This window comes from Cupriavidus sp. SIMBA_020, from assembly GCF_046535395.1.
Taxonomy (GTDB): domain Bacteria; phylum Pseudomonadota; class Gammaproteobacteria; order Burkholderiales; family Burkholderiaceae; genus Cupriavidus; species Cupriavidus campinensis.
Genome location: NZ_JAWRWU010000001.1, coordinates 397,712 through 453,504, shown reverse-complemented (window position 1 = coordinate 453,504; position 55,793 = coordinate 397,712). Strand labels below are relative to the sequence as shown.

Here is a 55,793-nt window from a genome sequence, read left to right as displayed (position 1 = left end):
TGCGATCGTTCCCCTTGAAATCCTCTGGCCGGCTCCTCCCTTGGGATTGCTCAGTTGCACCCGTACCGTGGTGCGCTGCGTGTTTCGATTTGTTTGTCGCCTGCCGTTAATGCCAAACAGCTCTCGCGCGATAGCCATTGCCGCCGTTGCGGTTCACCGAGAGGATGCGAAAATATGGGCCCACCCGAGGGGGGCGTAGTCATACGTTTCCGTGGCGATGGGAAGTTACCGCGACTGTCGTTGGCGACTCGGCCAACGGCACGAAGCGTCGGGTCGCGCCGTCCAGTGCGTCGATGCTGCCTGCTTCGATGTCGTACACCCAGCCGTGCAGATTCAGTCGTCCCTGTTCGAGCGCTAGTGCCACCGAAGGATGCGTGCGGAGATTCGCAAGTTGCGCGATCACGTTTTCGCGCACGAGCCCGTCGAGCTTGGCGCGAGGCGAGTCGAAATGGTGCGCCGCGTTGATCGCTTTGGCGGCATCTGAATGGCGCAGCCAGCTCGCAACCGCCGGCAGATGGTCAAGGCACGTGCAACGCGAAATGGCGCCCATCGCGCCGCAGTCGGAGTGGCCACAGATCACGATATCCTTCACGCCCAGCACCGCGACCGCATACTCGACGGTGGCCGAGACGCCGCCGGGTTCTGGACCGTACGAAGGCACGATGTTGCCGGCATTGCGAATCACGAACAATTCGCCTGGTTCACGTTGCGTAAGGAGTTCAGGCACCACGCGGCTGTCCGAGCAGGTGACGAACAGCGCCTTGGGATGTTGCGTCGTCGCGAGCTGCTTGAAGAGCTCAACGCGTTGCGGATAGACTTCTCGCTGAAAGCGCAGGAAGCCGTCGATGATGTCACGCATGGCGTTCTCCACGTCCAAATAACAGATGCTGACACAACCCGTTCTATTCGTCGCGCCGAAGGGGGCGCCATTATTAACCGGGATTGGGGGTACTGCCGAAGGGAGGGGGGCGTACCGAGGGTCGAGCCAACCGGAAATATGATTTGAAATAAATATTATCCGTATAAAATCCATAATGTCAAGACGGGGTTATTGTATCCGATCTCTGGTTAAGTCAAAATATACAGAGCGGGCGCACACATTAAATCTCTCGAATGAGCAGCTCGGAACTGTAGAGAGTCAAGGGAAGCTGAGCGCATCCATGATGTACGGTTCCGCACGTTTCAACGCGTGGGGCAGCGCACGCGGCTTCGCCTCAGGTGAAGCGACGGAGATGGCGAAGGAAGAGACCATCAACTATTTTTGTGAGCAATACCGTCTTATGTTTGAGGAAAATATCGATGGCTACATCAAGAATTTCTCCTCGGATTTAAAATAGGCGATGTATTGCTGGATCGCCGCAAGTCAGTGCCCGAGGCGGGCGATAATCAATTGTCGGTCCCGTTATGCAGCCACGGCTGTTGCTGCAGCCTGGTCAGAAGGGGCCCACTCGACGAAGATTCAGTCTCTCTGAACTGACTCGGCTGGCACCTTAGTAAATGAGCTCCGCATTTGCGGAGCTTTTTTGTTGCGGTGGCGTACCTGGAAGCGAGTGGGCTGTTTCGCTGCGGAGAAATAGATCTGCCGAGAGCTAGGGGAAGGAGTACAGTCAATGGCAGTCGCAAAATCCATGACTTTCTCTTTCAAGGCGATTCAAGTATGCACGGCGCCACTCCTCCTTTCAGCTTCCTCTGCACACTAGCGGCCGACGTCGAGCACCTTGCCTACCATGTGGCGGTCAGTTTCCGGGATGGAAACCACCCCACGGGCGTGCAATTCACGAGCTTTGTTGGCACCGGGAGACGTTCCTTTGCGGTGCGAAGCCCCGACAGCGATCTCCAGCCCGCAACCGACCAGACCAGCGAACGGTTATGCCGCATTGCCATTGGCCAGGTCTTGCGCGACCAGCTCTATCACAAGACCGCCGACGGCGACCATGTGCTCGATCTCGACGCGTTGCCATGGGAGGGCGAACTGAAGCCCGTCGGCGCAGGCAATATGGCAAGGCGACCAGCGCGGCGGCACTCGCCGGTCTAAGCCCGGCAAAGCCATCGTGCGTGGTCGGCTCGGAACGATGGCGTCGACAAGCGGAAAGCGTAAATCGGAATGAAAGGCGGCCAGCGCTGATGGCTGGTCACCAGGTCGAAATGGCGTGAGTCGTGGCGAGTGGCATGCCAATGCCGACGGCAGAATCGGTCAGTGCCTCGATTTCGATATAGGGACGTTCCGACTGAACCTTTCCAAATATCGCCGCAAAGGGAACGTCGGCGGCATCCCGGCCGGTGCCAATGCGCAGCAGGCCAGTCGGAATCGACACACCCGAGGGATCAAGCAGGTACCAGCCTCCCGACAGGTACACCTCTACCACCGCGTGGAAATCCGGCGGCCCCATTGCCGGATCCGCGCCGTAGTCCAGGCTGCTGGAAATACGGGCCGGAATACTCAGCGCGCGGCAGATGGCGATCATCAGGTGCGCGAAATCCCGGCACACTCCTGTTCGCTCCACGATCGTATCGATCGCAGACGTTCGCTCGTTGGTTGAGTGCGAGAGAAAGCGGATGTGGTTGCGCACCCATTCCCTGATCGCATACACGCGCGGGTAGCCAGGGCGCATGCCACCAAACTCGCGCATCGCGAATTCCATCAGGCGGTCAGATTCGCAATAGCGGCTCGGCGTCAGAAAGGGAAGTACCTCAAAGGGCAGTTCGGCGACTGGGACCTGCCTGATCGATTCGCCATCGTCGAGCCGATGGTCGATCTCCACCACAGTCTCATACCGGATGGCCAGGTGGCCCTTGTTCGCCCGAATCCGCAGCAGGCGGTTGTGCAGGACCGGATCCGTGTAGCGCGTGGCGGGTGTCTCCGGCGTGATCGCAAGGTGCTCGGAGACGATCGATTGCCGCCCTGTTCTCGCCGCTTCGATACGCAACAGAAAGTCCGCTGTGGGATCCAGGATCTCATAGGACAGGTTCACCAGGTACCGGATGCGATTCATCGTAGACCTTGCGCCGATGCGGAGGGGGGCTTCCGCCCCGGATCGGGACGGCAATTGGAGTGTACCGCTACGGGGCGGCCTCTGTATTGTAAGGACGCTCGCATTTCTTGGGCCAGGACCCCTAATCTTATTAGATGACGTGCCTAAGCAAGGTTCCGCTCTCCGGCCGCCGATAGCCCAACACCAACGCGGAACACCCTTCGGAGGCGAGTCATGCGCACGCTCCTGTATTTCATCCTCAATGATGTTGCCACTGCAAGGCTGGCGCAGACCCGGTTGCACGAACTCGTGGCTGGCCATCGGGAGGCGAATGGCCCGTGGTTTCTATGTCGAGACAAGCAGCCTGTCGAAAACCTCCCTGGAACCGAAGCTGGCCAAATTACCTACCGCGATGAAACGGCAATAGTAGGGTTTGTGGCCGGCGTCATTGCCGGTGTCGCCGTGACCCTTGCCTACGGCACATCATTTGGTCCGGCCGAAAGCAGTATCGCAGTGCTCGGGGTTGCCATGCTCGGCGGCATGCTGGGCTGGGTGCTCGGGGCGAGGCTCGGCGGGAAGTTCCTGCGCGTCGGATTGACAGAACGAAAACTCTCACTGGCGCCGGGGCAACTCGTGATGGTGGCAAGTTGCGACGCGCGCTCTTGCGCGCCGATGCGCAGCGTCGTCAAGGACCTCGGCGGCGTTTGCCTGGCCGGGACGGCGCGCCGCGGCTGGCACCTTTGATCTTGCGGCAACGACGTGTCCGGCGCGCGCGCGGGGTCGCAGACACATCGACCACGCGATCGTAGTAGGCCAAGTTGCGGCTAGGTTGCGGCTTCCGTGACCTCCGGGGCAGGGCCGGAGACGTCGCCTTCCGGCCGAATCGGTTCGCGCACAAGCAGCACGGGCACGGAACACTCGCGTGCCAGGCTTTCTGCCACGCTGCCAACAAGCAGGCGCCGAATCCCACGACGTCCGTGGGTGCCGACGACGATGATCTGCGCGCCGCACGTGGCAGCGATCTTGCGCACCTCGTTGGCGATATCCCCCAGCACGGACATCTCGTCGACGAGCGTCGTGGTGTACGGCACACCGGCCGCCTTGGCGATGGCCGCCGCCCGGGACAAGAGCGTGTTCCCGGCCGCCGCGAGCTGTGGCCGCCGGGTGCTGAGCTCCCCTTGGCCGAGTTCGTGCTGCAGGAAGCCGTAGTCGATCACATGCGTGATCTCCAGTTCGGCCTTGCAGGACGCCGCCAGGTGAATGGCCTCCGCCAGCGCCGCGCGGGCGCAATGGCTGTCGTCAATGGCGACCAGGATTCTGTGATACATGGTGAAGCTCCTCTCGGGCCGTAGCGCCCTGGTGGAATAAGACTTCGGCGTCGAAGCGTCCAGGCGCCAACGGCCCCGGTCCGTCTGAGGCCCGGGGGGTCAGGCTGCGCTTGCCGGGGCCTTTACGAGCACGACCGGGCAGGGCGCACGGGCGATGACCCGCCCCGCCACAGACCCGATGATGGCGTCCAGGAAAGCGCCACGGCCATGCGTGCCCATGACGATGGCGACGGCGTTGACTTCCTTGGCCACGGCCACGATGCGCTCGGGGGCGAAACCTATCAGTGCATGGGTCTCCACTGGAACGGCGCCCGCGCGAAGAATATCCTGCGCGGACTGCATCGCACGCTTGCTTTCGTCGGTATGCCAGGCCGCGATGTCCTCGCGGCTGACAAATTGCTTGACCTCGCCCGACAGGTCGGGTGTGCAATGCACCAGATGGACGGTCACGTCATCCCTGAAGAGGTGCTTCTCGACGATACTCCGCGCGGCGGCATCGGCGTAGGCCGAACCATCTGTAGCGAGAACGATATTGCTCATGTTGGTCTCCATGGACGTCATGCCTCGTTTGGCGATAGCCAGGCTTGTCGGGGGCCGCTGTCAGTTTCCGTCTCGCCCTGGAGCAGGCTCTTGGAAAATGCCGAAAGATCCTGGAAGGCCTCGCCGCTGGCGATATCGCGCTGCAACAGCACCAGCGTTGGGCGGGGCGGCTTGTCGCAGGTCAGCGCGATCTCCGCGGCCGCATCGAAACCACCCCGTGCCGCCATCACGCACACGGCGGCAAGCCTTGCGGAGAATGGCATCTGATCGTGGAGAAAGCTCCGCATCGGGGCGGCCAGATGGCCAATCCACACGGGCGCCAGCACCACCGCCGACCGACAGTTGGCCAGTGGCGGACCGTTGTACCGGTAAGCCGGACGCCGGCGGAACAGGTTGTCCACCACGCAACGCAGATCGCCGATCAGCCCTGCACGGCTTTGCACGTCCTGGATCTCGGCCAACGGCCAACCGGTCTGGGCGGCGAGCGCTTCGGCAACCTGCCGCGTAGTCCCGGTGCGAGAGTAGTAGACGATGACGTTATCAGGCATGACATTCCCCTTTCTCCGGCTTGCTGAACCGATGACGGGGAGCTTCGTCACAGGGCAGCACCTCGCCAGTGCATGATCAGTCTAGAAGCTGCTTCGGCGGCACCCTTGACTTGTGTCAACAGCGCACATCCGGTTTTCAGCGAGGTTCGCCAATCCGGATCGCCGGGTGGCTTGTGGCGTACGCGGCGGCGTAGGCGAGCTCTCCCGAGGCCTGGGCGTGCAGCGTGTAGAGCGTGTCACCACGTCTAACCGCGTCACCGAGGCGTACGTTCATGTCGATCCCGGCCACCTGCCGTTCCGGCGCGCCGGCAAGGCGGGCGGTGCGGGCAAGAAGCCGACAGTCGATCTCCGTCACGATGCCGTCGTTTGGCGAAGTCATGTCCTGCCGGAATACTGCTTCCCCAGGCGCGCGCAAGCCCCCCTGTGCCTCACAGATGGCTTCGAATTTTCGCCAGGCGGCGCCGCTGTCCAACGCGCGGACGGCCAGCGCCGGGCCGGCACCTTCGGGGCAGCTCTCGCAGAACTCAAGCAGCAGCCCCGCAAGCATCACACTGCGTGCGCGCAGGTCCTGCGGTGCGCCGGGCTTGCATTGCAGGACTTCGAGGACGTCGCGGGCTTCCAGCGCCGGCCCGATGCCACGGCCCACGGGCTGGGTGCCGTCGGTGCGGACAACCAGGACGCGGATGCCGCATGCCGCAGCGACGTGCGTCATCAGCTTGCGCAACCGGTTCAGATCCGCTTCCTGCCGGATCTTGGCCGAGGGCCCTACCGGAACATCGATCAGCACGTGCGTCGCGCCTGCGGCAATCTTCTTTGACAGGATGGATGCCACCATTTGTGCGTCGCTATCCAGTTCCAGCGCGCGGGCTACCTGGATCAGTACGTCGTCGGCGGGGCTGAGCGACAGAGCGCCGCCCCAAACGAGGGAGGCGCCGGTTGCCGCCACGACTTCGCGTACGCGGCCGGCGCTCAGCGCCACAGGGGTGAGTACCTCCATCATGTCCGCCGTGCCGGCGGGAGAGGTAATCGCGCGGGAGGACGTCTTCGGAATCATCAGGCCGGACGCGGCGGCAATGGCGACCACGATCGGGGTTGTCCGGTTGCCGGGCAGGCCGCCTACGCAGTGCTTGTCGGCGATGATCGCCCTGTCCCAACGCAGCGTCTCGCCGGTTTCCACCATGGCCCGGGTCAGATCGACCGTCTCGCGCAGATTCATCTTGCCGTGGACGCAGGCAGTGAGGAACGCGGCGATATGCACGTCGGCGTAGCCGCCAGCCGCAACGTCATGCATGATCGCGCAGAGTTGGGCACGATCCAGGTGGTGGCCATAGGCCTTTGCCCGCACCCCGCGCAACGAATCCAGCGTCGGCCCATGAGACACGCGAACGATGTCGCCTTCTCGCGCTTGCAGGATGTTGCAGGCGCCCGTCGATAACGACACCTGCAGGGGACTGAGCAATGCCGAACCCACCAGGTTCAGCGTGGCGACCAGACTACGCGTGCCTATGGTGACCGTGACGCGTGTCTGTGCCGTGAAGCCTTCGGCATGACACACGGCGCAATCGCGGTGGAGATACACGACATGCTCTCGCCACGTATCGATGCCAAGCGGCTTGAATAGCACGTCATGGCTTGATTCCACCGGCGCGGCGGATTCACTGACCGCTTCGCTCATGGTCAGGACGCCCACGTCGCGACGCCGGCATCCGCGAGCAGGATAGCGGGGACGGGGGCAAGCGATATCTCATGGGGTTTCATGACTCCAATATAGAAATGCACGGTGGCGCAGGCTTGATCTGGCGCAATGGCAAAGCCGTCGTCTTTGCCAGTATGAAGTCGCTCGTGTCACTGCGAGCTATCCATCAAGGAGATCTTCATGAGCAATATCCGTTTGTACGACCCGTTTGCAATGGAACCCATCGGCGACATGTTCCATGGCATGTTTCGCGCACTGCGGGGCGGCCCCGACACTGGCCTCGCATTCAAGGTCGATGTCACCGAGTCGGACAAGGACTACACCGTGGTGGCCGAGATCCCGGGCGCCAAGAAGGAAGACATTCAGGTATCCGTCGAGCGTGGCACGGTCATGATCTCCGCCAAGATCGAGAAGGCCAGCGAGGAGAAGGACGGCGAGCGGGTGATCCGGCGTGAACGCTACAGTGGATCGATGCAGCGGGCTTTCACGCTCGACACGAACATCGACGAGAGCAAGGTCGATGCGAGCTACCAGGACGGCGTGCTGCGCCTCGTGCTGCCGAAGCGGGAGGCCACGCCACAGAAGTCCATCACCATCCGCTGAGTGTCGACCCGATGTTCAGCACGGCCGCGCCGGTGAGCCGCCCGCTACGCAGGTCGGAGAGGGCGTCTTCCGCGCGTGCGAGCGGGTAGGACGTGGTGTGGGTGCGCAGCGGCGTGTTGGCGGCGACGCGCATCAGCTCGTGGCCGTCCTCGCGGGTCAGGTTGGCGACCGAGACGATCCGTCGTTCCTCCCACAACAGCCGATAGGGGAAGGTGGGAATGTCGGACATGTGAATGCCGCCGCACACCACCGTGCCACCCTTGCGCACGGCACGGAGTGCGGTGGGCACCAGGGCGCCGACAGGCGCGAAGATCTGCGCGGCATCGAGCGCTACGGGCGCTGCGTCCGTGCTCGATCCGACCCAGCTCGCGCCGACTTCCAGTGCCAGGCGCTTCGCTGCCTCGTCGTCGGGCCGGGTGAAGGCGTAGATCTGCTGGCCCCGGGCGGCGGCAATCTGCGTGACGATATGTGCTGCGGCGCCGAAGCCATAGATGCCAATCCGTCTGGCTGCTTCCCCGGCCATGCGCAGCGTCCGGAAGCCGATCAGACCGGCGCAGAGCAACGGCGCCGCATGCTCGTCGTCGTATCCGGCCGGGATCGGAAAGCAGTACCGGCTGTCGGCGATCACGTACTCGGCGTAGCCACCGTCGCGCGTATAGCCGTGGAACAGGGGCTTGTCACAGAGGTTTTCAAGGCCGGCGAGGCAGTAGGGACACTGGCCACAGGTATGCGCCAGCCACGGTACGCCGACCCGGTCGCCAGGGGCGAGGCCGGTGACGCCGGCGCCACACACATCGACCCTGCCGACGATTTCGTGCCCCGGTATCAGCGCCGGCTTTGGGTGCGGCAACTCGCCATCGACGACATGAAGGTCAGTACGGCAAATGCCGCATCTGGACACCGCAATCCGCACCTCGGCCGGTCCAGGCATCGGAACCGGCACAAGCGCCGCGCGCAGGTGCGCGCTGCCGCCATCGAAGATCATCGCGCGCATCGTGTCATGCATGGCCCACCTCCCGCACGTCGTCAGCCGGGCGCATCGTGCTTCCGCCCATTCACAAGACTAGATGGCCCTGAGACATAAGGGGGAGAGACGGGAGACCCGGGGGCTTGACTTGGCGCAACCCGGCGTAGCGGCCAATGGCTACATTCCAGTGGCGACGAGCTTCCACTCGGCTGATTAAGGGAATGCCATGGACTACAAGACCGTCCTCGTGGATCTGGGGGATGACATTGCGCGTGAAGTGCGCCTGGAGGCGGCGGCCTTGCTGGCGTCGGCGTCTTCGGGGCATGTCGTTGGGCTCACCGCGCTGGGGATGCAGATCGAGCCGTACCGCAGCGCGGGGCAGCAGGCCGGGCTTTACGAGGCGCTGTATGAAAACGGCCGGGAACGCGCCGTGCGCGCGGACGCCACGGCGATGAATGCGGTCATGAGCCGCGTGGCGCCGCAGGTGCAGACTTCCCAGGTCATCCTGGAGCAGGAGGCCGGATCGGCCCTCGCCTTGCAGGGTCACTTCGCCGATATCGTGCTGCCGGCACCGCCGTCCGCGTTTGAGACGGCGCCGGTGCCGATGGCGAAGGCCGCCGAGTACGCGTTACTCCACGCGGGACGGCCGATACTGCTGGTACCGCCCGGCGGCGCGCGGTTCCGCCTGGGTGGGCACGTCCTGATCGCCTGGGACGGCCGCCGGGAGGCCACGCGCGCGGTGGCGGATGCATTGCCGCTGCTGGCCGAGGCCACACGCGTGACCATCGTCGTGATTGTCAAGGCGGGCAGGCCCGACGAGGCGAACGTTGCCGGCATGGCGCATTGGCTGTCCACGCACGGCATCTCGGCCACGGTACGGGTGGAAGAAGGCGAGCATCCCGCAGACAGCCTGTTGCGGATTGCGAATGCCGATGCCACCAGCCTGTTGGTGGCGGGCGGCTACGGGCACTCGCGATTGGGTGAACTGGTCATGGGCGGCACGACGCACGCCCTGATGCGCCACAGCACCATCCCGCTCCTTCTCTCGCACTAGTCGCATTAGCTCGTCATCTTCGGAGCCTGTCATGACCTATCACAGCATCTTCGTCCACCTGGACACCAGCAACCGGGCGCTGATCCGGCTCGATGTGGCGGTGCGGCTGGCGGTGGCGCACCAATGCCGTCTGGTGGGGCTCTTTGTGGGCTTTGCACCAGATCCTCGCTGGTTCTACCTGATGGACAACGCGGCGCAGTACCTGGAGGCGGACCGGGCCCGGCGCAACGAAGCGCGTGAGCAGGTCCGCGCCAAATTCGAGGCTGCGGTAAAGCACTTGTCGATCGACGTCGAATGGCGCGCCACGGAGGGAGAGCCCGTGACCATGGCGCTCAGGGAAGTCCGCGAGGCCGGACTGGTCGTGGCTGGCCAGTACGATGCCAACGATCCCGATAGCTACGTCGCCCCGCAGTTTCTCGAATCCCTGGTGCTGGAGTCGGGGCGGCCGATCCTTGTCATCCCCTGCGCGGGCACTTTCGGGGCGCTTGGTCCCCGCACCATGGTCGCGTGGGACGGCGGGCGCGAAGCGGCGCGCGCTTTGCACGATGCGATTCCCCTGCTGGCGGGTGGCCAGGTATGCGTGCTCCACGCGAACTCGGCAACCATGGCGCTGCGTACCGATGCTTCGCCGGTGGCGGCAGCGGTGCGCCTGCTCGAAGGGCAAGGCGCGGAGGTGGTCGTCGAGCACGCTCCCGGCGGAACGGATCTGGCGATCGGCGAGTTGATCCTGTCACGCGCCGCCAACTTCGACGCCAGCCTCGTGGTCATGGGTGCATACGGACATGGGCGCTTCCGGGAGCTGGTGCTCGGCGGCGTGACGCGGACGTTGCTCGCCTCGATGACCGTTCCGGTACTGATGACCCACTAGCCCTTACGACATGGACTTCAAGACAATTCTGGTGGAAGTTGGCCGCGACGCGGGCTGCCGTGACCGCCTGCGCGCGGCTGCGCGCCTGGCGTCCGCCTTTGGTGCACACCTTGCCGGCGTCACGGCGACGGGCGTGCCGCTAGGGCATCTGCGCGGTTCGGATGACGATGGCCCACGTCATGCGGCCCTGGCACGCGACAAATTGCGGGCCGAAGCTGCCGCATATGGCGACCTGATGAAGGACATGGTGGCCGAGATGGGGCTGGCGATATCGTTTGCGCATGAGGCCGTCGAGGATGAAGCGCCCCGGGCCTTCGTCACACGCGGAAAGCTGGCCGATCTCAGCCTGCTGGCGCAGCGCCCGCCGTGGGACGGCGTGCCGCCGGTGGTGCCCGATGTACCCGAGCAGGTGATACTGAGCGCCGGGCGGCCGGTCATGGTGCTGCCCCAGGCGATGCGGGCGCTGCATGGTGGCCACATGGCCATCGCCTGGGACGGGGGGCGCGAGGCGGCGCGAGCCGTCGCCGACGCGCTACCGCTACTGCGGCGAGCCCGGCAGGTCACCATCCTCACGTCCGAGGATGGCCACAGGCATGGGATGCCGGGCACGCCACACGCCGGCCTGGAGGCTTATCTGCGGCGGCACGGCATCGACGCCGCGAGCCGTAGCTTGCCTACCGACCGCGCGCCGCGAAAGGCGATCCTCTCGTGCCTGGAGACACTGGCGCCAGATATGCTCGTGGCCGGCTGCTATGGGCACGCCAGGCTACGGGAGCTGGTCATCGGCGGCACGACCCGCACCTTGCTGCAGCGGTGCGAGGTGCCATTGTTCATGTCGCACTGACGGAGACCGACGATGCAACTCCAGTTCCTCGGTGCGACGGATACAGTGACCGGCTCCAAGTATCTGCTGGACACCGGCCGGAGCCGGATTCTGGTCGATTGCGGTCTGTTCCAGGGTTATAAGGCGCTACGCTTGCGCAATTGGGACCCCTTTCCGGTCGATCCGGCTTCGCTCGATGCGGTGGTGCTCACGCATGCCCATATCGATCACAGCGGCTATCTGCCGCTGCTGGTGCGCAACGGCTTCCGCGGTCGGGTCTTCTGCACCATGGGCACCGCGCAGCTTTGCGGCATCCTGTTGCCCGACAGCGCGCATCTCGCCGAAGAAGACGCCAACTTCGCCAACCGCAAGGGCTTCTCGCGCCACCATCCCGCGTTACCGCTCTATACGGCCGCCGACGCCGCGCGCGCGCTGCGTCGGCTCGAGCCCACCCGATTCGCCTCCCGGGTGACGGTGGCGCCCGGCGTGGAGGCGGAGTTCCACCGGGCGGGGCACATCATCGGCGCGGCGATCGTGACGCTGTATGTGGAGGGCCAGCGGATTGTGTTCTCGGGCGACCTCGGCCGCCAGCATGACGTGGTCATGCGCCCGCCGGAAACCATTGCCCGGGCGGATTACCTGCTGGTGGAGTCCACCTATGGCGACCGGCTCCACCCTGCGACAGACCCCGTGGACGCCCTGGGCGAGATCATCGATGCCACGATCGGCCGGGGAGGGAGCCTCATCGTGCCGGTGTTCGCGGTAGGCCGGGCCCAGTCCATCCTCTATTGCCTCTACCGCCTGCGGCAGCAGGGGCGCCTGCCTGACGTGCCGATCTACCTCAACAGCCCCATGGCGATCGATGCCACGCAGATCTTTTCGCTGCATCCGGAGGAACTGCATATTCCGCGCGAGGCGTGTGCGGCGGCGTGTGCGATGGCGACTCCCGTGCAGACCATGGAGGAGTCGATCGCGTTGAATCACGTTGGCAATCCGAAGATCATCCTCGCGGGCAGCGGAATGGCGACTGGCGGGCGGGTTGTCCACCATCTGGAGACCTACGGGCAGGATGCACGCAGCACGATCCTGCTGTCGGGATTTCAGGCCGCCGGCACGCGTGGCGCGGCACTGGCCGCCGGCCGGCGCACGCTACGCATGCACGGGCAGGACATTACCGTGTGCGCTTCGGTGGCGCAGATCCAGCACTTGTCGGCGCATGCCGATGCAGATGAACTGATGGTCTGGCTGCGGGGCTTCAGTACGCCGCCCCGGCGTGCCTTCGTCGTGCATGGCGAGCCGGAGGCCAGCGATGCACTGCGCCAGCGGATCGAACGCGAACTGCAGTGGCATGTCACGATGCCCGAGTATCGGGCGTCGTACCCGCTGGCGTGAATCTGCGGCGCCCGTTCAGGCGTCCCGTTCGCTGCGTACCAGCAGCACGGGCTTGTTCGTCTTGGCAATGACGCCTTCGGACACGCTTCCCATGATGATCCGCCTGACGCCCCGGCGGCCGTGCGTGCCCATCACGATCAGGTCTGCGGGCCACGTGTCCGCTTGCGCCACGATCGTCGACGAGATCTGCCCGGGTGACACCGGCCGTTCGATCACTGCGGTGGTGCAGCGCACGCCCGCATCCCGGAGCCGTGCCGCCACGCGGCTCAGCGTCTGCTGCCCGACGCTGAAGAGGTCGCGCAGGATATCGTCCGGGTTGATATGGCTGCCCTCGAAGAAGAGTTCGCTATCGTCCACGACGAAGATCGCCTTGACTTCGGCGTTCATGGTCTTGGCGACAAGAATAGCCTGCGAGATCGCAAGGTCGGAGGATGGGCCGCCGTCGACGGCGAGCAAGATGCGTTCGTACATGGAGAATCCCCTGGTAGCCGTTGGAGCGCTGCATGGGGCGTCGCCGCGTGGCATGACGCCTTGCATCCAGCATAGGCGGGGCGATTGCCGGGGCTTTGCGCCAAGTCAAGGCTGCCGGTGCGATCTCATCCTGGTGCCTCGCCCAGCACGTGAAACAGCTCGTTCTCCTGCGAATAGTGCAGGCGCAGGATGGCCTCCAGGCCGTAGAGCAGTCGCTGCACCTCGCGGATCTCGCTGCTGTCGGGGCCGGAGGGGAGCATCTCCCGCACGATCAGGTCGAGCTGGCGGGCGGTGCGAAAGATCTCTCGATGCACGGCACTCAACGCCGCCAGCGGATCCTCGCCGCCCAGCCGCCGCGCGATGCCGGGATAGAGGTTCCAGTCGTCATCGCGCTCGTGGGGGAGGATGTTCTCGGCCAGAAGCTGCACCACGGCCGCCAGCTCGGATTTCATTTTGCCGGGATCAAGCTGCGGAAGGGTTGCCGCCAGGGTCCGGATCTGGTCGAGGTACTGGCCGAGCTCCACATGCTCGTGCTGGAGCCTGGCCACCTCCGTAGCAGGCAGGGAATTCGTCGACTTTGCGGGCGACAGGCGCAGCGCGCGCAGTGCATTGAGGATGACGGCGACATCGATCACCTCCTGCAAAACCGCGCCGGAGAACGGGGGAAGATATCCGGCCAGCGCCACCAGCATGCCGAGGAACGATAACGACATGCCGACCATGACGCTCTGCCAGGCGATGCGGCGAGTGCCTCGGGCGATGGTGACGGCGTCGACCAGGCGGTCGAAGCGGTCGACGAGCAGGACAACATCCGCAGCCTGCACGGTGGAGGCGGCGCCTCGCGCACCCATGGCCACCCCGACGTCGGCGGCAGCCAGGGCCGGGGCGTCATTGGTGCCGTCTCCAATCATGATCACGGTTCCCGACGCCCGCGCGCGCTTGATCTTGTCCAGCTTGTCCGCCGGAGACTGCTCGGCAAAGACCTCCGTGATGCCCAGGATCTCGCCGACGGACTGCGCCATGTCGATCTGGTCGCCGGTGAGCATGGCCTGACGCTGAATGCCCAGCTCCCGGAGCATGCGCAGCGCGCGGGGTGCCTCCAGGCGGATACCATCCAGAAACTGCAGGAGGCCGGCAAGGCGGCCATCGATGCTGAGGAACACGGTAGAGGCGCCTTCCGGGCGCATGCGCTTCAGGGACGCGCCTGCCCAGGACGGAAGGTCGCCTGTGCCGAGCACATACTGCATGGCGCCCAGCTTGATATCCAGGCCGCCGACCATGGCTTGTACCCCGGATCCTGGCACTTCTCGCACGTTCGCGGGGGGCGCCAGCTGCAATCCCCGCTCGCGCGCCGCCACGGCAATTGCGTCGGAGATAACGTGCGTGGAGGCACAGGCGACGGACCCGGCAAGGCGGAGGATCTCGTCCGACTGGAACGAGGGGGCGCAATCGACGGCAGCGAGGTGGGCGCGCCCGCTGGTCAGGGTGCCGGTCTTGTCGAAGAACAGGGTGTTCGCGACGGCCAGACGCTCGAGCGCGCCGCCGCCCTTGACAAGCACCCCCCTTTTGGCACAACGGGACATCCCCGAAACGATCGCAGTGGGTACCGCCAGGATCAGGGGGCACGGCGTTGCAACCACGAGTACAGCGAGACTCCGCAGCGGATCGCCGGTCCAGATCCAGCCCGCGGCCGCCAGCAGCACCGCGACGGCCATGAAGGCCACGGCGTAGCGGTCCGCGAGCCGCGCCCCAGGGCTGCGCTCCTTCTGGGCGGCTTCCACCATCCGGACGATGCCTGCGAAGGTGCTGTGTTCAGCGGTGGCACCGGCGATCATTTCGACGGCCGCGCCCGAGTTCAGCACGCCGCTGCTGACTGCCTCGCCCGCCGCCCGTTTCCGGATTGCGGCCTCGCCGGTCAGGGTGGACTCGTCAAGGTCGGCCGGCTGGCTGAGCGTGCCGTCGACCGGGACGATTTCACCATGCCTGACCATCAACTGGTCGCCAACGCGTACGTCAGCGAGGTCGATGTCCTGCCACTGCTGCCCGTCGAACCGGTGCGCGCGCTTCGGCGCGTGGGCGAGCAGTGCGGTGATCTCCCGTTGCGCGCGCGCTTGCGCGTACGACTCCAGCATGCGCCCGCTGGCCAGCATGAGCGTAATGACGGACGCAATCAGCGATTCGCCGAACCAGAGTGCGAAGCCAATGGAGAGGAGGGCGAGCAGATCGACCCCGGCCTGCCGTCGCAACAGCGATCTTGTGCAGTCGACGAGCAAGGCGAGGACATTCGGGGCAATGCCGCCGATCCAGATCCAGCGAGCGAGGTTCGCATCGCCGAACTGGCTGGCCGCCCAGCCGCCAAGGAGAGTCAGTGCTGAGATGACCAGTAACAGCAGATTCATGAAGTTGGCTTTTCGCCATGTGCGAGTGGGATGGCGCCTGGCGCCGGCACTCGCCATGGCGCTGCAATCAGTGTAGGTGCTGAGGTGACGAATGCGGCTGCTGAGAATCATTCGCGATCCGCTCCCTCCGTCCCGGCGGTCATCTAGATCTGCGCCAACGCCTCCGGGTCGAAGATCTCGATCTGTTTGCCGTCGACCCGCATCAGCCCTTCGCGCTGGAATCGGGAGAAGGTCCGGCTGACGGTCTCGAGCTTGATGCCGAGGTAGCTGCCAATTTCCTCACGCGTCATGCGCAGCGTGAACGACCGCGCCGCGTACCCCCGCTCAAGCAGGCGCCGCGAGAAATCGACCAGGAATGACGCAACGCGTCGTTCAGCGGTCATGCCGGAAAGCAGGACCATTTGCCTGGAACTACGCACGATTTCACGGCTGAGGGTCTGGTTGAGGTGGTGCTGCACGCTGCGCACGTCGTGACAGAGCGATTCCAGCGAGGCAAAGGGGATGATGCAGACCGCACTGTCTTCCAGCGCGATGGCATCGCAATCGTATTGCCCGCTGCCGATGGCGCCCAGTCCAAGCGTTTCGCCTGGCAGGATGAAATCGCTGACATGTTCCAGGCCATCTTCGTGGCCGGCAACGGTCTTGAACGATCCCGAGCGCAGGGTGTACAAGCTGTGGAACTTGTCGCCGACGCGGAAGAGATAATCGCCGCGATGGATCATGCGCCATTGACTGACAACCCTTTCGAGGCGGGGCAGTTCATCTTCGCCCAGGCACGACGCAAAACAGAGCGCCCGGAGACTGCAAAGCGAACAGTTCGCATTCATCTGCCTTGGCGCTTCGCCGAGGCGCGCATAAGCCGCCAATAGGTCGTCCGCGCCTGGCGAATGCGATGCTTCCAACACCTGAGTGGATCCGTACATGATTGCTTCCTCCTGTTGAGGCTGCAGTGGGCGCGGACTTGAGTCCTGCGCCGGCGGTCGCATCAGACGTGAGCCGTTGGATTGAGTATTGACGAGCGCGAGGTCGAGCGAAATCAGCAACGGCTGAGACCAGCGTCAGGAATGAGTCGGTTTCTGTCAGGGTAACCTGACATGGCGGGGATGAAGTGCCGGGATATCTAGCAGGCGAAGAGCGTGGGAATCGGCGATTTGCTCAGCAGCGTGTCGGCGACGCTGCCCAGGACGTTATCGCGCATGACGCGGCGCCCGTATTCCCCACAGACGAGGAGGTCGGCCTTGCGGCGCGCAGTCAATTCCAGCAGGGCGTCGCCCACACTGCCGGATTGATGGACGGTCATTTCCGTCAGCGTCGCTTTCACGCCATGGCGGGAAAGCCAGCTCATCGCGTAGCTTGGCGGCGCGGCACCTGGGTGGCGCCCCAGGCCGTCAGGCGGGCAGGGTACGAGGTTCACGCGGCGGGCGAGCCGGAGGAAGGGTAGGGCGCTCCGCAGCGCCCGTGCCGATTCGCGGGTGCCGCTCCACGCCACCATGGCCGATGCATACGGCCACGGGGCTGCGGCAATCTTGCCGCCGGCGGGGAGCACCAGCACCGGCGGGCCCGTGCCCACGATCGTCAATTCAATGAACCGCCGTGTGGCAGAGGCGCCGACCTCCCCTGGCGCCGGCTGGCCCACGATGATGAGATCTGCCAGCCGGCCTTCACAATGCATGGCATCGATAGGCGTGCCTTCCCCGACGCGCCAGTCCACCGCCACGGGCAGGTGCTCCGTGGCGGTGTCAAAGGCCAGTCTGGCCGCATCACAGTTGGCCGAGAGGTCGGCTGCGATGCCGCTCCGCACGTGTTTGCCATTGTGGTGGTGATCGGTCCCGGCCGGGGCGTCGGCATTCTGCGAAAGCAGGCCGATCAACGTGGCATGGAATGCCGTAGCGATCGCCACCGCATGCGAGAGCCTGGCCGCGGATTGTGGGGATGCGTCCACATGGATGATGATGGCCGAGATGTCCATCCAGGCTCCTTGGCAAAGGGTCGAGCACGGGGATGGCTTCACTCTAAGTGAGTGCGGAAGGTCGACGTTGCGATACATCAACGTCGAATGGCTTTCCCATCCTTTGACGCCAGGGGGCTAGATTTCTGAGTCGTCGGGGAAGAGGTTGGCCTGGATGGCGTAACGCACCAGTGCCGCGTCGCTGCGCAGCTGCAACTTCTCGAGCAGGCGCATCTTGTAGGTACTGACGGTTTTCGCACTCACGGAGAGGGCCTCGGCGATCTCGGTCAGGGACTCCCCGTTCACGATGCGGCGGAAGACTTCGAGCTCCCGGTCCGACAGGCCGGTATGGGGGGCGTCGGGGCGCTCCTGCAGGCCGAGGGCGAGTTTCTCCGCCATTTCCGGGCTGACGTAGGTGCCGCCACCGGCAACCTTCCGGAGCGCGTCAATGAGGTCGGTCGCCGCACTGTCCTTGGTCAGGTAGCCGGCGGCGCCGGCGCGAAAGGCGCGGACGACGTACTGTTCCTCCGCATGCATGGTCAGCACGAGGATGCGCGTGGCGGGATGATCGGTACGCACCAGTCGCACCAGTTCCAGGCCGCTGCGGCCAGGCATGGAAAGATCGAGCAGGATGACATCCGGCGTAGTTTCCCTGACCACATGTGACACCTCCGATGCCTTGGAGGCCTCGCCAACGACCCCCACATCGGATTCCCGTTCGAGAATATGCCGCAAGCCGTTACGCACGACGGCATGATCGTCTGCAATCACCACACGTATCATGGCATTACCTCGTCTCGGCAAACCTGGTGGGAAACCGCAGGGAAAGTTCGAAGCCCCGGCCCGGGGTATTGGCAAGAGACAAGGTGCCGCCAAGCAGGCGTGCGCGCTCCCGAATACCGAGTAATCCAAACGAGCGACGGGCAGGGTCCTTGATCTCGCCGTCCCAGCCGTCGCCATCGTCTCGCACAGACAGGACATGGTCGTCGTCGGCCTGATGCAGGTCGATCCACACGCGGCTCGCGTTGGCATGATGGACGACGTTGTTCAGGGCTTCCTGAACGATCCTGAACACCGCGGTCGCTGCCTGATCGGACACCTCGACATGATCCGGCACATGGGTGTCGACGGAAATGGCGTAACGATGGCTGAAATCCTTTCCCAGCCAGTCGAGTGCCGCAGTCAGGCCCAGTTCATCCAGGAGGGCTGGCCGAAGGTCTGCCGAAATCTGTCGGACGGCGGCAATGGCGGCATCGAGCCCGGCGTGCATGGCGGCGGCCTGACTGCAACTGCCGGTGGAGGCGCCCTCCCTGCGCAGATCGTTCTCCAGCATGACGAGGTCCATTTTCAGGGCGCTCAAACGCTGGCCGATGTCGTCATGCAGTTCCCTGGCCACCCGCCGTTTCTCCTCCTCCCGGGTGGAGAGGATGCTGTCAGAGAGGGCCTGCAGTTCTTCCCGCGAGTGACGCAACCTTGCTTCGGCGCGCACGCGCTCCGTGACGTCTCGCAGCATGACGGTGAACAGCTTGCGTCCCTGGCTGTCGCTGGTTTGCGAGATGGAAGCCTCGATCGGAAATTCACTGCCGTCCCGACGCAGGCCGAAGAGGGTGCGCTGCTGGCCCATTTGTCGATCCGACACGCCGGTGACGCCGAAGCGCTTGACGTGCGTCGCATGCGAGGCCCGGAACCGGCTCGGAATCAGCAGGTCCAGCGGCTTTCCGACCGCCTCGGATGCGGAGATGCCAAACAGCGCTTCAGCCATGGGGTTGAAGAGCACAATGCTTTGTCCCTCGTTTACCGAAATAATGGCCTCCATGGAGGTGCGCACTATTGCGGAAAAACATGCCTCGTTCCCTGTGATCTGATCCGGCAGGATCCAGCGGCCATCCGCATTCGGTGTGGGGAGCGTCATTTTCGGCTCATTTGGAGGTGGCGCGGGCTGGCACCTGCGCCGGAGGCCCGATGGCCCGGCTCATCACAATATAGCTTCTTCCAGTGAGAAATATGACGTTGAGAGCGTGCGCGAATACTGAGAATCATTAGCGCCACCACGCCGTGACCCCTCGGCATCGTGTCGCTTATCCGCTCGGCGGGGCGGCTTGATATGTATCAAGCCCCGCCGGGACGTGGCACCTAGTCTGGACTCAAAGCCATCTTGTGCTTGAAGGAGACCAGAATGAAACGGATGACCTTAGTGGCTACGGCAGCAGTCGTTGCCCTCCTGGCGGCACCCGCCATGGCGCAGAAGAACTACACGGATGGCGGCGACTTGTATGGCGGCTCCCATACGACCAAGGCAAAGCCGTCGTCGCCTGAAAAGGGGAAGGAAGGTGCCAGCAAGGCCGGGAATTTCGACCCGTACACCGATGGCGTGAGGACGAAGTCCAACGCTGCGCCGGCGAAGAAGCTGCCGGACGAGCGGCCCCAACCGGACGATGTGGCGCGGTCGGGCAAGTTCGATCCCTACACCGAGGGACAGAGCAAGTAGACGGCAGGACATTGCCATTGGTAGAGGAGACAGCTCATGTACCAGAAGATTCTGGTTGCCGTCGATGGGAGCCAATGCGCGGCGAGGGGCCTCGACGAGGCGATCAAGCTGGCGGCGGCCTTCGATGCCGAACTTGAGATCGTGCATATCGTCGACCCCGGCTATGAGGAGGAGGGCGTGCGGGCCAGGCTTGTCGCAGAGGGCAAGAAGCTGCTGGCGGATGCCCTGGCGAGCGCGGAAGCGAGGAATGTTCGAGGCCGCGTCGTGATGGTCGATGACATCGACGCGCCGGGAAACATCGCCGGCCAGCTTCGGCGCATCGTGGAGCGCAGCGATGCGCAACTCGTCGTGACCGGCACGCACGGGCGCAGCGGCCTGAAGAGCCTGTTGATGGGCAGCGTTGCAGAGGAGATCGTGCGCCATAGTGCCGTTCCGGTAGTGCTCGTGCCGCAACGCCGCTAGCCGCATGCGCGATGCGCCGCGCCAGTCACCGCGCGTGTAAGACCTGGGTAAGGGGTAGCGATTAACCTAGCGGCATGGATTGCGATGACATCCATCGCGTCCAGCACTGCGCCGCCCAAGGCCGGCGATGACGAAGCAAAAGAAATGGCAGGAGACATCGATGAATGAAGATCTGGTCGCAAGACTCAGGGCAAATCCCGCATACCATGAGCTTGTCCACAAACGCAGCAGGCTTGGCTGGTCCCTGACCGCCGTGATGCTGATTGTCTACTACGGGTACGTCCTGCTGATCGCCTTCGACAAGGAACTGCTTGCGACGAGAATGGGAAGCGGCGTGATGACATGGGGCATGCCGATCGGCTTGTTCGTGATTGCATTCACGGTGGCCATCACCGGCTTCTACGTGCGCCATGCCAACGCCTCGTACGACAAGCTGACCGAGCAGATCAAGCGGGAGGTGGCATGAAAGCCCACCACGCCATCGTCGCCAGCGCGGCGCTGCTGCTGGCATCGGCCGCCCTTGCAGCGGGCGGAGACCTCGGGCAGATGCAGCGGCAGCCGACCAACTGGACGGCAATTGGCATGTTTTCCGTGTTCGTCATTGGCACGCTGTTCATTACCAAATGGGCGGCAACCAAGACAAAATCGGCAGCCGCTTTCTACACCGGTGGCGGCGGCATCACCGGATTCCAGAACGGCCTGGCAATTGCTGGCGACTACATGTCGGCGGCCTCGTTTCTCGGCATTTCGGCGGCAGTCTTCACCAATGGCTATGACGGCCTGATCTACTCCATCGGCTTCCTCGTGGGCTGGCCGATCGTCACCTTCCTGATGGCGGAGCGGCTGCGCAACCTGGGCCGCTTCACCTTTGCCGATGTTGCTGCCTACCGCTTCAAGCAGGGGCCGATCCGCGCGTTCGCGGCATCGGGCACGCTGGTCGTGGTTGCCTTCTACCTGATTGCGCAGATGGTGGGTGCCGGGCAACTCATCAAGCTGCTGTTCGGGCTGGAATACTGGATCGCGGTGGTCATCGTCGGTACGCTGATGATGGTGTATGTCCTCTTCGGCGGCATGACCGCGACGACGTGGGTGCAGATCATCAAGGCCTGCCTGCTGCTCGCCGGCGCGTCTTTCATGGCCTTCATGGTGCTGGCCCAGCACCAGTTCAGCCCGGAGGTCCTGTTCGCCAAGGCCGTGGAGGTCCACGCGAAGAAGGACTCCATCATGGGTCCGGGGAACTTCATCAAGGATCCCATCTCGGCCATCTCGTTCGGGATTGCGCTGATGTTCGGCACGGCCGGGCTGCCGCACATCCTGATGCGCTTCTTCACGGTGCCCAATGCCAAGGAGGCGCGCAAGTCGGTCTTCTGGGCCACGACCTGGATCGGCTACTTCTATATCCTGACCTTCATCATTGGCTTCGGAGCCATCGTGCTGGTGGGGACGAATCCGACCTTCCAGGATGGCAGCGGCAAGCTGCTTGGCGGCGTCAATATGGCGGCCGTCCATCTGGCCAGCGCGGTCGGCGGAAACGTGTTTCTCGGCTTTATCTCGGCCGTGGCTTTCGCCACCATCCTGGCCGTCGTGGCCGGCCTGACGCTTGCCGGTGCATCGGCCGTGTCGCACGACCTGTATGCCACCGTGTTCAAGCATGGCAATGCAAGCAGTCGCGATGAGCTGCAGGTATCGCGTATCACCACCGTCATCCTCGGTGTGGTCGCCGTTGTGCTCGGCATCGTCTTCGAGAAGCAGAATATTGCCTTCATGGTATCGCTGGCCTTTGCGGTGGCAGCTTCGGCCAACTTCCCGGTGCTGTTCATGTCAGTGCTGTGGAAGGGTTGCACCACACGCGGCGCGACGATAGGCGGCTTCATGGGGCTGTTGTCGGCTGTCGTGCTCACGATCCTGTCGCAGGCCGTTTGGGTCGATGTGTTCCACTTCAAGAGCGCACCGTTCCCCTATACGTCCCCGGCGTTGTTCTCGATGACGATCGGCTTCCTTGGCATCTGGATCGTATCGGTGACCGACAAGTCGGCAAGAGCGCGCCTGGACAAGGCCGGCTTCGAAGCTCAGGAACTGCGTTCCGAGACCGGAATCGGTGCGGTCGAGGCAGCCGGCCACTGAGTTCCCAGCGTGGTGGACGGCAACTCGCCGAACAGCTGGCAGTAGTCCTGTGCAAACCGGGACAGATGGAAGAAGCCCCAATGCATGGCGACTGACGAGACCGTCGCGCTGGTGCCGCGCCCGGCCTGCAAGGCCCGGCGCGCGCCATTGAGCCGCCGGATCCGCAGATAGGCCAGGGGCGACATCCCGTAGTGCCGCTGAAAGGCCCGTTGCAGCGTGGCGCGGCTGACATGGAGCGCCTGGCACAGCGTCATCACCGTCCAGGGTTCGTTCGGGCTGCTGTCGATCAGCGCCCGGGCGTGCTGGGTGATGCGGTGCATGTTGATGACGTGGACCGGCGTTGCGCCGGACGGCGCCCTGACGAGGATTTCCAGTGCGCGCTCGAGCACGACGTCATCCAGGTACTGTCGATTGACGGTGGCGGTCGGATCGGCTGCCGCGCGGTCGCGCAGCGCCATCAAGGTATCCGCCATCCGGTTGAGTCCCGCCGCGTCCAGTCCATCCAGGAAAACGGGCCGATTACCGTTGGCCGGCATGTCATAGCCGAGCACCTCGGCGGCCTGCATCAGGCGGCGCTGGTCGAAACCGAAATACAGGATCTCGCTGGGCGGAAGCTGGACTTCGTAATCCCTTCCCCCCGGCATGTAGCCGACGCTCTGGCCAGACAGCGTATCCAGCCCGCACCGCCCCCGGCCAGACACCTTGCGGATCAGGCTGATCGTGCAATAGTCGGTCGGGGAGTGCTGCTGCTTCAGCACCGTGCGGTTCTGCAACTCGGTGACAACGAGTGTGTGATCCGTCCGCAGCATCCGGAATCGCCCGGCAAAGGCGCCGCCATCGAGCTGGTCGTACTGCATCGGCATCCATTGGCGCTGGATGCGCGCGGCGTCGTCCGCGTCGGACGTGGCAACGTCCAGCCAGCCGGCGGCATGCCGGTCGGGGAGTCGGTTCGGTTCGGCCATGGGCAGATGAGCGATTTCGGATAGGAGGCGGCGGGGCGCTGCGCTATTGTCCCGAGCGACCACGTCGAACCCCCGCAACACTACTCGATCGATTGCTCCCGCGCACGGCAGTTGCGTTGCCGCAACGCCGTCGCCCCCCAACCCGATGACGATACTTCTCAAGGAGGATGGCGCGATTGCGCTGGCCGACAGCCTCCCCGACGCCGTCTTCCTGGTCGACCAGACCGGCGAGATCCGCTACGCCAACACGGTGTGCGAGGAAATCCTCGGCTACCGGCAGTCCGATCTGGTCGGCCAGTTCGTGCTCGAACTGGTGGTGCCGGCAGACCGGGAGAAGACGCTGCGCGAGGCCGGCCGGGTCCTGGCCGGCAACAAGCGCGTGGGCTTCGAGAATCGCTATCGGCACCGGAATGGTGCGGACGTCCACCTGTCGTGGTCGGCCCAATGGCACGCGGCGCACCAGCTGCGCATTGGCGTGGCACGGGACGTGACCGCGCTGCGGCAGGCGCGGGCGATCCCGCCCCATCCGCCGGACCACGCGAGTCGCCTCGACGCGCTCGCCCCACACGAACGCCGGGTGCTGAACCTGCTCCTGACCGAAGCCGGCGAGAAGCAGATCGCCGAACGCCTTGGGCTGGCTGTTTCCACCACGCACTCCTACATCACCGGCATCTACCGCAAATTTGGCGTGCGCGGCCGCGCCGGGCTGATGAGCCTGTGGCTGCGGCACCTGCTGCACGACTGACACCCTGGCAAAAGAACGCCGGCCCGAGGGCCGGCGCAGAGTGATGCCCGGTGGTTCAGCAAAGGTCAGGACGCGCGGCGGCACGTGCCCTGGAAGACGCTGCTGTCCGTCAGGTTGAGCCACGCCAGCGAGTCGGCGCCCGTCTTCAGGAGGATCTGGCCGAAAGTAGGCGGCGCGGCAGCCGGATCGTCCGGGTCGGCGTCCGGGTCCCCATTGATGGCCAGCGCCACGCCATTCAGCGTCATGCCACCCTGGAACGCATTCAGCATCAGCGGCAGGGTCAGTGCCTTGCTGGCGGTGGTGAGCTTGCCATCGGCAATGGTCAGCGTGTCCCGCACCAGCGTGCCGTCCATCACCGCCGCCGCGCCGTCCATCACGCGGTTTGCGCGCGAGCACGCCCAGGTGCCGTCAAGCTCCCCGGCGACCAGCGCCGTGGCCGGTTGGATGGTCCAGGTGCCGGTGGCGACCGACCCTGCCTCGGCGTAGTTCATGTCGAAGCGCAAGCCGCCGGTCGGGTTGACGAACAGCCGCCCACGGAAGTAGCCGCCGCCGTTCATCACCAGGTCGTAGGCACCCGGAAAGCGTGTCTGGTCGGCCAGCGTCAGCTTGCCCAGTTGCGGGGTCACGCAGGTGACGAGATCCGCGTCGGTGCACAGTTCGACGTTGCCCTCGGTGTCGAAGCGCATGCCGGCCGCCGTGCTGACGGGGCCCACCAGCGGCTTGCCAGTGGCCTGATCGTAAATCCCGAAGTTCATCAGCACGTTGTAGCCGCCGGCCAGGCTGCTCAGCGCCGGCGCGGTGAGGGGGGCAACGTTCGCGGCGATGTCGCCGGCCAGCAGGCCGGTGCTGGTGCCCAGCAGGTTCGGCACGCCGGAGATCTCGCCGAACAGGCCATCCACGCCCTGGCGGAACGTCAGTCCGATGCCGGCCAGCCTGGCAGTCAGGGTGGCCGGTGGCGGGTCCGCGCTATCGGCCTCGAGACCGCTCACGGTGTAATTGCCGTCCGTGCTGGTGTAGTTGCCGATGACCGTGCCACGCAGGCCAAAGGCCGAGTCGACAAAACTGAGCGTGACCCTGCCGCGGGACGGCGCGTCCACGGTAAGGGCGATGGTGTCCCCGAAAGACAGCGTGCCCGAGTACTTGATCGGCAACGGCGGCGGTGGCTCGGCGGGGGCCGCCGGCGTTTCCGTCTGCACGGGTGCCTGCCCGTCACCGCCCCCGCAGCCGGCCAGGGCGGCCCCCACGACCAGCGCGCCCATCAGATATTTCCACTTCAGCATGGCTATAACCCCTTCTTCCCATTGTCCGTTTGTCTTGTCGCCGCCAGACGCGGCTGACGGCGGTTGCAAACGGTAGCAAGGATCCGGGGTGCATCACCATCCTGCTAATCAGAGGGGCGCCGGTCGAAGATCGCCAGCGGGTACGGATTACTCCGCCTCGATCCCGGCCTGCTTCACGACCTTGCCCCACTTCGTCAGGTCGGACTGGATCAGGGCCGCATAGGCCTGCGGCGTGCCGCCCTGCACCTCGATGCCGGCTGCTTCCAGCTTGGCGCGCACCTCGGGCAGCTTCAGCGCCGCGTTGATCTCGGTGTTGAGCTTGGCGACGATCTCCTTCGGCGTGCCGGCCGGGGCCAGGAAGCCGCCGTTGGTGTTGGCGTCGTAGCCCTTGAGCCCCTGTTCCTCGGCCGTCGGCACGGTGGGCAGCGCCTTGGAGCGGTTCCGGGTGGAGACCGCCACGGCGCGCACGTTGCCCGCCTTCACCTGCTCCTGGATGGCGCTGATGGTGTCGATGTAGAGCGCCGTGCGGCCGGCCACCAGGTCGGGGTGGGCGGCGGACGAGCCCTTGTAGGGCACCAGCAGCACCGGCGCGCCGCTGACCATGCGGAACATCTCGGCGGCCATCTCCTGCGCGCTGCCACGGCCGGACGTGGCCACCTTGGCTTCGCCGGGGTTGGCCTTCATCCACGTCACCAGTTCAGGCATGGTCTTGACCGGCAGCTTCGGGTAGATCGCGAACACCAGCGGAATCTCGTGGGTGTAGACGATGGGCTCGAAGCTCTTCTGCGGGTCCCAGCCGAGGTTCTTGAACAGGAACTTGTTGATGTTGTGGCTGCCACCGACGATGCCGATGGTGTAGCCGTCCGGCTTGGCGTTGGCCAGCACCGCCGTGCCGAGGTTGTTGGACGCCCCCGGGCGGTTCTCGACGATGAATGGCTGGCCGAACTTGACCGAGAGCTTCTCGCCCACGACGCGGGCGATCAGGTCGATGCCGCCGCCGGCCGGGGCCGGAACGATGATGGTGACCGGGCGGCTCGGGTAGTTGTTCTGTGCCGAGGCCAGCCCCGGCGCCACGATCAGCGTGGTGGACAGTGCAGCGGACAGGGCAAGGGTCTTGATGAGAGGGGTGAAATGCATGGTTGTCTCCGTTCGATTTCTGGTCAACTTTTGTTAACTCTGTGATGTCAGCCGCGCCCGACGAAAGGCATCGCGCTGGCCATGACGGTCATGGTCAGGACATTGGCCTCAAGCGGCAGCGAGGCCATGTGGCGCACGGCATTGGCAACATGGGTGGCATCCATCATCGGCTCCGGCGCGGTGGTGCCGTTGGCCTGCAGCACGCCGCGCGTCATGCGTTCGGACAGCTCGGTCAGCGCGTTGCCGATGTCGATCTGGCTGGCCACGATGTGGTAGGCGCGGCCGTCCAGCGCCAGCGCCTTGGTCAGCCCGGTGACGGCGTGCTTGCTGGCCGTGTACGGCGCCGTGAACGGGCGGGGCGTGTGCGCGGAGATCGAGCCATTGTTGATGATGCGCCCGCCCTGCGGGGACTGGCGGCGCATCAGGCCGAAGGCCGCCCGCGCGCAGAGGAAGACGCCCGTGACGTTGGTGTTGATCACGTTGAACCACTTGTCCAGCGGCAGCTCGTCCATCGGCACGGCGGGGGCGTTGACGCCGGCGTTGTTGAACAGCAGGTCCAGCCGGCCGAACTCGCGCTCGATGGTGTCGAACAGCGCCTGCACGCTGGCCGGGTCGGTCACGTCGGTGGGCGCCGCCATGGCGGGCTGGCCGCGTTCGGCGGCCTCGGCGGCCAGCGCCTGCAACGGCTCGGCGCGCCGGCCGGCCAGCACGACGGTCCAGCCGTCATTGAGCAGGGCGATGGCCGTCAGGCGGCCCACGCCGCTGCCGGCGCCGGTGACGAGGGCGATCTTGCGGGGTGCGTTCAAGGGGGTCTCCTATATATATATGTTGTGGCGGATGGTCTTCAGCGGGCGACGGTCAGCGCCAGCTCGCCGATCCCCGCCACGCTGGCCTGAATGACATCGCCGGGCTGCAAGGGCCCGACGCCCACCGGCGTACCGGTGAAGATCAGGTCGCCCGGCATCAGCGTCACGGATCGGGACAGCATCGCCACCAGCTCCGGCACCGGCCAGAGCAGGCCGGAGAGGTCCGCGCGCTGCCGCTCGACACCGTTCACGGCGAGCTGGATCGCGCCTTCGTGCGGATGGCCGCAGGTGGCGGCGGGCACGAGGGCGCTGCACGGCGCCGAGTGGTCGAAGGCCTTGGCGGGCTCCCAGGGGCCGCCGACGCGCTTGGCTTGCTGCTGCAAGTCGCGCCGGGTCAGGTCCAGTCCGACGGCATAGCCCCAGATGTGCTGCGCCTCGGCCTGTGCCGGATCGATGTCACGCCCGCCCTGGCCGATCGCCACCACCAGTTCCACCTCGTGGCAGAACTCGGTCGTCTCCGGCGGATAAGGCAGCTCGCCCCGGGCCGGCCCCACGGCGGTCGCCGGCTTCATGAACCATGCAGGCATGGCCCGGGGCGCCGGCTCGGCCGGGTCCCATCGATAGTTGCGGCCGATGCAGAAGACCCGGGCGATGGGAAACCGCGCCGTGTCACCCGAGACAGGCAGCGAGACCGGTGGGGCCGGTGGGAAGACGAAATCCATCGCGGTCTCAGGTGGTCAGGCTCATGGCCGGACGCTCGCCCGCCAGCCCCTGCGCCACGCTGTCCAGCACCATCTGCACCATGGCGCCGCGCGTCTCCCAGGTGGCGCTGGCGCGGTGGGCCTGCAGCGTGGTGCGGTCCGACTGGCGCAGCGCCAGCGGCACGCGCGGTTCGTCGACGAACACATCGAGGCCCGCGCCCGCGATACGCCCGGCGGCGATGGCATCGGCCAGATCCGTTTCATTGACCAGCCGGCCGCGCGCCACGTTGACGAGGTAGCCCTGCGGGCCGAGCGCTTCCAGCACGGCGGCATTGATGATGCCCTCGGCCTTGTCGGCGGCGGCGCACAGCACCAGCGCGTCGCTCTCGCGGGCCAGATCCAGCAGGTTCGCCACGAAGGTGTGCGGCACGTCGTCCATGGCGCGCAGGTCGGTGTAGCGGATGGGGCAGCCGAACGCCGCCGCCCGCGTGGCCACGGCGCGCCCGACCCGGCCCATGCCGACGATGCCCACGCGCATGCCGCTGAACCGGCGCGCCAGCGGAATGGCGCTGGGCTGCGGATGCAGTTCCCACTGGCCGTCCCGCACGAAGCGGTCGCCCGCGCAGATATTGCGGCAGGCGGCAATCAGCAGGCCGATGGCCAGATCCGCCACGTCTTCGGTCAGCGCACCCAGCGTGGCGGTCACCGCCAGGCCGCGCTCGCGGCAGTAGGCCAGGTCCACCGCATCGGTGCCCACGCCATTGACGGCGACCACCTTCAGGGCCGGCAGCTGTTCCAGCATCGCCCGCGAGATCCCGGTGTGGCCGCCGGTGATCACCGCCTGGATGGACGCGCCGTGCTCGCGCAGCCAGCCCGCCTGGTCGGCAATCTCGAAGTACTTGTGCACCACGTAGCGGCTGGCCAGTTCGTCATTGGCCGCCGGGATCAGGATCGGGTTCAGCTGGAGGATTTGCGGCTTCATGTGCGTGAGGCTGGGGGGTTGTTGATGGATGCATGGTATGTAATAGTTGATTAACGAGGCAAGATTGATATATAAAATCAACATAAATTCGTACGGGAAGCGTCACCATGGGAACCTGGATATCGATGGACGAGGCGTGCAGCCGACTTGGCGTGCGGCCGCAAACGCTCTATGCCTACGTCAGCCGGGGCAAGCTTGAGGTCATGTCCGACCCTGCCGACACGCGGCGCAGCCTCTATCGGGCCGAGGATGTGGCCGGCCTCGCCCGGCGCAAGCAGGCCGGGCGCAAGCACGAGACGCTGGCCACCAACACGCTGTTCGGCGCGGAGCCGAGCATCCCCACCGCGCTCTCGACCTTCGTGCGCGAGCGGCTGTACTACCGGGGGCAGGACGCCGTGACGCTGGCCGGATCCGCCACGCTGGAAGAGGTGGCGCACCTGCTGTGGGACGCCGAGCAGGTCGTCGACTTCTCATCGATGGCCGGCGTCGCCGAGCCCGGGCGCGTGGCGGCCTTCCATACGCTGGCCACGCTGGCGGCCACGGGCCATTCCACGCATGGGCGCATGACGCGGGTGTTGCATCTGGAAGCGCAGGAGTTGGTGGGCCAGCTGGCCAACGCCTTTGGCGCGCAGGCGGGGCAGCAGCCCTTGCACCTCCGCTTTGCGCAGGGCTGGCAGCAGTCGCCGCAGGTGGCGGATCTGCTGCGGACCGCGATGGTGCTGCTGGTGGACCATGAGCTGACCAGTTCGGCGTTCGCGACGCGTATCGCGGCGTCCACGGGCGCCTCGCTGCCGGCCTGCCTGCTGGCGGGGCTGACCACGCTGTCCGGGCCGTTGCACGGCGATGCGTCCGGCCGGGTCAAGGCGCTGTTCAACGAGGTGGAGCGGCTGGGCGAGGATCAGGTGATTGCCCACTACCTGTCCACCGGATTGCCGCTGGCCGGGTTCGGCCATCACCTCTATCCCGATGGGGACCCACGCGCGGTGGCGCTGCTGGCCCTGTTCGATCCGCCCGACGTCATCACGCGCTTTATCGAGAAAGCCACCCGGCTGACCGGCCTGCAGCCCAATATCGACGTGGCGCTGGCGGCGCTGGTCATCCACTACCGCCTGCCGGACGACGCCGCGTTCGCCATGTTCGCCACGGCGCGCAGCATCGGCCTGCTGGCGCACAGCCTGGAGCAACTGGGGGTGGGGCAGGTGATCCGCCCGCGCGGGCGCTACATCGGGATCATGCCGTAGCGGGCAGGGCGCGCGGGGCGCTAAGCCTATCGCTTCGGGTACACCGCCTGCCAGTCCTGCTTCATGCTGATGACGGTCCAGCCGCGCACCTTGGCGGCGTCGAGCGCCTTGTCCAGCTTGCCGATCTTGGACGCGCGGTCGTAGGCGAATTCCCGCTCGGCATCGTCGTGATGCACGAGCACGGCCAGACGCGGGCCGTCGCCGGTGGTGGTGTATTCCAGCATCTGGAAGTCGCCATCCGAGTTGCCCACGGCCAGGATCGGCCGCCGGCCAATATGGCGATAGATGCCAACCGGCTTGCCGGGGCCATCGTTGATGAACTCCAGCTTCGGGTCACGCACCAGCGCCGGCTTGCCGTTGGACATGCCATAGCGCACCGCCTGCGTCGAGCCGACCACCTGCTCGGGCGGAATCCCGTACGCCTGCTCCACCCAGGGCCGCATGAACTCGATGGTCCCGCCGGACACGATATACGTCTTGAAGCCGTTCGCGCGCAGGTAGGACAGCAGCTCCAGCTGCGGCTGGTAGACCAGATCGGTGTAGGGCCGATTGAACTTCGGGTGGCGCGCGCTGGCGATCCAGTTGCGGATGGTCTTGTCGTAGTCGTCCACGTTCATGCCGCTGTTGGCGACGGCAATCAACTGCAGCAGCTGCTTCTCGTTGGCGATCACCTTGGCCAGGTCGTTGGCCATCAGGGCCTTGAAGGCCGGGTTGTTGCGCCATTCCGGATGCTGGGGCGCGGCGGCCCTGACCTGATCGAGCAGGAAGAAGAACTGGAAGTAGAGCGGCTGCTCGCTCCACAGCGTGCCGTCATTGTCGAAGGCGGCCACGCGCTGCTCGGGCGGCACGTAGGTGGGCGAGCCCTGGCGCGTCACGTCGGAGACGAACTTGACGATGGCTTGCTTCGCGGGGCCGTCGCGCCAGGAGGGCAGGGCGTCGGCCTGCGGGGCGCTGGCGGAGGCGGACGTCGATTTGGCCGAGGGGTCCGCGGGCGCGGTCGAGCATCCGCCCAGTCCTACGCCCGAGGCCGCCAGTGCGAGCAGCATGGCGGCAGTGGCGGCAGCACGTGGCAGATCGGCTTGCATCCAGCGCGAAGGGAAGCGCATCGAGGTCTCCTGTGATGGATTGGATACATTCCAATATAGGCGGCGTACGGGCGGGTGTGTAGTTTTTGCCGGTTGGCGGCTCGCCCGCAACCCGCCCGGTGGTGCTGGGCCGTGTCCCGGGGCCGGGTATGGAATTCGCTTCTCTTGGTTCCGCTATGCCATGACCGGAGACGAAAATGACCAAACCAGCCGATGGGAAACTCACCGAACACGGCGATGCGCACAGCGTGCACCGCCGCAGCGACGGCGGCGTCTGGCCCGATGGCACGCCGCGCGACCCCGCCTCGGGGCCGCCGCACTATGGCGAAGACAACCGGGACCAGAAAAAGCCGCGCGACCACGGCAGCGACTGGGCCACGTCCGACCTCGTGAAGGATGTGCCGGGCAAAGGGCCGGTACCGGTGGGGCAGGACCAGCCGAAGAAGTAGATCGACGGAACAGGCGCGGCGATGCGCTGGCGACCCATCTCCCTCCGTCAGGCCTACGGCCTGATGCGCGACAGCGTGACCGCGTGGATGGACGACTACGCGCCCAGCATGGGCGCCGCGCTGGCCTACTACACGGTGTTCTCGATCGCGCCGCTGCTGCTGATCGTGATCTCGGTGGCCGGCATGGTGTTTGGTGCCGAGGCGGCGCGCGGCGCGGTGATGAGCGAGTTCACCGGGCTGATCGGCGCGGAAGGCGCGGCGGCCATCGAGAACATGCTCCTCGCGCTCAGCGACCCCGGTCTGAGCACGCTGACCGCGCTGGTCGGCACGGTGACGCTGTTGATTGGCGCCACCACGGTGTTCGCCGAACTACAGAGCGCACTGGACCGTATCTGGCAGGTGCCGGAGCGCAAGAAGGCGTCCGGCATTCTGGCGTTGCTGCGCGCGCGGCTGCTGTCTTTCGGGATGGTGCTGGGCATTGGCTTCCTGCTGATTGTCTCGCTGCTGGCCAGCGCCGGGCTTGCGGCGCTGGGGCGGGTGTGGGGGCCGCTGTTCGACGGCGAACTGCTCGGCCATGCGCTCGACCTGCTCGTCAGCGTGGCGCTGGTGACCGTCGTCTTCGCCATGATCTACAAGATCATGCCCCACGCCGCCGTGCGCTGGCCGGACGTCTGGCTCGGCGCCACCGTCACCGCCGTGCTGTTCAGCATCGGCAAGTTCCTGATCGGGCTCTACATCGGCAAGAGCGGGGTGGCGTCCGGCTATGGCGCGGCCGGCTCGCTGGTGGTGCTGCTGATGTGGGTCTACTACTCCGCGCAGATCTTCCTGCTGGGGGCGGAATTCACCTGGCTCTACGCCAACCGCTACGGCTCGCTCAAGCACGCGGCGCCGCGCGAGGCGCCGGCGCCATCCGCCACACCGACCCGGGTGCACTGATTCTTCTCCTTGTCAGCCGCTGCGCCGTGCATGACTGCGGCGTGACTGACACCGCAGAGGTCGCGATCATGCAGCCGAAGCGGATCTATACTCGCTGGCCTGAATTGCCAGGGGGCGAAGATGGATGCATCTGCCGAGGTAAGTGGCCTGGACGCATGGTTCCGCCGTCGGGTCAGGCAGCGGCCTGACGCCATCGCGCTGGTCTACGGCTGGGCGGCACGTGTCCTATGCCGCGCTCGATGCCCGGGTCCGCGCGGGCGGGAGTTGCCTGCCGCTGGATCCCGATGCGCCCGACGCACGGATTCGCCTGATGCTGGACGACCTCGACGTGCGGATCGCCGTGTCGACGGCCGGCGATCGCGCCCGCCTGGGCGCGGTGGCCGATTGCCCGGCCGATTGCCCGGCCGATTACCTGACGCCGGGGGCCGAGGCCGCCGGCAGCATCGCCATGCCGGCAGCGGGTCTCGCGCATCGGACCCATGTCCTCTACACCTCGGGCACCACCGGCCAGCCGAAGGGCGTGGAGATCCTGGCGCGTGGCATTGTGCGGCTGGCCTGGCAACCGCGCTATGTATCGCTGAATGCCGACGACCGGATCGCGGCCATCGCGAATCCCACCTTCGACGCCGCCCTGTTCGAGACCTGGGGGGCGCTGCTGAACGGGGGCACCGTGGTGTTCCTGCCCGGGCAGACCTGTATCGACCCCGCCACTTTCCGGCATAGCCTGCGCGCGCAAGGCGTGACGACGATGTTCATCACCAGCGCGCTGTTCAACCATACCGTGCACGCGTGCCCCGATGCGTTCGCCACGCTGCGTACGCTGCTGGTCGGCGGCGAAGCGCTCAACGCCCAGGCGATTGGCGCGGTATTGCGCAGCGCGCCGCCGGCCCGGCTGCTGAACGCCTACGGCCCGACCGAATGCACGACCTTCGCCACCTGTCACGCCATCACGCTGCATGACGCAGAGACCGGCGCGATCCCGATCGGCCAGGCCATCGACGACACCGTGGTCCATGTGCTCGATGGCGACCGGCAGCCGGTGTCGCCAGGCCAGATCGGCGAGATCCATCTCGGCGGCGCGGGGCTGGCGCGTGGGTACTGGCAGCGTCCTGCGCTGACGCGCGAGCGCTTTGTCGAGGTCGATCACCTGGCCGAAGGCAGGCCGCTGAGGCTGTACCGGACCGGCGATCTCGGCGCGTGGCGGCCGGACGGCACGCTGGCCAAGGTGGACCGGCGCGCGCTCCGTGACCGGCTCCATGACCCGCTCCATGATTCGCTCCATGATTCGCACCCCCAAGCGATGGCGGTGCGGGGAACCACGGAGGCGATGCTGCGCGATGCCTGGCGGTGCGCGCTCGATCTGGACAGCGTGGCCGACGATGACGACTTCTTCGCGCTCGGCGGCGATTCGCTTCAGGCCGCCAGCCTGATCCTGCTGCTCGGCGAGCGGCTGGGCCGCCCGCTGCCGGTGCAGGCCCTCTACGACGCCCCGACGCCGGCGAAGCTGGCCACCTGGCTCCAGCGCCACGGGCAGGGCGGGGGTGACGAGGCCCAGGCGGGCAGCGGCGCAGCCGAGCGTGCGCGCCTGCTGGCCGATGCCCGGCTGCCCGACGATATCGGCCTCGTGTCCGGTCCCGTATCGGGCCCAGTATTCGGCCCGCCGGCGCCGTGGTGCGGCGCGGGCGGGGGCCGGGTCTTCCTCACCGGCGCGACCGGCTTCCTCGGCGCGTTCCTGCTGCGCGACCTGCTGCGCTGGCCCGGGGTCAGCGAGGCGATTTTCGCGTTCTTCGGCATGCTGCGCGCCTGCGGCTATCCGCTGCAGTCACTGCCGTATGCCGACTGGCTGCAACGGCTGGCAGACTCGGCCGATCTGGCAGGCAATCCGCTGCGGCCGCTGCTGCCGTTGCTGACGGAACCGGTCTACGGCCGGCTCACCCGCTGGGAAGTCTACGAGGGCATGCCGCGCTACGACGCCACGCATACGGCTCGCGCCCTGGCGGTGGCCGGCGGGCTGGCCTTTCCCCGGCTCGATCGCGCGCTGATGGCGCGCTATCTCGACGTCTGGATGGGGCAGCGACCGGTTCCTGATACCCGGTAGCCGGGTGCTGTCCGGTCCACATGCACCATCCGCGTGACTTCGTATTTGGGCATTTCGCATCCGCGTTCTATCGTTAAGTGCCGGCCCCGGCGCAGGACCTGTTCGATGCGGCAGCCCAAGGAGTCGTCATGAGCAAGAAGTCCAGTATCACGACCTACATCGTCATTGCGATGATCCTGGGCGGCGTGGTCGGCTACGCGTGCCACACGGCCTTTCCCGACCCCAAGCTGGCCAAGGATGTGGCCGGCTACATCTCCGTCATCACCGATGTCTTCCTGCGGCTGATCAAGATGATCATCGCGCCGCTGGTCTTCTCCACGCTGGTCATGGGCATCGCCCACATGGGGGACGCCAGCACCGTGGGCCGTGTGGGCGTGAAGGCGCTGGCGTGGTTCATCACGGCCTCGCTGGTGTCGCTGACGCTGGGCCTGATCATGGCCACGGTGCTCCAGCCCGGCATCAACATCGGCCTGCCGCTGCCCGACGTGGGCGCCGCCACCAATCTCAAGACCAACGCCTTCACGCTCAAGGACTTCATCGCGCATCTGGTGCCGAAATCCGTGGCCGAGGCCATGGCCAACAACGAGATCCTGCAGATCGTGGTGTTCTCGATCTTCTTCGGCACGGCGCTGGCCGCGCTGGGCGAGCGCGGCGCGCGCATGGCCGGGGTGATCGAAGACCTCGCACAGGTGATGCTGAAGATCACCGGCGCCGTGATGTGGATGGCGCCGCTGGCCGTGTTCGCGGCGATTGCCTCCACGGTGACCACGCAGGGGCTGGGCATCCTGCTGACCTTCGCCAAGTTCATGGGCAGCTTCTACCTGTCGCTGTTCGTGCTGTGGGCGCTGCTGGCGCTGGCCGGCTGGGCGTTCCTGGGCCGCCGCATCGTCTCCCTGATCCGGCTGATCCGCGAGCCGTTCCTGATTTCCTTCTCCACGGCGAGTTCGGAGGCGGCGTATCCGAAGATGCTCGACGCGCTGGACCGCTTCGGCGTGAATCGCAAGATTTCCAGCTTCGTGCTGCCGCTGGGCTACTCGTTCAACCTGGACGGGTCGATGATGTACTGCACCTTCGCCGTGCTGTTCATCGCCCAGGCGTACGACATCCACCTGCCGCTGGCCACCCAGATCACCATGCTGCTGTTGCTGATGCTGACGTCGAAGGGGATGGCGGGGGTGCCGCGTGCGTCACTTGTGGTGATTGCCGCCACGCTGAACCAGTTCAACATCCCCGAGGCGGGGCTGCTGCTGATCATGGGCGTGGACCAGTTCCTCGACATGGGCCGCTCGGCCACCAATGCCGTGGGCAACTCGATTGCCTCGGCCGTGGTGGCGAAGTGGGAAGGGCAGTTGTCGAGCGAATCCACGCTCGGGGATCGGGGTGAAGGTAGCGAGGGCGGCGTGGACGAAGGCGGCGGGCCACCACTGCACAAGCCGGGGACCGCACAGGCCTGATGCCATGTCCATCCCCCGTCCTTCTCTTCTGTCCCGGGGTGCGCCCAGGTGGCTGGCCGGCGCGGCGGCGGCGGCCGTGTGCTGGCTCGCCTGTCTTGGCGCCGCCGTCGCGCAGGACACCGGCGAGTTATCCGGCACGCTGCGCAAGGCCAAGGACACCGGCAGCCTGATCATCGGCTACCGGGAATCATCGCTGCCGTTCTCCTACCTGAACCAGGCGCGGCGGCCGATCGGCTATTCCATCGACGTCTGCACGGCCATCGTCCAGGCCGCAGCGGCGGAGGTGGGGCGTGACCTCGCCATCCAGTGGGTGCCGGTGACCTCGGAAAACCGCTTCGATGCCGTCACCTCGGGCAAGGTCGATCTCGAATGCGGTTCCACCACGCGCAACGCCGAGCGGCTGAAAATGGTGGCGTTCTCGCCGGTGATCTTTATCGCCGGGACCAAGCTGATGGTGCCGCGCGGCTCCGCCATCAAGACCTTCCGCGACCTCAAGGGCAAGACCGTGGTGGCCACCGCCGGCACGACCAATGCCGATGCGCTGGAGAAGCTCTCCACCCGCTTCGCCCTGAACCTCAAGGTGATCCGGGCGCGCGACCATGCCGATGCCTTCGAGGTGCTGCGCCACGGCGGCGCCGATGCCTACGCCGGCGACGACGTGCTGCTCTACGGCTTCCTGGCAAAGTCCGGCGCGGGCAAGCAGTTCGATGTGACGCGCGATTTCCTGTCCTACGACCCCTACGGGATCATGCTGCGCAAGGACGATCCGCAGTTCGCGGCGGTGGTGGACCGCGCCGTGCGCGACCTCATCACCACGGGCGAACTGGAGCGGCTCTACAGGCAGTGGTTCCTGAGCCGGCTGCCCACCGGGGAGCGGCTGAACATCCCGATGAGCGCACAATTGGAAGACATCCTCAGCAGCACGCCGCAGCAGCCGGACTGAGCCGATCCAATACAGGCGTGCCATACCGGGGTAGCGCCCGCTAACACCTAAGTACAGTTTTGCATTGCTGCACCGCGATGGCGCAAACTGTACTCTTCCGCGCGCAGGTGTTCTGTACGTCCCTTCACTCATCAATCGCGCCTAGTCTGCATTAATCGCTGCGGATGCGCCGACATCACGGATAACCGGGCCGCGCTCCGAGCACTTGATTGCGAGTCGCCCCCGATGAGTATCCCTACCCCAGAGAAGGGGCATGTTGCCCCCTACACGCACCCGGCCGCCGGCTGGGGCGCCCTGAAGCAAGTCGCTGTCAACCTGATCAAGGAGAAGGTTGCCGGCGGCAAGTACAAGACCCTGTTCAAGCAGAACCAGCCGGACGGCTTCGACTGTCCCGGCTGCGCATGGCCTGACCGCCAGCACGCCTCGACCTTCGAATTCTGCGAAAACGGCGTCAAGGCCGTGGCCGCCGAGGCCACCAGCAAGCGTGTGACCCCCGCGTTCTTTGCCGAGCACACCGTGACGGCGCTGATGGCCCAGTCCGATTTCGAACTCGAGCAGCACGGCCGCCTGACCCACCCCATGGTCTATGACGCCGCCACCGACAAGTACCAGCCGGTGGCCTGGCAGGACGCGTTCCAGCTGATCGCCCGGCATCTGAACCAGCTGGACGACCCCAACGCCGCCACGTTCTATACCTCGGGCCGCGCCAGCAACGAGGCCGCCTTCCTGTTCCAGCTGTTCGTGCGCATGGTCGGCACCAACAACTTTCCGGATTGCTCGAACATGTGCCACGAGGCCACCAGCCGTGGCCTGCCGGTGACGGTGGGCGTGGGCAAGGCCACGGTGCTGCTGGACGACTTCCAGCTGACCGACGCCGTCCTCGTTTTTGGACAGAATCCGGCGACGAACCACCCGCGCATGCTCAACGAGCTACGCGACTGCGCCAAGCGTGGCGCGGCCATCGTGTCGATCAACCCGCTCAAGGAGCGCGGACTTCAGCGTTTTACGAGCCCGCAGCACGTCTCCGAGATGGTGACCGGGCAGAGCACCAAGATTGCGACGATGTTCGTCCGCCCCAAGCTGGCCGGCGACTTCGCGCTGATCAAGGGCCTCGGCAAGCGCGTGATCGAACTCGATGACGAAGCCATCGCCACGGGCAGCAAGCGCGTGGTGGACGTGGACTTCCTGGCCGAGCACACGGCCGGCTTCGAGGCTTTCGCGGCCGACCTGCGCGCCGAATCGTGGGCCGACATCGTGGCCGAATCGGGCGTCCCGCGCGAGGACATCGACGCGCTGGCGGACGTCTACGTCAAGAGCGAGCGCACCATCGCCTGCTGGGGCATGGGCATTACACAGCACAAAAACTCGGTCAGCACCATCCAGCTGCTATCCAACGTGATGATGCTGCGCGGCAATATCGGCCGCCCCGGCGCTGGGCTGATGCCGGTGCGCGGGCATTCGAACGTGCAGGGCGACCGCACGATGGGTATCGAGGAACAGCCGGACGAGGCATTCCTGGACCGCCTGGGCGCCGCGTTCGACTTCGAGCCGCCGCGCGCGCACGGCCAGGACGTGGTGGCCGCCATCAACGCGATGCTGGCCGGCAAGGTCAAGGTGTTTATCGGCCTGGGCGGCAATTTCTCGATCGCCACGCCGGACACGCCGCGCACCTGGGAAGCGCTGCGCCAGTGCGACCTGACCGTGAATATCGCGACCAAGCTGAACCGCAGCCACCTCGTGATCGGCAAGGACGCGCTGCTGCTGCCGACCCTCGGCCGCACCGAGATCGACCTCCAGAACGGCGTGGCGCAGGGCGTGACCGTCGAGGATTCGGTCTGCATGGTCCATATCTCCTACGGCATGAACAAGCCGGCCTCGCCGGAGCTGCGGTCCGAGACCGCCATCGTGGCCGGCATGGCCGCCGCCACGCTGGGTTCGGACAAGGTGGACTGGCACTGGTACGCGCAGGACTACGCGCGCATCCGCGATGCCATCGAAAAGGTTATCCCGGGCTTCGAGCGGTATAACGAGCGCGTGGCGCAGCCGGGTGGCTTCCACCTGACGCCGGCCTCGCGCAACCGCGTGTGGCGCACCGCGTCCGGCAAGGCCCAGTTCCTGGTCCATGCGATCGACAAGGACACCCCGATCCAGCGCGCCCGCGCCCGCTACGGCGACGACCTGCTGGTGATGATGACCACGCGTTCGCACGACCAGTACAACACCACGATCTATGGGCTGGATGACCGCTATCGCGGCGTGTTCGGCCTGCGCCGGGTGGTGTTCATCAACCCGGCGGACCGCGCGCGGCTGGGGTTTGCCGAGGGCGAGCGCGTGGACATCACCAGCGTCTGGGAAGACGGTGTGACGCGCCATGCCAGGGACTTCCTGCTGGTGGACTACGACATCCCGGCCGGCTGCCTGGGCGCCTACTACCCGGAAACCAATCCGCTGGTGCCGCTGGAAAGCATCGGCGACCGCTCGGGCACGCCCACCTCGAAGTCGATCCCGGTGCTGCTGGCCCGGGCCGCCTCGGTGCAAACGTCGGCGCAAGCAGCGGCATGAGCGAGGCGGAACTGGGCTACGCCCAGCGGCAGGTCGCCCGTCACAAGGGCGACGCCCGCACGGTCGACCTGGACTACGTAGCCGAGGAAGTGCCGGTGGCGCTGGTCTACAACGGCATCTCCCATGCCGTGATGATGGCCACGCCGCTGGACCTGGAAGTGTTCGCGGTCGGGTTCTCGCTGACCGAAGGCATCGTGGACAGTATCAAGGAGATCTACGATGTCGAGGTGCAGCCGGCTTGCGGGACCGATGGCCTGGATGGCATGAGCGGCATCGAGGTCCGCATCGAAATCAGCCAGCGGGCGTTCATGGCGCTGAAGGACCGCCGCCGCTCGCTGGCCGGCCGCACCGGCTGTGGCGTGTGCGGCGTGGAGAGCCTGCAACTGCTGGACCTCCAGCCCGTGCCGATGCCGGTGCCGCGCCATCGCATCGTGCCGTCGCGCGAGGTCATCCAGCGCGCCGCCGCCGGCCTGCCGGCCCACCAGATGCTGATGCGCACCACCGGCGGCGTGCATGCCGCTGCCTGGTGCGGGCCCGATGGCGAGGTGCTCCACGCCTTCGAGGACGTGGGGCGGCACAACGCCATGGACAAGCTGATCGGCCACCTGGCCCGGCGCCGCGTGGTGATGGACGAGGGCTTCGTGTTCCTCTCCAGCCGCGCCAGCTACGAGCTGGTGCGCAAGGCCGCGCGCATGCATATCCAGATGCTGGCGACGATCTCGGCGCCCACCTCGCTCGCCATCCGCATCGCCGAGCAGGCCGGGCTGCGGCTGCTGAGCTTCTGCCGTCAGGAAGGCTTCGTCGAATACACGTCGCCGCCCGGACAATCCCAATCCGTATTACGATCTGAGCCGCTGGCAGCGGCGGCCGCGGTGACCACGGTGACTGAATAGGGCAACCCCGCCCCCCCGCCAGCGTTCCGATGAACCCTGACGTGGCGAAAGGTTGGCGGTGTGACCCTGTATGAAAAGCTCGCGGCCGAGATCGAGGCGCTGGTGCAGCAAGGCGTGCTGCTGCCCGGCGAGAAAATTCCGTCGGTCCGGCAGGCCGCCCAGCATCATCGCCTGAGCATTACCACGGTCATCCGGGCCTATCTGCTGCTGGAGTCGCGCGGCATGCTGGAGAGCCGGCCGCAGTCCGGCTACTTCGTGCGCGCCCGGCCCGGCGAGCCGGCCATCGACCTCCAGCCGACCCGCCCGGCGGCCCGCCCGTCGCCGGTGGACGTGAGCGCGCTGGTGCTGTCCACGCTGCGCTCGATCCGTGCCGACGACGCCGTCCCGCTCGGCTCCCCCTATCCCGACGCCAAGCTGTTCCCGTGGCAGCGGATCATCCAGTACGCCAACGCCATCGGCAAGCGCTACGAGTCGTGGAGCCTGCTGGACGACCTGCCGCCCGGCTCGCCCCAACTGATCCGTCAGATCACGCGGCGCTACCTGGAAAACGGCCAGGCGGTGGACCCGAACGAGGTCATCGTGACGATTGGCGCCACCGAGGCCATCAACCTGTGCCTGCAGGCGGTGGCCAAGCCGGGCGACACCATCGCCGTGGAATCGCCGACTTACTATGCGATGCTGCACGCCATCGAGCGGCTAGGCATGCGCGCCGTGGAGGTGGCGACGGACCCCGTGGAAGGCATCGACGTGCAGGCGCTGGCCCGCCTGTTCGACGAGCGGTCCGTGGCTGCCTGCATGGTCATGCCGAATTTCCAGAATCCGCTCGGCTTCCAGATGTCGGACGAACGCAAGCAGGCACTCGTCAAACTGCTCACCGAGCGCGACATTCCGGTCATCGAGAACGATGTCTATGGCGAGCTGTACTACGGCGATGTGCATCCCACCTCGCTGAAGGCCTACGACAAGGCTGGCATCGTGCTGCACTGCTCGTCGTTCTCCAAGACGCTGACCAACGCCTACCGCATCGGCTGGGCGCTGCCGGGGCGCTACCGGGATCAGGTGGAGCGGCTCAAGTTCCTGAACACGCTGACCACGCCGGCGATTCCCCAGCTGGCCATCGCCGAATTCCTGAAGAACGACGGCTACGACTACCACCTGCGGCGCGTGCGCAAGACCTATGCACAGCAGGCCAATATCATGGCGGCGGCGGTGCGGCGCTTCTTTCCGGCCGGCACGCGTGTGTCGCGGCCGGCCGGCGGCTACGTGCTCTGGGTGGAGTTGCCCGAGGGCGTGGACGCCATGGCGCTGTATCACGCGGCGCTGGAGCGGCGGATTACCGTGGCGCCGGGGCACATCTTCTCGCCGGTGCCCACGTACACGCATTACATCCGCCTTAACTACAGCAGCGCATGGTCGGCCGAGGTGGAAGCGGCCGTGGTGACGCTGGGCAAACTGGTGACGTCGCTCGCAGAAGCGGCGCCCGGCAAGGAGACAAGCGCATGAATCAAACTGAAGACAATGCCGATGAGGACACGCTCGATCCGGTACTGGCCGGCATCCTCGGTGCCCTGTGGCAGGCCGCGCGGGCGCCCGGCGGCGGGGCGCTCTCGCTGGCCCGCCTCAGCAAGCGCGCGGCAGTGCAGATGAGCGTGCTGCGGCGCGTGCTGACGCAACTGGCCGAGGCCGATCTGGCCGAGGCCGAGATCGACGAGTCAGGGCGGGGCACCGCCCGGCTGACCGCCGAGGGCCGCGCGCTGTGCGACCAACTGTTCGAGACCCCCGGCGCGCTGCCCGATCTGGATGATACCGATGACGATGAAGACCCGGGCGGGTCAGAGCACCTTCCCCGGATTCATTAGTCCCTGCGGGTCCAGCGCCTGCTTGATGGCGCGCATCATCCCCAGTTCCACCTCGCTCTTGTAGCGCCGGTTCTCCTCGCGCTTGAGCTGGCCCAGGCCATGCTCGGCCGAGATCGACCCGTTGTGCGACTGCACGCTGTTGTGGACGATCAGGTTGATGGCGTCCTGATGGATCAGGAACTGCTCGTGATCCACCCCCACCGGCGGGGACACGTTGTAGTGCAGATTGCCGTCGCCCAGATGGCCGAAGGTGACCATGCGGGCGCCCGGGAAGGCGTCCTGGACCAGCGCGTCGGTGGTCTCGATGAAGTCCGCCACGCGCGAGACCGGCACGGCAATATCGTGCTTGATGTTCTTGCCTTCCTCGACCTGCGCCATCGGGATGTGCTCGCGCAGGTTCCAGAAATCGCGCGACTGCTGCACGGACTCGGCCACCACGGCGTCGGTGACCACGCCGGCCTCGAAGGCCGCTTCCATCATCGTCTCGAAGATGGCCCGGGCGTGCGCCTCGCCCTCGCTGTCGGACAGTTCCAGCAGCACCAGCTGCGGATGGGCGTCGGTGGCCGCCGTGAAGGGGTAGCGCAACTGCGGATAGTGCTTGCGCACGAGGTCCATGCACATCGCGGACATCAGCTCGAAGCCGGTGAGCATGGCGCTGGCGTGGGACTGGGCGATGGCCAGCAGCGCCAGCGCGGCGCGCGGGCTCTGCACCGCCGCCAGTGCCGTGACGCGCGCCCGGGGCAGCGGGTACAGCTTCATGACCGCCGCCGTGATGATGCCGAGCGTGCCTTCGGCGCCGATGAACAGGTCGCGCAGGTCGTAGCCGGTGTTGTCCTTGCGCAGGCCGCGCAGGCCGTCCCAGACCTCGCCCCTTGCCGTCACCACCTCCAGCCCCAGGCACAGCTCGCGCGTGTTGCCATAGCGCAGGACCGCCGTGCCGCCGGCATTGGTGGACAGGTTGCCACCAATCGTGCAGCTGCCCTCGGCCGCCAGGCTCAGCGGGAACAGGCGGCCATGCTCGCGCGCCACATCCTGCAACTGCTGGAGGATCACGCCGGCTTCCACGGTAATCGTGTTGTTGAGCGGGTCCACATGGCGCACCCGGTTCATCCGCTGCAGCGACAGCACCACCACGCCGGCCGCGGCGGCCGGGCCAGCCTCGGGCGTGGCGCCGCCGCACAGGCCGGTGTTGCCGCCCTGCGGCACCACGGCCAGCTTGTGGGCGTGGCAGGCGTGGACCAGCGCGGCCACTTCCTCGGTGCTGCCGGGGCGCAGCACGGCCACGGCGTCACCGGTGTAGCGCTGGCGCCAGTCGGTCAGGTAGGGGGCCTTGTCGGCGGCCTCGGTCAGCACGTGTTGCGGGCCGACTGCGGCGCGGCAGAGGTCGAGGAACGAATCCAGGTGCGGAGCGGTCATGGTCGGGTGTCGGGGGAGGGGGGCTGGATGGCTTGCTGCCGTGCCCGCGCGCGGCGCTTGTACGGGCGCAGGTAGAGGATGGTGCTGAAGAAGAACACCAGCGTGAGGGCCACCTCGGCCCAGGCCAGCAGCGACGACGGCGCGCGGTCGCTGGTGGCGCGCACGATGCCTTCGGTGAAATAGAGCAGGATCAACATCGACGACCACTGCATCGTGTACCGGTTGCGCGCCAGCACGCCGCGCAGCACCGGTAGCAGAAAGACGAACTTGAGGATCAGCCACGAGCCGCCGGGCCGCAGCGGGGCGAGGAACCACTCCCAGGCGATGCAGAGCGCCACCAGCGCCAGCAGGCTGGCCACGCTGACGCGCCAGAGCGCCGGGCTGTGGAGGTCGCCGTCACTGCCAACGGGCCGGGCGGTCATCGGAGCGGTCATCGTGACCCTCCGGCCAGCTTCAGCGCGGTCTCGGCCAGGCGCCGGCCCATGGCCGTGGCCAGCGCGGCTTCCTGGTCGGTGACCGGGCCGCGGTTGTCCACGTGGGCGTAATGACTCGGGCCGTAGGGCGTGCCGCCGGCCGTGGTGGTCATCAGGCCGGGTTCCGAATAGGGCAGCCCCATGACCAGCATGCCGTGGTGGAACAGCGGCAGCATCATCGACAGCAACGTGGTTTCCTGCCCGCCGTGCAGGCTGCCGGTGGCCGTGAACACGCAGGCGGGCTTGCCGGACAGCGCCCCGGACAGCCACTGCGCCACGGTGCCATCGAGGAAATACTTCATCGGCGCGGCCATATTGCCGAACCGCGTGGGGCTGCCCAGTGCCAGCCCGGCGCATTCCTCCAGGTCGCGCAGCTCGGCGTACGGGGCGCCTTCGGGCGGGATGTCGGGCGCGGTGGCCTCGCAGACGGTGGACACCGGCGGCACGGTGCGCAGCCGCGCCTGGGCGCCGGGCACGCTGTCGATGCCGGTGGCGATCAGTTCGGCGAGTTTGCGGGTGCTGCCGTGACGGCTGTAGTACAGGACCAGGATGGGGAGGGCGGCCAAGGTATCGCGGAGTCGGGTGTTCAGTCGTGGATCGGGAGGGGGCGGCCCGGACCGGCACCGCGAAACAATGCGCGTATTATAGTTGGGCCCCGCTATAAGACTCAGGAGCTAGCCCCCGCATGACCGCCGCACGTATCGCCCGCCTGCGCAGGGAGTGGAATTTGCAGAAGGTGCGCGCGCTTGCGCGCTACGCCTTGCGCCGCGCCGGCGAGGACCGCCTGCCCCAGGTATCCGCCAGCCTGACCTTCACCACCGTGCTGGCCGTGGTGCCGGTGCTGACCGTGGCGTTCGCGCTGCTGGCCGCATTTCCGGTGTTCCGGGACTTCCGGGGCCAGATCGAGTCCTTCCTGTTCCAGAACCTGATTCCGGGCGGCAATATCAGCGATTCGGTCTCGCGCTACCTCGGCCAGTTCGCCAAGAGCGCGCGCGGGCTGACCGCGCTGGGTCTGGCGGGCCTGATGGTGACCTCGGTGCTGACCATGCTGACCGTGGAAGACGCGCTGAACGCCATCTGGCGCGTCAAGCGGCGCCGGCCGCTGGCGCAGCGGGTGCTCGTGTTCTGGGCCGTGCTGACGCTGGGCCCGGTGCTGATCGGCGCCAGTCTCTCGGTCAGTTCCTACCTGATTTCGGTGTCGATGGGCTACGTGGGATCCATGCCGATGGGTATGGGGCTGATGGTCAGCACCGTGCCGGTGATGCTCTCGGCGCTGGCCTTCGCCTTCCTCTATATGGCCGTGCCGTACGCCTATGTGGACTGGCGCGATGCCATCGTGGCCGGTGTGGTGGCCGCCGTGGCCTTCGAGGTGGCCAAGCGCGTGTTCGGCTACTTCATCACCCATATTCCGACCTACACGGCGGTCTACGGCACCTTCGCGGTGCTGCCGCTGTTCCTGCTGTGGATGTACGTGAGCTGGCTGGTCACGCTGCTCGGGGCGACCATCGCCGCCAACCTGCCCGTGATCCGGGAAGGCCACTGGCGCCGCCGCACCTTCGCCGGCAGCGAGTTCTTCGACGCGCTGGGTATCCTGCTGCTGCTCTACCGTGCCCGGGACGAGGTGCCGCGCAGCGTGGGCGAACTCGACATGGGCCGCAAGCTGCGGATGGAGGCCGACTATCTGGCCAGCCTGCTGGCCAAGCTCAAGACCCTGCACCTGGTGGGCAAGCTCCAGCAGGATCGCGGGCAGGCGCACTGGGCGCTGCTCTGCGACCCGTCCCAGGTGACGCTGCGCACGCTGTACGACCGCCTTGTGCTGAACCTGGCACGCCTGCCGCGCACGGCGCTGGCGCAGCAACTGCAGGGCGTGGACCTGCTCCGGTCGATGCTCGACAACCCCCAGCTGGACCAGCCGCTCGAGGCCGTGTTCCGCCAGCAGTTGCTGACGCCGGCCGCCAACGAGGCGCCGGGAGCCAGCGGCGATACCGGGGACGAAGGCGGCCCGCAGCGCCGCACGCTCGAGGTGGTGCCGCCCGGCTGGCACGGGCAGGTCTGACCCCGGCGCGCGGGCCAGTTCCCGGCTAGAACGGAATCCGCCCGCGCAGGATGTCCGCGTACATCACCCAATCGCCCATCAGGCTGTAGAACGGGTGCCGGAACGTAGCGGGCCGGTTCTTCTCGAACCCGAAGTGGCCCACCCAGGCAAACGCATAGCCGGACACCACTGCACCCAGCAGCCACCACGCGTTGCCGGTAACCACCAGCGCCGCCAGACAGGCCAGCGCCACCGTCGAGCCCGCGAAATGGAGCCGGCGGCAGGTCCGGTCCCGGTGCTCGTTCAGGTAATACGGATAGAACGCGGCAAAGCTCTCGAATTCGCGGCTGTGGGTTTGCGCCATGGTCGTCTCCGGGTTCGGTGTTGTTATGGTTCCAGTCTAGGTGCTCGCCACGACCTTGCGCGCGAAGGCGGCCAGCGTATCGAGCACCTCGTCCGGCTTCTCGCCCATCATCGCGTGGCCGCTCGGCACCGTGACCAGGGTGGCGTTGCGCATCCGGCCAGCCAGCGCCTGCGCGGCTTTCGGCGACGTCATCATGTCCTTCGACCCCATCACGAACACCGCCGGGCAGGTCACGGCGGCGGCCGCTTCCTCGCCGTGCGCGTAGGCGTTGCAGGCCGAGAAATCGTTGTGGAACACGTGCGCGCCCGGGTTGCGCGCCGCCACGCGCTCCATCAGCCGCTGGCTGCCGCCATGCATCCAGGCGCCGGGCCCGGGGGATGACGGCTTGCTGGCGAGGCTGGAGATCGACCACTGGTTGACCATCGCGATGGCCTCGTCCTCGCGGTGGAGTGCGGCGTCGAGCAGGGCATCAGACACCTTCATCGGATAGGCCGTGGCCAGCAGCCCGATGGCGCGCACGGCCTCGGGGTGACGCACAGCGCACTCCAGGGCGATCAACGATCCCATGCTGTGGCCGAAGACCAGCGCCGGCACCTTGACGCCGGCGGCGGCTACCAGCGCCATGACCCAGTCGGCCATGTCTTCCACGCGGGTCAGCGGGGCGCCCTGGCTGCGGTTGTGGCCGGGCAGGTCCACCGCCAGCACGCCAAAGCCATGGCTGGCGAACCAGCGTGTCTGGAGCGCCCAGACGCTGTGGTCGTTCTGCGCGCCGTGCACGAACACGGCGCAGGGCAGGGCGGCATCGAACGGCTTGCCGCCGGTATAGGCATAGGCCGGGTGGCCCGAGACGGTCAGTTCCATCAGGCTTTTCCTCCCATGGCTTTCTCGGCAGCCTTCAGGCCGCGCTTCAGGTCGTCGATCAGGTCATCCGGGTCTTCGATCCCGATCGACAGCCGGATCGTGCCCTCGCCGATGCCGGCCGCGCGCAGCGCGTCGGCATCCATGCGGAAGTGTGTCGTGGAGGCGGGATGGATCACCAGCGAGCGCGCATCGCCAACATTGGCGAGGTGCGAGAACAGCGTCAGGTTTTCGATGAAGCGCTGGCCGGCCGCGCGGTTCGCCTTGAGGTTGAAGCTGAACACTGCCCCGCAGCCGCGCGGCAGCAGTCGCTTGGCCAGCGCGTGGTCGGGGTGGGACTCCAGCTCCGGATAGGCCACCGACTCGACCATCGCGTGCCCGGCCAGGAACTGCACCACGCGGCGGGTGTTGTCCACGTGCCGGCTCATGCGCAGCGGCAGTGTCTCGATGCCCTGGAGCAGTTGCCACGCCGCCATCGGGTTCATGCAGGCGCCGAAGTCGCGCAGGCCCTCGCGCCGGGCGCGCAGCAGGAACGGCGCCACGGTGCTTTCCTCGGTAAACACCATGTTGTGGAAGCCCGGATAGGGCTCCGACAGCTCCGGAAAACGCCCCGAAGCCTCGAAATCGAACGTGCCGCCTTCGGACAGCACGCCGCCGATCGTCGTGCCATGCCCACCCAGGAACTTGGTGGCCGAGTGGTACAGCAGGCCGGCGCCATGGTCGAACGGGCGCAGCAGGTAGGGCGTGGTGAAGGTGGAGTCGACCAGCAGCGGGATCTTGTGGTCCTGGCCGATCTGCGCCACGGTTTCGATGTCGAGCACGTCGAGGCCCGGGTTGCCCAGTGTCTCGCCGAACAGCAGCCGCGTCTCGGGGCGGATGGCGGCGCGCCAGGCGTCGATGTCGCGCGGATTGACGAAAGTGGTCTCGATGCCGAAGCGCCGCAGCGTGTAGTGCAACAGATTGTGCGAGCCGCCATAGAGCGCCGTGGACGCCACGATATGGGAGCCGGCGCCCATCAGCGTGGCCACGGCCAGGTGCAGCGCGGCCTGGCCGGATGCCGTGGCGATGGCCCCGGCGCCGTTCTCCAGGGCCGCCACGCGCTCCTCGAACACCGCCACGGTGGGGTTGCTGATGCGGGAATACACGTGCCCGGCGCGCTCCATATTGAATAGCGACGCGGCGTGCTCGCTGTCCCGGAACACGAAGGAGGTGGTCAGGTGGATCGGTGTGGCGCGGGCCCCGGTGGCGGGGTCCGGGGCGGCGCCGGCGTGCAGGGCCAGCGTGTCGAATCGGGTACCGGACATGGTGAGTTCGCTTGTAGTGGCTGTTGTGGGCGGCAGGTTGTCTCCGTCCGGCATCGTAGCACCGTGCGCCGCCCTGGCAATGGGGAGGATTCTGAAAACGCAATGAGACTGGCTGAGACTTGCCGCCTTTACGAGAGACGGCGGTTTGGGTAGGATCGCCGCATCGGCCAACTCTGGCCACAGACCAGAACCAGCCTAGACACCCGGGCAGCGGAGACACCACCATGAAAGTCAGCGACATCCTGCAGATCAAGGGCAACACGCTCTACACCGTCACGCCGGATGCGTCCCTGCTGGTGGCCATCAACACCATGGCCGAGCACGACATCGGCTCGCTGGTGGTCATGGAATACGGCGATCTGGTCGGCATGCTGACCTTCCGGGAGCTGATCGAGACGCTGGCGGCCAACCACGGCACGCTCGGCACGCACAGCATCCGCAAGGTCATGGACGATGCGCCGCTGACCTGCACGCCGGAAACGGACGTCAACGAGGTGCGCCGCATGATGCTGGAGCGCCACACCCGCTACCTGCCGGTGCTCGACAACCGCACGCTGATGGGCGTGATCTCGTTCTACGATGTGGCCAAGGCGGTGGTGGAAGAGCAGGGGTTCGAGAACCGCATGCTCAAGGCCTATATCCGCGACTGGCCCGAGGAAAAGACTGACTGAAACCCGACGGAAGCCCGACTGAACGCGGCGGGGCCCGGGCGGGCGGGGCCGGGGGCGATTTAACAGAAGTTTTATTGCCTGCACTCCAGACTGTTGGCATGATGGCGGCGAACTGATGCCCCGGCGGGTTCCGGGGTCCACGAAGTCCGCCGAGCGACCTCCGCCCGCTTCCGTCTGCATGAGCCAACACAGCCCGCAAAGCCAGCACAGTCAGTTTCGCCTGTTGCGCGAACGCCGTTTCGCGCCGTTCTTCTGGACCCAGTTCCTCGGGGCCATGAACGACAACGTCTTCAAGGTCGCCTTCACCTCGCTGGTGACCTATCACACGGCCCTGTTCGACGGCGTCGATGCGCGCAGCGCGGCGTTCCTGATCTCGGCCATCTTCATCGCACCCTTCGTCCTGTTTTCCGCCACCAGCGGCCAGATTGCCGACAAGATCGAGAAATCGCGGCTGATCCGGCTCGTGAAGTCGCTCGAGATCGCCATCATGGTGCTGGGGCTGGCCGGGTTTGCCTGGCACAGTGCGCCGCTGTTGTACTTTGGTACATTCCTGATGGGCCTGCACTCCACGCTATTCGGCCCGGTGAAGTTCGCGTACCTGCCGCAGCACCTGGACCAGCAGGAACTGGTGGGCGGAAACGGGCTGGTGGAAATGGGCACCTTCGTCGCCATCCTGATCGGCACGCTGATCGGCGGGGAATTGGCCGGGGTGATGCGCGACGGCGCCGTGGTGGGGCCGCTCTACGTGGGCATCGCCTGCGTGGTGATCGCCGTGGCGGGGCGGGTGGTGTCGCAGGGCGTGCCGGTTTCGCCGCCGCCCCAGCCGGACCTGCGCATCAACTGGAATCCGCTGACCGAGACGTGGCGCAACCTGATGCTCGCGCGCGAGCGGCGGGTGGTGTTCCTGAGCCTGCTCGGCATTTCCTGGCTCTGGTTCCTTGGCGCCACGTTCCTGACGGCCTTCTTCAGCTTTGCCCGGGACGTGCTCGGCGGGGACCAGAACGTGGTCACGCTGCTGCTGGCGATGTTCTCGATCGGCATCGGCGTGGGGTCCCTGCTGTGCGAGCGGCTGTCGGGGCGCACCGTGGAGATCGGCCTCGTGCCGTTTGGCTCCATCGGCATGACCGTGTTCGCCGTGGACCTGTACCTGGCCACCCACGGCCAGTCGGCCGGCGCCACGCTGAGCGGCATCGGCGGCTTCCTGGACGATCCGCGCCACTGGCGCGTGCTGGCGGACCTGTTCCTGCTGGCCATGTTCGGCGGCTTCTACAGCGTGCCGCTGTATGCGCTGATCCAGACCCGCTGCGTGCCCACGCACCGGGCGCGGATCATTGCGGCGAACAACATCCTGAACAGCTTCTTCATGATCGCGGCGTCGCTGCTCGGCGTGGGCATGGCGCTGGCTGGCTACAGCATCCCGCAGCTGTTCCTGGTGGTGGGGCTGCTCAATGCCGTGGTGGCCCTCTATATCTATACGCTGGTGCCTGAGTTCCTGCTGCGCTTCATCGCCTGGATTCTGGTCCATACGATCTACCGGCTGCGCCGCATCAACGCCGACCGGATTCCCGAGCAGGGCCCGGCCGTGCTGGTCTGCAACCACGTGAGCTTTGCCGACGCCGTGGTGCTGATGGCAGCCAGCCCGCGCCCGGTGCGCTTTGTGATGGATCACCGGATCTTCAAGGTGCCTCTGCTGTCGTGGTTCTTCCGGCAGGCCAAGGCGATTCCGATCGCGCCAGCGCACGAGGACCCGAAGATGCTCCAGCGCGCCTACGACGCCGTGGCCGCCGCGCTCGAGGACGGCGACCTTGTCTGCATCTTCCCCGAAGGCAAGATCACGGCCACCGGTGAGATCAACCCGTTCAAGGGCGGTGTGCAGCAGATCATCCGCCGCACGCCGGTGCCCGTGGTGCCGATGGCGCTGCGCGGGCTGTGGGGCAGCTTCTTCTCTCGCAAGGGCGGAGTGGCCATGTCGCGCCCGTTCCGGCGCGGCATCCTGAGCCGGCTCGAACTCGTGGTGGGGGAACCCGTGGCGCCCGAGGCCGCATCGGCGGAAGGGCTCCAGCAGATGGTGCTGGCCTTGCGGGGCGACTGGAAATAAGCGAACTACGACAATGATCACGCTCTATACCTTCGGCCCAGCCTTTGGCCTGCCGGATGCCAGCCCGTTCGTCATGAAGGCCGAACTGCTGCTGAAGCTGGCAGGGCTGCCGTACCGTACGTTGCCAGGCGACCTGCGCCGCGCGCCCAAGGGCAAGCTGCCCTACCTCGACGACATGGGGCGCATCGTCGCGGATTCGACGATGATCCGCTGGCATATCGAGAAGACCTATCACGTGGACTTCGACGCGGGGCTGTCCGAGGCCGAGCGCGGCGTGGCCTGGGCGGTGGAAAAGCTCATGGAGGACAACCTCTACTGGGCCGTGGCGCGGGTGCGCTGGCTGGACGATGCCAATTTCGAGCGCGGCCCGGCCCAGTTCTTCCAGCGCGTGCCGGCGCCGGTGCGCGGGATCGTGACCACGCTGGTCAAGCGGCGCGTACGCCAGATGCTCTGGGCGCAGGGCCTGGGCCGGCATTCGGACGAAGAGGCTGCGGCGATGGCGATCCACGGCGTGACGGCCATCGCCAACATCCTGGGTGACAAGCCCTATCTGATGGGCGATGCGCCATGCGGCGCCGACGCCACCTTGTTCGCGTTCAGCGCCAGCCTGCTCAGCCCCGTGTTCGAGACGCCGATCCGTACCGCGGCGGCGGCGCACGCCAATCTGGCCGCCTATCTGGCGCGGATGCGCGCGCGTTTCTATCCCGATTTCGTGGGCAGCGGGGTGTTCGCGCCGGTGTCCGAAACCCAGGCGGTGCCGACGGTGGCCGCCAATGGCCTTACAATGTAGGCCGTCCCCAATTCCAGCGCGGTTTCCATCATGTCCGGCAATACCCTCGGCCTGCTCTTCACAGTCACCACGTTCGGCGAATCGCACGGGCCCGCGATTGGCGCGGTGGTCGACGGCTGCCCGCCGGGCCTTGCCCTGACGGAAGCCGATATCCAGGGCGACCTGGACCGCCGTAAGCCCGGCACCTCACGCCACGTGACGCAGCGTCAGGAGGCCGACCAGGTGGAAATCCTCTCTGGCGTGTTCGAGGGCAAGACCACGGGCACCCCGATCTGCCTCCTGATCCGTAATACCGACCAGCGCAGCAAGGACTACGGCAATATCGTCGAGACCTTCCGGCCCGGCCACGCCGACTACACCTACTGGCACAAGTACGGCATCCGCGACTATCGCGGCGGTGGCCGTTCGTCGGCGCGGCTGACCGCCCCCGTGGTAGCGGCGGCGGCCGTGGCCAAGAAATGGCTGCGCGAGCAGTACGGCACCGAGATCCGCGGGTACATGTCGCAGCTCGGCGAGGTGGAAGTGCCGTTCCAGGACTGGAAGCACGTGCCCGAGAACCCGTTCTTCGCGCCCAATGTGGACATCGTGCCGGAACTCGAAACCTATATGGATGCCCTGCGCCGCGACGGTGACTCCGTCGGCGCGCGTATCGAGGTGGTGGCCAGCGGCGTGCCAGTAGGCCTGGGCGAGCCGCTGTTCGACAAGCTCGACGCAGATATCGCCCACGCGATGATGGGCATCAACGCGGTCAAGGGCGTCGAGATCGGCGCCGGCTTCGCCAGCGTGGCCCAGCGCGGCAGCGACCATGGCGACGAACTGACCGCCGACGGCTTCCGGTCGAACAATTCTGGCGGCATGCTCGGCGGCATCTCCACCGGGCAGGACATCACCGTGTCCCTGGCCATCAAGCCGACGTCGAGCATCCGCACGCCGCGCGAGTCGATCGACAAGGCCGGCCAGCAGGCCACGGTGGAGACGTTTGGCCGCCATGACCCGTGCGTGGGCATCCGTGCCACGCCGATTGCCGAGGCGATGCTGGCGCTGGTGCTGATGGATCACGCGCTGCGCCACCGCGCCCAGTGCGGCGATGTGCGCGTGGAGACGCCGCGCATTGCGGCGCAGCTGCCGACCCAGACCCCCGACCAGTCCTGACTTGGGCCGCGCCCCGGCTGACGCCGCCCCGGAGCGCGCCTTCGTGCCGGGGTCGATCGACCCGGCCACCTATCTTCGCTTCGGGCTGTTCTATCTCGGCTACTACGCCTATGTAGGCGTCATCTCGCCGTACGTCAGCCTGTTCTTCTCGGACCGTGGCTTCTCGCCGGTGCAGATCGGCGTGCTGATGGCGTGCTTCCAGTTGAGCCGCATCGTCGGCCCCTACCTCTGGGGCTGGCTGTCCGATGTCCTCCATACGCGCGTGCGGCTGCTGCGGCTGGCCGCTGTCTCGGCGTTGCTGGCCTTCCTGATGGTGCCCGGCGTGCACAGCTACGGCGGCATGATGGCGATGATGATCGGGCTCAACCTGATCACCAGCGCGATGTCGCCGCTGGGCGATGCGCTGACCATTTCCACGCTGCGCCGCCACGGCGCCTTCGACCACCGCTACGGCCGCGTGCGGATGTTCGGCTCGGTCGGGTTTATCGGCGCCGTGCTGGCCGGCGGCGCGCTGTTCGAGCATTTCGGCATGGTCGCCTTCCCGTGGCTGGCCAGCGCCACGCTGGCGCTGTTCGCCATCGTGGTGATGGGCATGCGCGATGCGCCCGACGAGGGCCCCCGCGTGCGTCCGCCGCCCGCGCTGCCGCTGCTGCGGCGGCCGGATGTGGCGTGGTTCCTCGGCTCGGCCTTCCTGATGATGTTCGCGCACGCCGCGCTCTACGTCTTCTATTCGCTCTATCTGGCGCAACTGGGCTACAGCAAGCTCGCCATCGGGGCGATGTGGACGATCGGCGTGGTGGCGGAGATCGTGTTCTTCTTCTACCAGGGCCGGTTGTTCGCGCGGCTGGCGCTGCGTACGATCCTGGCCGGCACCTTCGTGCTGGCGGCGATTCGCTTCGGCATGACCGGCTACTTCGGTCAGTATGTGTGGCTGATGGCCGTCGTGCAGGTGCTCCACGCCGCGACCTTCGCCGCGCACCACAGCGCCAGCCTCAAGCGGCTCCAGCACTGGTTCGCCGGCCCGCTGCAGGGGCGGGGGCAGGCGCTCTACACCGGCATATCGTATGGCGTGGGCGGCACATTGGGCGGTTTGGCGATGGGCTGGACCTGGAAGACGCTGACGCCATCACACACCTTCGGGCTGGCCGCAGCGGCGGCGTTGGCCGGGGCCTGCTGCGCCGCGCTGAGTTTTCGCGGCGAGCGGGCGCCAGCCTGAGCCGGCCCGCGCCCGGCTGGATCAGGCCAGCAACTGCGTGACCCGCTCGGCAATCGCCAGCGACGAGGTCAGCCCCGGTGATTCGATCCCGAACAGGTTCACCAGTCCCGGCACACCATGCGTGGCCGGGCCGTCGATGCGGAAATCGGCCGCCACCTCGGTCGGGCCGCTGATTTTCGGGCGGATGCCGGCGTAGCCCGGTTGCAGCGCGCCATCGGCCAGCCCGGGCCAGTAGCGGCGCACCTCGTCATAGAAACTGTCGGCATCGTTCGGCGGCACGCTGTATTCGATCTCGTCGATCCAGCGCACATTGGGGCCAAAGCGCGCCTGCCCGCCGAGATCCAGCGTCAGGTGTACGCCCAGCCCGGCCGCCTCCGGCACGGGATAGATCAGCCGCGAGAACGGCGCGCGCCCGGACAGCGTGAAATAGCAGCCCTTGGCGAAGTACTGTTGCGGGATGTGCCCGGCCGGGATGCCGTCGATGCGCCGCGCCAGGTCCGGCGCGGTCAGGCCAGCCGAATTGACCACGGTGCGTGCCAGCAGGGTGGTCGCACCGTCCGCCGCATCCACTTCCAGCCGGATGCCATCGGCGGTCACCGC

Annotated in this window: 56 protein-coding genes (1 of these 56 cut by a window edge); 29 read left to right on the top strand and 27 right to left on the bottom strand. The window is 66.5% G+C overall.

The features are described from left to right. Positions 1–199 precede the first annotated feature (199 nt). Complete coding sequence (locus tag SB751_RS02085) at positions 200–859, bottom strand: carbonic anhydrase (RefSeq protein WP_144195988.1); 660 nt, start codon at positions 857–859, stop codon at positions 200–202. Positions 860–1,034: 175 nt separating this feature from the next. On the opposite strand from SB751_RS02085, the gene SB751_RS02080 reads away from it, so the two are divergent. Together SB751_RS02080 and SB751_RS02075 are read left to right on the top strand one after the other, a co-directional pair. Then, positions 1,035–1,337, top strand: a complete 303-nt coding sequence (locus tag SB751_RS02080) for a DUF3144 domain-containing protein (protein ID WP_144195986.1) — start codon at positions 1,035–1,037, stop codon at positions 1,335–1,337. A 320-nt stretch (positions 1,338–1,657) separates the two neighbouring features. After that, positions 1,658–2,035, top strand: a complete 378-nt coding sequence (locus tag SB751_RS02075) for a hypothetical protein (protein ID WP_144195984.1) — start codon at positions 1,658–1,660, stop codon at positions 2,033–2,035. A 97-nt stretch (positions 2,036–2,132) separates the two neighbouring features. Here SB751_RS02075 and SB751_RS02070 read toward each other — a convergent pair whose 3' ends face one another. Further along, complete coding sequence (locus tag SB751_RS02070) at positions 2,133–2,993, bottom strand: transglutaminase-like domain-containing protein (protein ID WP_144195982.1); 861 nt, start codon at positions 2,991–2,993, stop codon at positions 2,133–2,135. 213 nt (positions 2,994–3,206) lie between these two features. On the opposite strand from SB751_RS02070, the gene SB751_RS02065 reads away from it, so the two are divergent. Continuing rightward, positions 3,207–3,716, top strand: coding sequence for a hypothetical protein (locus SB751_RS02065; protein WP_144195980.1), 510 nt, complete (start codon positions 3,207–3,209; stop codon positions 3,714–3,716). 80 nt (positions 3,717–3,796) lie between these two features. Here the strand turns inward: SB751_RS02065 and SB751_RS02060 are convergent, their stop codons facing one another. The 4 genes from SB751_RS02060 to SB751_RS02045 form a co-directional block, all read right to left on the bottom strand. Continuing rightward, complete coding sequence (locus tag SB751_RS02060) at positions 3,797–4,300, bottom strand: universal stress protein (protein ID WP_410747752.1); 504 nt, start codon at positions 4,298–4,300, stop codon at positions 3,797–3,799. A gap of 99 nt (positions 4,301–4,399) precedes the next feature. Continuing rightward, entirely contained in the window at positions 4,400–4,840 is a 441-nt protein-coding gene (locus tag SB751_RS02055) for a universal stress protein (protein WP_144196289.1), read from the bottom strand. A 17-nt stretch (positions 4,841–4,857) separates the two neighbouring features. Beyond that, on the bottom strand, positions 4,858–5,388 hold the full coding sequence (locus SB751_RS02050) for a flavodoxin family protein (RefSeq protein WP_144195976.1): 531 nt from the start codon (positions 5,386–5,388) through the stop codon (positions 4,858–4,860). A 136-nt stretch (positions 5,389–5,524) separates the two neighbouring features. Continuing rightward, positions 5,525–7,063, bottom strand: coding sequence for a thymidine phosphorylase family protein (locus SB751_RS02045; protein WP_410747819.1), 1,539 nt, complete (start codon positions 7,061–7,063; stop codon positions 5,525–5,527). Between the two features lie 201 nt (positions 7,064–7,264). Between SB751_RS02045 and SB751_RS02040 the strand changes: the two genes are divergently transcribed. Further along, the gene (locus tag SB751_RS02040) at positions 7,265–7,687 is read left to right on the top strand and encodes an Hsp20/alpha crystallin family protein (protein WP_144195972.1); all 423 of its coding nucleotides are present in this window, start codon (positions 7,265–7,267) and stop codon (positions 7,685–7,687) included. On the opposite strand, the gene SB751_RS02035 is transcribed toward SB751_RS02040, so the two are convergent. Then, positions 7,674–8,693 (bottom strand): zinc-dependent alcohol dehydrogenase family protein, encoded by a 1,020-nt coding sequence (locus tag SB751_RS02035; RefSeq protein ID WP_410747751.1) that lies wholly within the window; start codon positions 8,691–8,693, stop codon positions 7,674–7,676. The two genes, SB751_RS02040 and SB751_RS02035, sit on opposite strands and share 14 nt — an antisense overlap. Before the next feature lie 187 nt (positions 8,694–8,880). Here SB751_RS02035 and SB751_RS02030 point away from each other — a divergent pair, with 187 nt between their 5' ends. The 4 genes from SB751_RS02030 to SB751_RS02015 are packed head-to-tail and all read left to right on the top strand — an operon-like array spanning position 8,881 to position 12,791. Next, positions 8,881–9,708, top strand: a complete 828-nt coding sequence (locus tag SB751_RS02030; protein WP_144195968.1) for a universal stress protein — start codon at positions 8,881–8,883, stop codon at positions 9,706–9,708. Positions 9,709–9,739: 31 nt separating this feature from the next. Next, complete coding sequence (locus tag SB751_RS02025) at positions 9,740–10,576, top strand: universal stress protein (protein ID WP_144195966.1); 837 nt, start codon at positions 9,740–9,742, stop codon at positions 10,574–10,576. A gap of 10 nt (positions 10,577–10,586) precedes the next feature. After that, positions 10,587–11,420, top strand: a complete 834-nt coding sequence (locus SB751_RS02020) for a universal stress protein (protein WP_144195964.1) — start codon at positions 10,587–10,589, stop codon at positions 11,418–11,420. Positions 11,421–11,432: 12 nt separating this feature from the next. After that, positions 11,433–12,791 (top strand): MBL fold metallo-hydrolase RNA specificity domain-containing protein, encoded by a 1,359-nt coding sequence (locus tag SB751_RS02015; protein ID WP_211942929.1) that lies wholly within the window; start codon positions 11,433–11,435, stop codon positions 12,789–12,791. Between the two features lie 15 nt (positions 12,792–12,806). Here the strand turns inward: SB751_RS02015 and SB751_RS02010 are convergent, their stop codons facing one another. The 6 genes from SB751_RS02010 to SB751_RS01985 form a co-directional block, all read right to left on the bottom strand. Further along, positions 12,807–13,262, bottom strand: a complete 456-nt coding sequence (locus tag SB751_RS02010) for a universal stress protein (protein WP_144195960.1) — start codon at positions 13,260–13,262, stop codon at positions 12,807–12,809. Positions 13,263–13,387: 125 nt separating this feature from the next. After that, the gene (locus SB751_RS02005) at positions 13,388–15,661 is read right to left on the bottom strand and encodes a heavy metal translocating P-type ATPase (protein ID WP_410747818.1); all 2,274 of its coding nucleotides are present in this window, start codon (positions 15,659–15,661) and stop codon (positions 13,388–13,390) included. A 143-nt stretch (positions 15,662–15,804) separates the two neighbouring features. Continuing rightward, a complete protein-coding gene (locus SB751_RS02000; protein WP_144195958.1) occupies positions 15,805–16,584 on the bottom strand; it encodes a helix-turn-helix domain-containing protein in 780 nt (259 codons plus the stop codon). Positions 16,585–16,781: 197 nt separating this feature from the next. Next, positions 16,782–17,630, bottom strand: coding sequence for a universal stress protein (locus tag SB751_RS01995; protein ID WP_144195956.1), 849 nt, complete (start codon positions 17,628–17,630; stop codon positions 16,782–16,784). A gap of 117 nt (positions 17,631–17,747) precedes the next feature. Further along, positions 17,748–18,392 carry a response regulator gene (locus SB751_RS01990; RefSeq protein WP_410747750.1) on the bottom strand — a complete coding sequence of 215 codons (645 nt, stop codon included), beginning with the start codon at positions 18,390–18,392 and terminating at the stop codon, positions 17,748–17,750. Between the two features lie 4 nt (positions 18,393–18,396). Beyond that, positions 18,397–19,521, bottom strand: a complete 1,125-nt coding sequence (locus SB751_RS01985) for a PAS domain-containing sensor histidine kinase (RefSeq protein WP_144195952.1) — start codon at positions 19,519–19,521, stop codon at positions 18,397–18,399. Between the two features lie 264 nt (positions 19,522–19,785). Here SB751_RS01985 and SB751_RS01980 point away from each other — a divergent pair, with 264 nt between their 5' ends. The 4 genes from SB751_RS01980 (at position 19,786) to SB751_RS01965 (ending at position 22,683) form a co-directional block, all read left to right on the top strand. After that, positions 19,786–20,097, top strand: coding sequence for a hypothetical protein (locus SB751_RS01980; RefSeq protein ID WP_144195950.1), 312 nt, complete (start codon positions 19,786–19,788; stop codon positions 20,095–20,097). 36 nt (positions 20,098–20,133) lie between these two features. Then, positions 20,134–20,559 carry a universal stress protein gene (locus SB751_RS01975; RefSeq protein ID WP_144195948.1) on the top strand — a complete coding sequence of 142 codons (426 nt, stop codon included), beginning with the start codon at positions 20,134–20,136 and terminating at the stop codon, positions 20,557–20,559. Between the two features lie 160 nt (positions 20,560–20,719). Then, positions 20,720–21,025, top strand: a complete 306-nt coding sequence (locus tag SB751_RS01970; protein WP_144195946.1) for a DUF485 domain-containing protein — start codon at positions 20,720–20,722, stop codon at positions 21,023–21,025. Beyond that, a complete protein-coding gene (locus SB751_RS01965; protein ID WP_144195944.1) occupies positions 21,022–22,683 on the top strand; it encodes a cation acetate symporter in 1,662 nt (553 codons plus the stop codon). Before SB751_RS01970 ends, SB751_RS01965 begins: the two co-directional genes overlap by 4 nt. Here SB751_RS01965 and SB751_RS01960 read toward each other — a convergent pair. After that, positions 22,629–23,645, bottom strand: coding sequence for a helix-turn-helix domain-containing protein (locus tag SB751_RS01960; RefSeq protein ID WP_144195942.1), 1,017 nt, complete (start codon positions 23,643–23,645; stop codon positions 22,629–22,631). The two genes, SB751_RS01965 and SB751_RS01960, sit on opposite strands and share 55 nt — an antisense overlap. Positions 23,646–23,790: 145 nt before the next feature. On the opposite strand from SB751_RS01960, the gene SB751_RS01955 reads away from it, so the two are divergent. After that, positions 23,791–24,390, top strand: coding sequence for a PAS domain S-box protein (locus SB751_RS01955; protein ID WP_144195940.1), 600 nt, complete (start codon positions 23,791–23,793; stop codon positions 24,388–24,390). A gap of 65 nt (positions 24,391–24,455) precedes the next feature. On the opposite strand, the gene SB751_RS01950 is transcribed toward SB751_RS01955, so the two are convergent. The 5 genes from SB751_RS01950 to SB751_RS01930 all read right to left on the bottom strand — a co-directional run bounded on the left by SB751_RS01950 (position 24,456) and on the right by SB751_RS01930 (position 29,296). After that, the gene (locus SB751_RS01950; RefSeq protein ID WP_144195939.1) at positions 24,456–25,670 is read right to left on the bottom strand and encodes a hypothetical protein; all 1,215 of its coding nucleotides are present in this window, start codon (positions 25,668–25,670) and stop codon (positions 24,456–24,458) included. A gap of 147 nt (positions 25,671–25,817) precedes the next feature. Next, complete coding sequence (locus tag SB751_RS01945) at positions 25,818–26,807, bottom strand: Bug family tripartite tricarboxylate transporter substrate binding protein (protein WP_144195937.1); 990 nt, start codon at positions 26,805–26,807, stop codon at positions 25,818–25,820. Positions 26,808–26,854: 47 nt separating this feature from the next. After that, the gene (locus SB751_RS01940) at positions 26,855–27,613 is read right to left on the bottom strand and encodes an SDR family oxidoreductase (protein ID WP_092292720.1); all 759 of its coding nucleotides are present in this window, start codon (positions 27,611–27,613) and stop codon (positions 26,855–26,857) included. A 38-nt stretch (positions 27,614–27,651) separates the two neighbouring features. Continuing rightward, positions 27,652–28,335, bottom strand: a complete 684-nt coding sequence (locus tag SB751_RS01935) for a fumarylacetoacetate hydrolase family protein (protein WP_144195935.1) — start codon at positions 28,333–28,335, stop codon at positions 27,652–27,654. Positions 28,336–28,342: 7 nt separating this feature from the next. Further along, entirely contained in the window at positions 28,343–29,296 is a 954-nt protein-coding gene (locus SB751_RS01930) for a 2-hydroxyacid dehydrogenase (protein WP_211942934.1), read from the bottom strand. Between the two features lie 107 nt (positions 29,297–29,403). Here SB751_RS01930 and SB751_RS01925 point away from each other — a divergent pair, with 107 nt between their 5' ends. Then, positions 29,404–30,537 carry a citrate/2-methylcitrate synthase gene (locus tag SB751_RS01925; protein ID WP_410747749.1) on the top strand — a complete coding sequence of 378 codons (1,134 nt, stop codon included), beginning with the start codon at positions 29,404–29,406 and terminating at the stop codon, positions 30,535–30,537. 26 nt (positions 30,538–30,563) lie between these two features. On the opposite strand, the gene SB751_RS01920 is transcribed toward SB751_RS01925, so the two are convergent. Beyond that, positions 30,564–31,643 (bottom strand): HAD family hydrolase, encoded by a 1,080-nt coding sequence (locus SB751_RS01920; protein WP_410747748.1) that lies wholly within the window; start codon positions 31,641–31,643, stop codon positions 30,564–30,566. A gap of 176 nt (positions 31,644–31,819) precedes the next feature. Here SB751_RS01920 and SB751_RS01915 point away from each other — a divergent pair, with 176 nt between their 5' ends. The 9 genes from SB751_RS01915 to SB751_RS01875 all read left to right on the top strand — a co-directional run bounded on the left by SB751_RS01915 (position 31,820) and on the right by SB751_RS01875 (position 42,816). Then, entirely contained in the window at positions 31,820–32,071 is a 252-nt protein-coding gene (locus SB751_RS01915) for a hypothetical protein (RefSeq protein ID WP_211942935.1), read from the top strand. 21 nt (positions 32,072–32,092) lie between these two features. After that, positions 32,093–33,007 carry a YihY/virulence factor BrkB family protein gene (locus SB751_RS01910; protein WP_144195928.1) on the top strand — a complete coding sequence of 305 codons (915 nt, stop codon included), beginning with the start codon at positions 32,093–32,095 and terminating at the stop codon, positions 33,005–33,007. A gap of 220 nt (positions 33,008–33,227) precedes the next feature. Continuing rightward, positions 33,228–35,105 (top strand): AMP-binding protein, encoded by a 1,878-nt coding sequence (locus SB751_RS01905; protein WP_410747747.1) that lies wholly within the window; start codon positions 33,228–33,230, stop codon positions 35,103–35,105. A 128-nt stretch (positions 35,106–35,233) separates the two neighbouring features. Continuing rightward, the gene (locus SB751_RS01900) at positions 35,234–36,559 is read left to right on the top strand and encodes a dicarboxylate/amino acid:cation symporter (protein WP_244844587.1); all 1,326 of its coding nucleotides are present in this window, start codon (positions 35,234–35,236) and stop codon (positions 36,557–36,559) included. 4 nt (positions 36,560–36,563) lie between these two features. Beyond that, positions 36,564–37,502, top strand: a complete 939-nt coding sequence (locus tag SB751_RS01895; RefSeq protein WP_144195924.1) for an amino acid ABC transporter substrate-binding protein — start codon at positions 36,564–36,566, stop codon at positions 37,500–37,502. Positions 37,503–37,727: 225 nt separating this feature from the next. Beyond that, positions 37,728–40,064, top strand: a complete 2,337-nt coding sequence (locus tag SB751_RS01890) for an FdhF/YdeP family oxidoreductase (RefSeq protein ID WP_144195922.1) — start codon at positions 37,728–37,730, stop codon at positions 40,062–40,064. Continuing rightward, complete coding sequence (fdhD, locus tag SB751_RS01885; protein ID WP_144195920.1) at positions 40,061–40,957, top strand: formate dehydrogenase accessory sulfurtransferase FdhD; 897 nt, start codon at positions 40,061–40,063, stop codon at positions 40,955–40,957. Before SB751_RS01890 ends, fdhD begins: the two co-directional genes overlap by 4 nt. 60 nt (positions 40,958–41,017) lie before the next feature. Continuing rightward, positions 41,018–42,460 carry a PLP-dependent aminotransferase family protein gene (locus tag SB751_RS01880; RefSeq protein WP_144195918.1) on the top strand — a complete coding sequence of 481 codons (1,443 nt, stop codon included), beginning with the start codon at positions 41,018–41,020 and terminating at the stop codon, positions 42,458–42,460. After that, positions 42,457–42,816, top strand: a complete 360-nt coding sequence (locus SB751_RS01875; RefSeq protein WP_244844589.1) for an ArsR family transcriptional regulator — start codon at positions 42,457–42,459, stop codon at positions 42,814–42,816. The genes SB751_RS01880 and SB751_RS01875 overlap by 4 nt, the downstream gene beginning before the upstream one ends. Here the strand turns inward: SB751_RS01875 and SB751_RS01870 are convergent. The 3 genes from SB751_RS01870 to wrbA are packed head-to-tail and all read right to left on the bottom strand — an operon-like array spanning position 42,790 to position 45,271. Continuing rightward, positions 42,790–44,232, bottom strand: coding sequence for an FAD-binding oxidoreductase (locus SB751_RS01870; protein WP_144195916.1), 1,443 nt, complete (start codon positions 44,230–44,232; stop codon positions 42,790–42,792). The genes SB751_RS01875 and SB751_RS01870 overlap by 27 nt on opposite strands. Next, positions 44,229–44,666: a DUF2069 domain-containing protein gene (locus tag SB751_RS01865; protein WP_244844590.1), complete on the bottom strand. Its 438-nt coding sequence runs from the start codon at positions 44,664–44,666 to the stop codon at positions 44,229–44,231. Before SB751_RS01865 ends, SB751_RS01870 begins: the two co-directional genes overlap by 4 nt. Beyond that, positions 44,663–45,271 (bottom strand): NAD(P)H:quinone oxidoreductase, encoded by a 609-nt coding sequence (gene wrbA, locus SB751_RS01860; protein WP_244844592.1) that lies wholly within the window; start codon positions 45,269–45,271, stop codon positions 44,663–44,665. Before wrbA ends, SB751_RS01865 begins: the two co-directional genes overlap by 4 nt. 119 nt (positions 45,272–45,390) lie before the next feature. On the opposite strand from wrbA, the gene SB751_RS01855 reads away from it, so the two are divergent. Beyond that, positions 45,391–46,761 (top strand): YihY family inner membrane protein, encoded by a 1,371-nt coding sequence (locus tag SB751_RS01855; protein ID WP_144195914.1) that lies wholly within the window; start codon positions 45,391–45,393, stop codon positions 46,759–46,761. 25 nt (positions 46,762–46,786) lie between these two features. Here the strand turns inward: SB751_RS01855 and SB751_RS01850 are convergent, their stop codons facing one another. From SB751_RS01850 to SB751_RS01840, 3 genes are read right to left on the bottom strand one after another with little or no spacing between them, the layout of a single operon-like run. Beyond that, positions 46,787–47,104: an Mpo1-like protein gene (locus tag SB751_RS01850; RefSeq protein ID WP_144195912.1), complete on the bottom strand. Its 318-nt coding sequence runs from the start codon at positions 47,102–47,104 to the stop codon at positions 46,787–46,789. Between the two features lie 36 nt (positions 47,105–47,140). Next, positions 47,141–47,965 (bottom strand): alpha/beta fold hydrolase, encoded by an 825-nt coding sequence (locus SB751_RS01845; protein WP_211942939.1) that lies wholly within the window; start codon positions 47,963–47,965, stop codon positions 47,141–47,143. Further along, positions 47,965–49,266, bottom strand: a complete 1,302-nt coding sequence (locus SB751_RS01840) for an O-acetylhomoserine aminocarboxypropyltransferase (protein ID WP_144195908.1) — start codon at positions 49,264–49,266, stop codon at positions 47,965–47,967. The genes SB751_RS01845 and SB751_RS01840 overlap by 1 nt, the downstream gene beginning before the upstream one ends. Before the next feature lie 224 nt (positions 49,267–49,490). Between SB751_RS01840 and SB751_RS01835 the strand changes: the two genes are divergently transcribed. The 5 genes from SB751_RS01835 (at position 49,491) to SB751_RS01815 (ending at position 55,193) form a co-directional block, all read left to right on the top strand. Continuing rightward, entirely contained in the window at positions 49,491–49,937 is a 447-nt protein-coding gene (locus SB751_RS01835) for a CBS domain-containing protein (RefSeq protein WP_092292758.1), read from the top strand. 178 nt (positions 49,938–50,115) lie between these two features. Beyond that, the gene (locus SB751_RS01830; RefSeq protein ID WP_410747746.1) at positions 50,116–52,035 is read left to right on the top strand and encodes an MFS transporter; all 1,920 of its coding nucleotides are present in this window, start codon (positions 50,116–50,118) and stop codon (positions 52,033–52,035) included. Between the two features lie 13 nt (positions 52,036–52,048). After that, positions 52,049–52,825: a glutathione S-transferase family protein gene (locus SB751_RS01825; protein WP_211942940.1), complete on the top strand. Its 777-nt coding sequence runs from the start codon at positions 52,049–52,051 to the stop codon at positions 52,823–52,825. A 30-nt stretch (positions 52,826–52,855) separates the two neighbouring features. After that, complete coding sequence (gene aroC / locus SB751_RS01820) at positions 52,856–53,977, top strand: chorismate synthase (RefSeq protein WP_144195902.1); 1,122 nt, start codon at positions 52,856–52,858, stop codon at positions 53,975–53,977. 1 nt (position 53,978) lies between these two features. Beyond that, positions 53,979–55,193, top strand: coding sequence for an MFS transporter (locus SB751_RS01815; protein WP_244844595.1), 1,215 nt, complete (start codon positions 53,979–53,981; stop codon positions 55,191–55,193). 21 nt (positions 55,194–55,214) lie between these two features. Here the strand turns inward: SB751_RS01815 and SB751_RS01810 are convergent, their stop codons facing one another. Further along, positions 55,215–55,793: the 3' portion of an NAD(P)/FAD-dependent oxidoreductase gene (locus tag SB751_RS01810; RefSeq protein ID WP_144195898.1), read on the bottom strand. The gene runs 525 nt beyond the window's last position; the window shows 579 of its 1,104 coding nt (coding positions 526–1,104); its start codon lies beyond the right edge, outside the window; the stop codon is at positions 55,215–55,217.

Coding starts and splice junctions, on each gene's coding strand:
- SB751_RS02085 (WP_144195988.1), bottom strand. CDS start 859: ATGCGTGACATCATCGACGGCTTCCTGCGCTTTCAGCGAGAAGTCTAT.
- SB751_RS02080 (WP_144195986.1), top strand. CDS start 1,035: ATGTCAAGACGGGGTTATTGTATCCGATCTCTGGTTAAGTCAAAATAT.
- SB751_RS02075 (WP_144195984.1), top strand. CDS start 1,658: ATGCACGGCGCCACTCCTCCTTTCAGCTTCCTCTGCACACTAGCGGCC.
- SB751_RS02070 (WP_144195982.1), bottom strand. CDS start 2,993: ATGAATCGCATCCGGTACCTGGTGAACCTGTCCTATGAGATCCTGGAT.
- SB751_RS02065 (WP_144195980.1), top strand. CDS start 3,207: ATGCGCACGCTCCTGTATTTCATCCTCAATGATGTTGCCACTGCAAGG.
- SB751_RS02060 (WP_410747752.1), bottom strand. CDS start 4,300: ATGTATCACAGAATCCTGGTCGCCATTGACGACAGCCATTGCGCCCGC.
- SB751_RS02055 (WP_144196289.1), bottom strand. CDS start 4,840: ATGAGCAATATCGTTCTCGCTACAGATGGTTCGGCCTACGCCGATGCC.
- SB751_RS02050 (WP_144195976.1), bottom strand. CDS start 5,388: ATGCCTGATAACGTCATCGTCTACTACTCTCGCACCGGGACTACGCGG.
- SB751_RS02045 (WP_410747819.1), bottom strand. CDS start 7,063: ATGAGCGAAGCGGTCAGTGAATCCGCCGCGCCGGTGGAATCAAGCCAT.
- SB751_RS02040 (WP_144195972.1), top strand. CDS start 7,265: ATGAGCAATATCCGTTTGTACGACCCGTTTGCAATGGAACCCATCGGC.
- SB751_RS02035 (WP_410747751.1), bottom strand. CDS start 8,693: ATGCATGACACGATGCGCGCGATGATCTTCGATGGCGGCAGCGCGCAC.
- SB751_RS02030 (WP_144195968.1), top strand. CDS start 8,881: ATGGACTACAAGACCGTCCTCGTGGATCTGGGGGATGACATTGCGCGT.
- SB751_RS02025 (WP_144195966.1), top strand. CDS start 9,740: ATGACCTATCACAGCATCTTCGTCCACCTGGACACCAGCAACCGGGCG.
- SB751_RS02020 (WP_144195964.1), top strand. CDS start 10,587: ATGGACTTCAAGACAATTCTGGTGGAAGTTGGCCGCGACGCGGGCTGC.
- SB751_RS02015 (WP_211942929.1), top strand. CDS start 11,433: ATGCAACTCCAGTTCCTCGGTGCGACGGATACAGTGACCGGCTCCAAG.
- SB751_RS02010 (WP_144195960.1), bottom strand. CDS start 13,262: ATGTACGAACGCATCTTGCTCGCCGTCGACGGCGGCCCATCCTCCGAC.
- SB751_RS02005 (WP_410747818.1), bottom strand. CDS start 15,661: ATGAATCTGCTGTTACTGGTCATCTCAGCACTGACTCTCCTTGGCGGC.
- SB751_RS02000 (WP_144195958.1), bottom strand. CDS start 16,584: ATGTACGGATCCACTCAGGTGTTGGAAGCATCGCATTCGCCAGGCGCG.
- SB751_RS01995 (WP_144195956.1), bottom strand. CDS start 17,630: ATGGACATCTCGGCCATCATCATCCATGTGGACGCATCCCCACAATCC.
- SB751_RS01990 (WP_410747750.1), bottom strand. CDS start 18,392: ATGATACGTGTGGTGATTGCAGACGATCATGCCGTCGTGCGTAACGGC.
- SB751_RS01985 (WP_144195952.1), bottom strand. CDS start 19,521: ATGACGCTCCCCACACCGAATGCGGATGGCCGCTGGATCCTGCCGGAT.
- SB751_RS01980 (WP_144195950.1), top strand. CDS start 19,786: ATGAAACGGATGACCTTAGTGGCTACGGCAGCAGTCGTTGCCCTCCTG.
- SB751_RS01975 (WP_144195948.1), top strand. CDS start 20,134: ATGTACCAGAAGATTCTGGTTGCCGTCGATGGGAGCCAATGCGCGGCG.
- SB751_RS01970 (WP_144195946.1), top strand. CDS start 20,720: ATGAATGAAGATCTGGTCGCAAGACTCAGGGCAAATCCCGCATACCAT.
- SB751_RS01965 (WP_144195944.1), top strand. CDS start 21,022: ATGAAAGCCCACCACGCCATCGTCGCCAGCGCGGCGCTGCTGCTGGCA.
- SB751_RS01960 (WP_144195942.1), bottom strand. CDS start 23,645: ATGGCCGAACCGAACCGACTCCCCGACCGGCATGCCGCCGGCTGGCTG.
- SB751_RS01955 (WP_144195940.1), top strand. CDS start 23,791: ATGACGATACTTCTCAAGGAGGATGGCGCGATTGCGCTGGCCGACAGC.
- SB751_RS01950 (WP_144195939.1), bottom strand. CDS start 25,670: ATGCTGAAGTGGAAATATCTGATGGGCGCGCTGGTCGTGGGGGCCGCC.
- SB751_RS01945 (WP_144195937.1), bottom strand. CDS start 26,807: ATGCATTTCACCCCTCTCATCAAGACCCTTGCCCTGTCCGCTGCACTG.
- SB751_RS01935 (WP_144195935.1), bottom strand. CDS start 28,335: ATGGATTTCGTCTTCCCACCGGCCCCACCGGTCTCGCTGCCTGTCTCG.
- SB751_RS01930 (WP_211942934.1), bottom strand. CDS start 29,296: ATGAAGCCGCAAATCCTCCAGCTGAACCCGATCCTGATCCCGGCGGCC.
- SB751_RS01925 (WP_410747749.1), top strand. CDS start 29,404: ATGGGAACCTGGATATCGATGGACGAGGCGTGCAGCCGACTTGGCGTG.
- SB751_RS01920 (WP_410747748.1), bottom strand. CDS start 31,643: ATGCGCTTCCCTTCGCGCTGGATGCAAGCCGATCTGCCACGTGCTGCC.
- SB751_RS01915 (WP_211942935.1), top strand. CDS start 31,820: ATGACCAAACCAGCCGATGGGAAACTCACCGAACACGGCGATGCGCAC.
- SB751_RS01910 (WP_144195928.1), top strand. CDS start 32,093: ATGCGCTGGCGACCCATCTCCCTCCGTCAGGCCTACGGCCTGATGCGC.
- SB751_RS01900 (WP_244844587.1), top strand. CDS start 35,234: ATGAGCAAGAAGTCCAGTATCACGACCTACATCGTCATTGCGATGATC.
- SB751_RS01895 (WP_144195924.1), top strand. CDS start 36,564: ATGTCCATCCCCCGTCCTTCTCTTCTGTCCCGGGGTGCGCCCAGGTGG.
- SB751_RS01890 (WP_144195922.1), top strand. CDS start 37,728: ATGAGTATCCCTACCCCAGAGAAGGGGCATGTTGCCCCCTACACGCAC.
- fdhD (WP_144195920.1), top strand. CDS start 40,061: ATGAGCGAGGCGGAACTGGGCTACGCCCAGCGGCAGGTCGCCCGTCAC.
- SB751_RS01875 (WP_244844589.1), top strand. CDS start 42,457: ATGAATCAAACTGAAGACAATGCCGATGAGGACACGCTCGATCCGGTA.
- SB751_RS01870 (WP_144195916.1), bottom strand. CDS start 44,232: ATGACCGCTCCGCACCTGGATTCGTTCCTCGACCTCTGCCGCGCCGCA.
- SB751_RS01865 (WP_244844590.1), bottom strand. CDS start 44,666: ATGACCGCTCCGATGACCGCCCGGCCCGTTGGCAGTGACGGCGACCTC.
- SB751_RS01855 (WP_144195914.1), top strand. CDS start 45,391: ATGACCGCCGCACGTATCGCCCGCCTGCGCAGGGAGTGGAATTTGCAG.
- SB751_RS01850 (WP_144195912.1), bottom strand. CDS start 47,104: ATGGCGCAAACCCACAGCCGCGAATTCGAGAGCTTTGCCGCGTTCTAT.
- SB751_RS01845 (WP_211942939.1), bottom strand. CDS start 47,965: ATGGAACTGACCGTCTCGGGCCACCCGGCCTATGCCTATACCGGCGGC.
- SB751_RS01840 (WP_144195908.1), bottom strand. CDS start 49,266: ATGTCCGGTACCCGATTCGACACGCTGGCCCTGCACGCCGGCGCCGCC.
- SB751_RS01835 (WP_092292758.1), top strand. CDS start 49,491: ATGAAAGTCAGCGACATCCTGCAGATCAAGGGCAACACGCTCTACACC.
- SB751_RS01830 (WP_410747746.1), top strand. CDS start 50,116: ATGAGCCAACACAGCCCGCAAAGCCAGCACAGTCAGTTTCGCCTGTTG.
- SB751_RS01825 (WP_211942940.1), top strand. CDS start 52,049: ATGATCACGCTCTATACCTTCGGCCCAGCCTTTGGCCTGCCGGATGCC.
- aroC (WP_144195902.1), top strand. CDS start 52,856: ATGTCCGGCAATACCCTCGGCCTGCTCTTCACAGTCACCACGTTCGGC.